51 protein-coding genes, 1 tRNA gene and 1 pseudogene (2 of these 53 only partly in view) are annotated in these 57,007 nt (G+C 72.5%); 32 read left to right on the top strand and 21 right to left on the bottom strand.

Going from position 1 to position 57,007, the window contains the following annotated elements; genetic code table 11:
* Nucleotides 1–627, top strand: partial view of a citrate synthase gene (locus AC3CCI_RS02885; RefSeq protein ID WP_082486828.1) — the 3' portion only. The gene continues 669 nt to the left of window position 1, outside the view; the window shows 627 of its 1,296 coding nt (coding positions 670–1,296); its start codon lies off the left edge, out of view; its stop codon occupies nt 625–627.
* 132 nt (nt 628–759) lie between these two features.
* On the opposite strand, the gene dapD is transcribed toward AC3CCI_RS02885, so the two are convergent.
* On the bottom strand, nt 760–1,734 hold the full coding sequence (gene dapD / locus AC3CCI_RS02880; RefSeq protein WP_354593539.1) for a 2,3,4,5-tetrahydropyridine-2,6-dicarboxylate N-succinyltransferase: 975 nt from the start codon (nt 1,732–1,734) through the stop codon (nt 760–762).
* A 75-nt stretch (nt 1,735–1,809) separates the two neighbouring features.
* Here dapD and dapE point away from each other — a divergent pair, with 75 nt between their 5' ends.
* From dapE to AC3CCI_RS02865, 3 genes are all read left to right on the top strand, one after another.
* Entirely contained in the window at nt 1,810–2,883 is a 1,074-nt protein-coding gene (gene dapE, locus AC3CCI_RS02875; RefSeq protein WP_354593538.1) for a succinyl-diaminopimelate desuccinylase, read from the top strand.
* Nucleotides 2,868–4,139: a hypothetical protein gene (locus AC3CCI_RS02870; RefSeq protein ID WP_354593537.1), complete on the top strand. Its 1,272-nt coding sequence runs from the start codon at nt 2,868–2,870 to the stop codon at nt 4,137–4,139. The genes dapE and AC3CCI_RS02870 overlap by 16 nt, the downstream gene beginning before the upstream one ends.
* 83 nt (nt 4,140–4,222) lie before the next feature.
* A complete protein-coding gene (locus AC3CCI_RS02865) occupies nt 4,223–4,393 on the top strand; it encodes a DUF3117 domain-containing protein (protein WP_082486829.1) in 171 nt (56 codons plus the stop codon).
* A gap of 112 nt (nt 4,394–4,505) precedes the next feature.
* Here AC3CCI_RS02865 and AC3CCI_RS02860 read toward each other — a convergent pair whose 3' ends face one another.
* On the bottom strand, nt 4,506–5,132 hold the full coding sequence (locus AC3CCI_RS02860; protein WP_488628043.1) for an O-methyltransferase: 627 nt from the start codon (nt 5,130–5,132) through the stop codon (nt 4,506–4,508).
* A 69-nt stretch (nt 5,133–5,201) separates the two neighbouring features.
* Here AC3CCI_RS02860 and AC3CCI_RS02855 point away from each other — a divergent pair, with 69 nt between their 5' ends.
* Nucleotides 5,202–5,609, top strand: coding sequence for a twin-arginine translocase TatA/TatE family subunit (locus AC3CCI_RS02855; protein WP_354593819.1), 408 nt, complete (start codon nt 5,202–5,204; stop codon nt 5,607–5,609).
* 102 nt (nt 5,610–5,711) lie between these two features.
* Here the strand turns inward: AC3CCI_RS02855 and AC3CCI_RS02850 are convergent, their stop codons facing one another.
* Nucleotides 5,712–6,626 carry a LysR family transcriptional regulator gene (locus tag AC3CCI_RS02850; RefSeq protein WP_354593535.1) on the bottom strand — a complete coding sequence of 305 codons (915 nt, stop codon included), beginning with the start codon at nt 6,624–6,626 and terminating at the stop codon, nt 5,712–5,714.
* 189 nt (nt 6,627–6,815) lie between these two features.
* Here AC3CCI_RS02850 and AC3CCI_RS02845 point away from each other — a divergent pair, with 189 nt between their 5' ends.
* Nucleotides 6,816–6,938, top strand: a complete 123-nt coding sequence (locus tag AC3CCI_RS02845) for a hypothetical protein (RefSeq protein WP_255349746.1) — start codon at nt 6,816–6,818, stop codon at nt 6,936–6,938.
* A 195-nt stretch (nt 6,939–7,133) separates the two neighbouring features.
* On the opposite strand, the gene AC3CCI_RS02840 is transcribed toward AC3CCI_RS02845, so the two are convergent.
* The 3 genes from AC3CCI_RS02840 to AC3CCI_RS02830 are packed head-to-tail and all read right to left on the bottom strand — an operon-like array spanning nt 7,134 to nt 10,189.
* Nucleotides 7,134–8,306, bottom strand: coding sequence for a P-loop NTPase (locus tag AC3CCI_RS02840; protein ID WP_488628042.1), 1,173 nt, complete (start codon nt 8,304–8,306; stop codon nt 7,134–7,136).
* Nucleotides 8,299–8,880, bottom strand: a complete 582-nt coding sequence (locus tag AC3CCI_RS02835) for a DUF1003 domain-containing protein (protein ID WP_488628041.1) — start codon at nt 8,878–8,880, stop codon at nt 8,299–8,301. Before AC3CCI_RS02835 ends, AC3CCI_RS02840 begins: the two co-directional genes overlap by 8 nt.
* Nucleotides 8,867–10,189, bottom strand: a complete 1,323-nt coding sequence (locus AC3CCI_RS02830) for a magnesium transporter MgtE N-terminal domain-containing protein (protein WP_488628040.1) — start codon at nt 10,187–10,189, stop codon at nt 8,867–8,869. Before AC3CCI_RS02830 ends, AC3CCI_RS02835 begins: the two co-directional genes overlap by 14 nt.
* 71 nt (nt 10,190–10,260) lie before the next feature.
* Here AC3CCI_RS02830 and AC3CCI_RS02825 point away from each other — a divergent pair, with 71 nt between their 5' ends.
* The 4 genes from AC3CCI_RS02825 (at nt 10,261) to AC3CCI_RS02810 (ending at nt 13,162) form a co-directional block, all read left to right on the top strand.
* Nucleotides 10,261–10,761, top strand: a complete 501-nt coding sequence (locus AC3CCI_RS02825) for a YflT domain-containing protein (protein ID WP_354593531.1) — start codon at nt 10,261–10,263, stop codon at nt 10,759–10,761.
* A 17-nt stretch (nt 10,762–10,778) separates the two neighbouring features.
* Nucleotides 10,779–11,417, top strand: a complete 639-nt coding sequence (locus tag AC3CCI_RS02820; RefSeq protein ID WP_354593530.1) for a hypothetical protein — start codon at nt 10,779–10,781, stop codon at nt 11,415–11,417.
* 114 nt (nt 11,418–11,531) lie between these two features.
* Nucleotides 11,532–12,353, top strand: coding sequence for a YcnI family copper-binding membrane protein (locus AC3CCI_RS02815; RefSeq protein ID WP_488628039.1), 822 nt, complete (start codon nt 11,532–11,534; stop codon nt 12,351–12,353).
* Complete coding sequence (locus AC3CCI_RS02810; RefSeq protein ID WP_488628038.1) at nt 12,350–13,162, top strand: copper resistance CopC family protein; 813 nt, start codon at nt 12,350–12,352, stop codon at nt 13,160–13,162. The genes AC3CCI_RS02815 and AC3CCI_RS02810 overlap by 4 nt, the downstream gene beginning before the upstream one ends.
* Nucleotides 13,163–13,239: 77 nt before the next feature.
* Here the strand turns inward: AC3CCI_RS02810 and AC3CCI_RS02805 are convergent, their stop codons facing one another.
* Both AC3CCI_RS02805 and AC3CCI_RS02800 read right to left on the bottom strand, forming a co-directional pair.
* Complete coding sequence (locus tag AC3CCI_RS02805; protein WP_354593528.1) at nt 13,240–14,760, bottom strand: aminopeptidase P family protein; 1,521 nt, start codon at nt 14,758–14,760, stop codon at nt 13,240–13,242.
* A gap of 44 nt (nt 14,761–14,804) precedes the next feature.
* Nucleotides 14,805–15,836, bottom strand: a complete 1,032-nt coding sequence (locus AC3CCI_RS02800; protein WP_488628037.1) for an endonuclease/exonuclease/phosphatase family protein — start codon at nt 15,834–15,836, stop codon at nt 14,805–14,807.
* 81 nt (nt 15,837–15,917) lie between these two features.
* On the opposite strand from AC3CCI_RS02800, the gene AC3CCI_RS02795 reads away from it, so the two are divergent.
* Complete coding sequence (locus tag AC3CCI_RS02795) at nt 15,918–16,772, top strand: PHP domain-containing protein (RefSeq protein ID WP_354593526.1); 855 nt, start codon at nt 15,918–15,920, stop codon at nt 16,770–16,772.
* Nucleotides 16,773–16,858: 86 nt separating this feature from the next.
* On the opposite strand, the gene AC3CCI_RS02790 is transcribed toward AC3CCI_RS02795, so the two are convergent.
* Nucleotides 16,859–18,310, bottom strand: coding sequence for a DEAD/DEAH box helicase (locus AC3CCI_RS02790; RefSeq protein WP_488628036.1), 1,452 nt, complete (start codon nt 18,308–18,310; stop codon nt 16,859–16,861).
* An 84-nt stretch (nt 18,311–18,394) separates the two neighbouring features.
* Between AC3CCI_RS02790 and AC3CCI_RS02785 the strand changes: the two genes are divergently transcribed.
* Nucleotides 18,395–19,114: a ferritin-like fold-containing protein gene (locus AC3CCI_RS02785; protein WP_354593524.1), complete on the top strand. Its 720-nt coding sequence runs from the start codon at nt 18,395–18,397 to the stop codon at nt 19,112–19,114.
* Nucleotides 19,115–19,167: 53 nt separating this feature from the next.
* Here the strand turns inward: AC3CCI_RS02785 and AC3CCI_RS02780 are convergent, their stop codons facing one another.
* Nucleotides 19,168–19,464, bottom strand: a complete 297-nt coding sequence (locus AC3CCI_RS02780; RefSeq protein WP_354593523.1) for a hypothetical protein — start codon at nt 19,462–19,464, stop codon at nt 19,168–19,170.
* 2 nt (nt 19,465–19,466) lie between these two features.
* Entirely contained in the window at nt 19,467–19,691 is a 225-nt protein-coding gene (locus AC3CCI_RS02775) for a DUF3107 domain-containing protein (protein WP_354593522.1), read from the bottom strand.
* 129 nt (nt 19,692–19,820) lie between these two features.
* Here AC3CCI_RS02775 and AC3CCI_RS02770 point away from each other — a divergent pair, with 129 nt between their 5' ends.
* Both AC3CCI_RS02770 and AC3CCI_RS02765 read left to right on the top strand, forming a co-directional pair.
* Nucleotides 19,821–23,042: a PD-(D/E)XK nuclease family protein gene (locus AC3CCI_RS02770; RefSeq protein WP_488628035.1), complete on the top strand. Its 3,222-nt coding sequence runs from the start codon at nt 19,821–19,823 to the stop codon at nt 23,040–23,042.
* Nucleotides 23,039–26,446, top strand: a complete 3,408-nt coding sequence (locus tag AC3CCI_RS02765; protein WP_488628034.1) for an ATP-dependent helicase — start codon at nt 23,039–23,041, stop codon at nt 26,444–26,446. Before AC3CCI_RS02770 ends, AC3CCI_RS02765 begins: the two co-directional genes overlap by 4 nt.
* A gap of 46 nt (nt 26,447–26,492) precedes the next feature.
* Here the strand turns inward: AC3CCI_RS02765 and AC3CCI_RS02760 are convergent, their stop codons facing one another.
* On the bottom strand, nt 26,493–27,494 hold the full coding sequence (locus AC3CCI_RS02760; RefSeq protein ID WP_488628033.1) for a phosphotransferase: 1,002 nt from the start codon (nt 27,492–27,494) through the stop codon (nt 26,493–26,495).
* 74 nt (nt 27,495–27,568) lie between these two features.
* On the opposite strand from AC3CCI_RS02760, the gene nudC reads away from it, so the two are divergent.
* Together nudC and AC3CCI_RS02750 are read left to right on the top strand one after the other, a co-directional pair.
* Nucleotides 27,569–28,501, top strand: a complete 933-nt coding sequence (gene nudC, locus AC3CCI_RS02755; protein WP_488628032.1) for an NAD(+) diphosphatase — start codon at nt 27,569–27,571, stop codon at nt 28,499–28,501.
* The gene (locus tag AC3CCI_RS02750) at nt 28,498–30,210 is read left to right on the top strand and encodes an ATP-dependent helicase (RefSeq protein WP_488628031.1); all 1,713 of its coding nucleotides are present in this window, start codon (nt 28,498–28,500) and stop codon (nt 30,208–30,210) included. The genes nudC and AC3CCI_RS02750 overlap by 4 nt, the downstream gene beginning before the upstream one ends.
* Here the strand turns inward: AC3CCI_RS02750 and AC3CCI_RS02745 are convergent.
* Nucleotides 30,179–30,946 (bottom strand): annotated as a pseudogene (locus AC3CCI_RS02745) (TOMM precursor leader peptide-binding protein); the annotation flags it as partial. The gene AC3CCI_RS02750 and the pseudogene AC3CCI_RS02745 overlap by 32 nt on opposite strands.
* 78 nt (nt 30,947–31,024) lie before the next feature.
* On the bottom strand, nt 31,025–32,419 hold the full coding sequence (locus AC3CCI_RS02740; protein WP_354593517.1) for a zinc-dependent metalloprotease: 1,395 nt from the start codon (nt 32,417–32,419) through the stop codon (nt 31,025–31,027).
* Here AC3CCI_RS02740 and AC3CCI_RS02735 point away from each other — a divergent pair.
* The 5 genes from AC3CCI_RS02735 to AC3CCI_RS02715 all read left to right on the top strand — a co-directional run bounded on the left by AC3CCI_RS02735 (nt 32,418) and on the right by AC3CCI_RS02715 (nt 38,994).
* Entirely contained in the window at nt 32,418–33,653 is a 1,236-nt protein-coding gene (locus AC3CCI_RS02735; protein ID WP_488628030.1) for a YlbL family protein, read from the top strand. The genes AC3CCI_RS02740 and AC3CCI_RS02735 overlap by 2 nt on opposite strands.
* Before the next feature lie 100 nt (nt 33,654–33,753).
* Nucleotides 33,754–36,708: a UPF0182 family membrane protein gene (locus tag AC3CCI_RS02730; protein ID WP_488628029.1), complete on the top strand. Its 2,955-nt coding sequence runs from the start codon at nt 33,754–33,756 to the stop codon at nt 36,706–36,708.
* A gap of 159 nt (nt 36,709–36,867) precedes the next feature.
* A tRNA-Met gene (locus AC3CCI_RS02725) sits at nt 36,868–36,941 on the top strand.
* An 80-nt stretch (nt 36,942–37,021) separates the two neighbouring features.
* Entirely contained in the window at nt 37,022–38,116 is a 1,095-nt protein-coding gene (locus AC3CCI_RS02720) for a glycerate kinase (RefSeq protein ID WP_488628028.1), read from the top strand.
* Nucleotides 38,113–38,994, top strand: a complete 882-nt coding sequence (locus AC3CCI_RS02715; protein WP_488628027.1) for a carbon-nitrogen hydrolase family protein — start codon at nt 38,113–38,115, stop codon at nt 38,992–38,994. Before AC3CCI_RS02720 ends, AC3CCI_RS02715 begins: the two co-directional genes overlap by 4 nt.
* Here the strand turns inward: AC3CCI_RS02715 and AC3CCI_RS02710 are convergent.
* Nucleotides 38,980–40,179 (bottom strand): aminotransferase class I/II-fold pyridoxal phosphate-dependent enzyme, encoded by a 1,200-nt coding sequence (locus tag AC3CCI_RS02710; protein ID WP_354593512.1) that lies wholly within the window; start codon nt 40,177–40,179, stop codon nt 38,980–38,982. The genes AC3CCI_RS02715 and AC3CCI_RS02710 overlap by 15 nt on opposite strands.
* Nucleotides 40,180–40,323: 144 nt before the next feature.
* Between AC3CCI_RS02710 and AC3CCI_RS02705 the strand changes: the two genes are divergently transcribed.
* From AC3CCI_RS02705 to AC3CCI_RS02680, 6 genes are all read left to right on the top strand, one after another.
* Nucleotides 40,324–42,108: a S1C family serine protease gene (locus tag AC3CCI_RS02705; RefSeq protein ID WP_488628026.1), complete on the top strand. Its 1,785-nt coding sequence runs from the start codon at nt 40,324–40,326 to the stop codon at nt 42,106–42,108.
* A 150-nt stretch (nt 42,109–42,258) separates the two neighbouring features.
* Nucleotides 42,259–43,302, top strand: a complete 1,044-nt coding sequence (locus AC3CCI_RS02700) for a glycosyltransferase family 2 protein (RefSeq protein ID WP_488628025.1) — start codon at nt 42,259–42,261, stop codon at nt 43,300–43,302.
* A gap of 6 nt (nt 43,303–43,308) precedes the next feature.
* Nucleotides 43,309–44,115 carry a CDP-alcohol phosphatidyltransferase family protein gene (locus tag AC3CCI_RS02695; RefSeq protein WP_354593509.1) on the top strand — a complete coding sequence of 269 codons (807 nt, stop codon included), beginning with the start codon at nt 43,309–43,311 and terminating at the stop codon, nt 44,113–44,115.
* Nucleotides 44,116–44,123: 8 nt separating this feature from the next.
* Nucleotides 44,124–44,999, top strand: a complete 876-nt coding sequence (locus tag AC3CCI_RS02690) for a glycosyltransferase family 2 protein (protein WP_488628024.1) — start codon at nt 44,124–44,126, stop codon at nt 44,997–44,999.
* Nucleotides 45,000–45,053: 54 nt separating this feature from the next.
* The gene (locus tag AC3CCI_RS02685; protein ID WP_354593508.1) at nt 45,054–46,358 is read left to right on the top strand and encodes a CDP-glycerol glycerophosphotransferase family protein; all 1,305 of its coding nucleotides are present in this window, start codon (nt 45,054–45,056) and stop codon (nt 46,356–46,358) included.
* A 115-nt stretch (nt 46,359–46,473) separates the two neighbouring features.
* The gene (locus AC3CCI_RS02680) at nt 46,474–46,779 is read left to right on the top strand and encodes a helix-turn-helix domain-containing protein (protein ID WP_354593507.1); all 306 of its coding nucleotides are present in this window, start codon (nt 46,474–46,476) and stop codon (nt 46,777–46,779) included.
* A 26-nt stretch (nt 46,780–46,805) separates the two neighbouring features.
* Here AC3CCI_RS02680 and AC3CCI_RS02675 read toward each other — a convergent pair whose 3' ends face one another.
* The 5 genes from AC3CCI_RS02675 to AC3CCI_RS02655 form a co-directional block, all read right to left on the bottom strand.
* Nucleotides 46,806–47,087: a PilZ domain-containing protein gene (locus tag AC3CCI_RS02675; RefSeq protein ID WP_354593506.1), complete on the bottom strand. Its 282-nt coding sequence runs from the start codon at nt 47,085–47,087 to the stop codon at nt 46,806–46,808.
* 141 nt (nt 47,088–47,228) lie between these two features.
* Complete coding sequence (locus AC3CCI_RS02670; protein ID WP_354593505.1) at nt 47,229–48,041, bottom strand: hypothetical protein; 813 nt, start codon at nt 48,039–48,041, stop codon at nt 47,229–47,231.
* Between the two features lie 9 nt (nt 48,042–48,050).
* Nucleotides 48,051–48,812 carry an ABC transporter ATP-binding protein gene (locus AC3CCI_RS02665; protein WP_354593504.1) on the bottom strand — a complete coding sequence of 254 codons (762 nt, stop codon included), beginning with the start codon at nt 48,810–48,812 and terminating at the stop codon, nt 48,051–48,053.
* Complete coding sequence (locus AC3CCI_RS02660; RefSeq protein WP_488628023.1) at nt 48,812–49,609, bottom strand: ABC transporter permease; 798 nt, start codon at nt 49,607–49,609, stop codon at nt 48,812–48,814. Before AC3CCI_RS02660 ends, AC3CCI_RS02665 begins: the two co-directional genes overlap by 1 nt.
* A 60-nt stretch (nt 49,610–49,669) precedes the next feature.
* The gene (locus tag AC3CCI_RS02655) at nt 49,670–50,383 is read right to left on the bottom strand and encodes a phosphocholine cytidylyltransferase family protein (RefSeq protein WP_488628022.1); all 714 of its coding nucleotides are present in this window, start codon (nt 50,381–50,383) and stop codon (nt 49,670–49,672) included.
* Nucleotides 50,384–50,647: 264 nt separating this feature from the next.
* Between AC3CCI_RS02655 and AC3CCI_RS02650 the strand changes: the two genes are divergently transcribed.
* From AC3CCI_RS02650 to AC3CCI_RS02640, 3 genes are read left to right on the top strand one after another with little or no spacing between them, the layout of a single operon-like run.
* A complete protein-coding gene (locus AC3CCI_RS02650; RefSeq protein WP_488628021.1) occupies nt 50,648–52,153 on the top strand; it encodes an ABC transporter ATP-binding protein in 1,506 nt (501 codons plus the stop codon).
* Nucleotides 52,129–53,694 carry an ABC transporter permease gene (locus AC3CCI_RS02645; RefSeq protein WP_354593500.1) on the top strand — a complete coding sequence of 522 codons (1,566 nt, stop codon included), beginning with the start codon at nt 52,129–52,131 and terminating at the stop codon, nt 53,692–53,694. Before AC3CCI_RS02650 ends, AC3CCI_RS02645 begins: the two co-directional genes overlap by 25 nt.
* A 25-nt stretch (nt 53,695–53,719) precedes the next feature.
* Nucleotides 53,720–53,980, top strand: coding sequence for a DUF3039 domain-containing protein (locus AC3CCI_RS02640; RefSeq protein WP_056262309.1), 261 nt, complete (start codon nt 53,720–53,722; stop codon nt 53,978–53,980).
* Nucleotides 53,981–53,993: 13 nt separating this feature from the next.
* Here the strand turns inward: AC3CCI_RS02640 and AC3CCI_RS02635 are convergent, their stop codons facing one another.
* Nucleotides 53,994–55,283, bottom strand: a complete 1,290-nt coding sequence (locus AC3CCI_RS02635) for a nicotinate phosphoribosyltransferase (protein ID WP_488628020.1) — start codon at nt 55,281–55,283, stop codon at nt 53,994–53,996.
* A 66-nt stretch (nt 55,284–55,349) separates the two neighbouring features.
* Between AC3CCI_RS02635 and murI the strand changes: the two genes are divergently transcribed.
* Nucleotides 55,350–56,204 (top strand): glutamate racemase, encoded by an 855-nt coding sequence (gene murI / locus AC3CCI_RS02630; RefSeq protein WP_354593498.1) that lies wholly within the window; start codon nt 55,350–55,352, stop codon nt 56,202–56,204.
* A 72-nt stretch (nt 56,205–56,276) separates the two neighbouring features.
* Nucleotides 56,277–57,007, top strand: the 5' portion of a protein-coding gene (gene rph, locus AC3CCI_RS02625) for a ribonuclease PH (RefSeq protein WP_488628019.1). It continues 16 nt past the right edge of the window; 731 of the gene's 747 nt are visible here — the first part of the coding sequence; it begins with the start codon at nt 56,277–56,279; its stop codon lies beyond the right edge, outside the window.

Here is a 57,007-nt window from a genome sequence, read left to right as displayed (position 1 = left end):
GCGCTCGAGCGCCTCCTGATCTTGCACGAGGACCACGAGCAGAACGCCTCGACCTCGACCGTGCGCCTGGTCGGCTCGACCCAGGCCAACATGTTCTCGTCGATCTCGGCCGGCATCAGCGCCCTGTACGGGCCGTTGCACGGCGGGGCCAACGAGGCGGTGCTGAAGATGCTCGCCGAGATCCGCGACAGCGGTCAGGGCGTCGAGCGCTTCGTCGAGCGCGTCAAGAACAAAGAAGCGGGCGTCAAGCTGATGGGCTTCGGTCACCGCGTCTACAAGAACTACGATCCGCGCGCCAAGCTGGTCAAGGAGAGCGCCACCGAGGTGCTCGAGTCGCTCGGCGTGAAGGACGACCTGCTCGACATCGCGATGGAGCTCGAGGGCATCGCCCTCGCCGACGACTACTTCGTCGAGCGCAAGCTCTACCCGAACGTCGACTTCTACACCGGGGTCATCTACAAGGCGATGGGGTTCCCGCCGCGCATGTTCACGGTGCTCTTCGCCATCGGGCGGCTGCCCGGGTGGATCGCCCACTGGCGCGAGATGAACACCGACCCCACGACCAAGATCGGCCGCCCGCAGCAGTTGTACCTGGGCGCCACCGAGCGCGACTGGCCGCAGCGCTAGGCCGTCGGCCCGCCGGGCCGTCCGGCTACGACGCCAGGAGACGGGCACGGCGCCAGGATCACTCCTGGAGTCGTGCCCGTCTTCTGTCGTTCGGGCACCGAGCGGCCTCGGCCTCGGCCGACGGGAGCCGGCCTAGGCGTGCAGCTGCGAGTTCAGGGTGATGCCGTGGCCCTTGCGGGGGAGCACCTCGACGGCACCGGTCAGCGAGTTGCGGCGGAAGAGCAGACCGGGCTGACCGGAGAGCTCGACCGCCTTGACGGTCTGGGGCGAGCCGTCGTTGGTCGGGGTGCCGCCGACGACGACGACCTTGGTGCCGGCCGTGACGTAGAGGCCGGCCTCGACGACGGTGTCGTCGCCGATCGAGATGCCGATGCCGGCGTTCGCGCCGAGCAGGGCGCGGGCACCGATGGTGACGCGCTGGGTGCCGCCGCCGGACAGGGTGCCCATGATCGACGCGCCGCCGCCGATGTCGGACCCGTCACCCACGACGACGCCCTGCGAGATGCGCCCTTCGACCATCGACGAGCCCACCGTGCCCGCGTTGAAGTTGACGAACCCCTCGTGCATGACCGTGGTGCCCGGTGCCAGGTGCGCGCCCAGGCGCACGCGCGACGCGTCGGCGATGCGGACGCGGTCGGGCGACACGTAGTCGAGCATGCGCGGGAACTTGTCGATGCCGGTCGCGACGATGCCCGCACGCTGAAGCGACGGACGCAGCCGCGCGAAGTCGTCGGGGTGCACGGGCCCGGCGTTCGTCCACGTGACGATCGGCAGGTGTCCGAAGAGGCCGTCGAGGTTGATCGAGTTGGGCTTCACGAGCAGGTGGCTGAGCAGGTGCAGGCGCAGGTACGCGTCGGGGGTGGACGCAGGAGGCGCGCTCAGGTCGACCTCGACGGTCACCGGGACGAGCTCGACGGCACGGCGCTCGTCGGGGCCGGCCGCGTCGGCCAGCTCGGCCGGGGCGATCTCGGGGTCGCGGTCGGCGGGCAGCGTGCCGAGCCGGGGGGAGGGGAACCAGGCGTCGAGGGTGGTGCCGTCGTGCGAGACGGTCGCGAGGCCGTACCCGTAGGCGTGGGTCGGGGCGGTGGCGGTGGCGTCGGAGGTCATGGACCGAGCGTATCGGCAGCCGCCGACGACCCGGCTCGGAGGCGACCCGGGCCGTCGGCCCGTAAACTCGCCCGCATGGCACCGATCGACCTCTCCGTCTCGCCCGTCGACGTCACGAGGCAGCTCTGCGACATCCGTTCCGAGTCGGGCGACGAGCGCACGATCGCCGACGAGATCTGGGCCACCCTCGAGGGGTGCGACCACCTCGACCTCTTCCGCGACGGGGACGCGATCGTCGCCCGGACGCAGCTGGGTCGGGCCTCGCGGGTCGTCGTCGCCGGCCACGTCGACACGGTGCCGATCAACGACAACGTGCCCACCCGCCACGAGACCGACGGCGGCGTCGAGTACCTCTGGGGTCGGGGGACCGTCGACATGAAGGCCGGCTGCGCCGTGCACCTGCGGCTCGCGGTCGAGCTGACCGAGCCGAACGTCGACGTGACGTGGGTCTGGTACGACCACGAAGAGGTCTCCGACGCGCTGAACGGCCTGGGGCGGCTCGCCCGCCTGCGGCCCGACCTGCTGGCGGGTGACTTCGCCGTGTTGGGCGAGCCGAGCAACAGCGGGGTCGAGGGCGGTTGCAACGGCAACCTCCGTGCCGAGATCCGCACCTTCGGCGCCCGGTCGCACAGCGCCCGGTCGTGGGTGGGCGACAACGCCATCCACCGGGCCGCACCGATCCTCGACGTCCTGGCCGCCTACGAGGCGCGCGAGGTCGAGGTCGACGGCCTCGTCTACCGCGAGGGCCTCAACGCCGTCGGGATCACCGGCGGCGTGGCCGGCAACGTCATCCCCGACGAGTGCATGGTCCACGTGAACTACCGGTTCGCGCCGAGCCGCAGCGCCGACGAGGCGGTCGCGCACGTGCGCGAGCTCTTCGAGGGCTTCGACGTCACGATCGTCGACCTCGCGCCGGGCGCCCGGCCCGGCCTCGACGCGCCCCTGGCGCAGCAGTTCCTGAAGGCGGTCGGCGGCGAGGCGAAGCCCAAGTACGGCTGGACGGACGTCGCCCGCTTCTCGGCGCTGGGTGTCCCGGCCGTCAACTACGGGCCCGGCGACCCGATGCTCGCCCACCACGACGACGAGCGGGTGCCCGTGCAGCAGATCCTCGAGAACGAGCGCGGACTGCGGGCGTGGCTGACGGCCTGACCGTCGACGAGGTGGGTCGCGCCTCCTCGTCCCCGCCGCCTCGTCGCGACCCACGACGCCCGACGTCGTGGTCGTGGCGGCTGATGCTGCGCTACCGGCTGACGCCCTGGTGGGCCAGGGTGCTGGTCGTCTTCGCGCTGTCGCGGGTGTTCAGCACGGTGGCGCTGCTGACCTTCGCGGGTGCGCAGCAGGCGAACGCCTGGACGCTCGCCGGCCCCGACTACGGCAGCTTCGCCACCATCTGGGACGGCCACTGGTACTACATCATCGCCGTGGTCGGGTACCCGAGCGACCTGCCGGTGACGGCCGACGGCCACGTGGGCGAGAACGCCTGGGCGTTCATGCCCGCCTACCCGTTCGTCGTCCGCGGTCTCATGGCCCTGACGGGGCTGCCGTTCGCCACCCTGGCGGTCGTCGTGTCGGTCGCCTGCGCGGCCGCCACCGCGCTGGTCTTCTACCGTCTGATGCGCCACTCGCTGTCGGAGTCGACCTCGCTCTTCGCCGTCGTGCTGTTCTGCGTCGCCCCGCTCTCGCCCCTGCTGCAGGTGGCCTACGCCGAGTCCATGTTCCTGCTGCTGCTGTGCGCGAGCCTGCTGATGCTCGTCCGACGGCAGTACCTGGCGATGCTGCCCGTCGTGCTCGTGATGTCGTTCACCCGACCCGGGGCGCTGCCCCTGGCCCTGGCGATCGGACTGCACGGACTGCTGCGCTGGTGGCACCGGTACGACGACCCCTTCCCGACGCGCGAGCGCGTGCGGGTGGCGGTCTCGGCCGGCGCCACGGCCGTCCTCGGCGTCGCCTGGCTCGTGGTCGCCGGGGCCGTGACGGGCGTGCCGGGGGCCTACACCGAGACCGAGCTCGCCTGGCGGGCGCCGTACATCGGCTACGGGCCGCTCGTGCCCTTCACCCCGTGGGTCGACGGGGCGAACTGGTGGTTTCCGGGTGGTTCCGGCATCGCCCTGCTCGCCGTGGCCGTGCTCGCCTTCGCCGCCCTGATCCTCTCGCCCTGGGCACGTCGGACCAGCGTCGACCTGCGGCTGTGGGGGGTCGCCTACGCGCTCTACCTGCTCGCCGTGTTCTTCCCGCAGTCCAGCACCTGGCGGCTCCTGATGCCGTTGTTCCCCCTGCTGGGCGTGCTCGCGGTGCCGCGGTCGAAGGTCTACCGGGCCCTGGTCGTGGCGGCCTTCCTGGCGGGCCAGTGGGTGTGGCTCTACTACTGCTGGTGGGTGAACGGGTACGACTGGACGCCACCGTGATCGGCGGTCGGGGGCGGTCGTTTAGGTCGAGGGCAAGAAATCACGGATAATAGGACCAGCAACTCGCGAAAGGGGACTATCTGATGGCAGCCATGAAGCCGAGGACCGGCGACGGGCCTATGGAGGCCGTTAAGGAGGGTCGTCTCATCATCGTGCGTGTCCCGCTCGAGGGTGGGGGGCGCCTCGTGGTGTCGGTCAACGACGACGAAGCCAAAGAGTTGCACGACGCCCTCGCCGGCGTCGTGAACGCCTAGTCGGCCACCTCCTTAACAACCCCGGACGCCCCGCCCGTCGCACCTGCGACGGGCGGGGCGTCCGTGCGTCCGGGCCCGCGAGGGGCGTCCGGCGCAGACGCCGGAACGGCGCTCAGCGCTTGACGAGCGAGAGCAGGCCGTCGCCGGCGGTCGAGAGCGAACTGATCACGGCGGGTGACGTCGAAACCTCGGTGAGCAACGTCCGGAACCCCGTCGTCGTGGGGTCGCGGACGGCCGGGTTGGCCACCTTGCCGTGCCAGAGCGCATGGGCGACGAGCACGATGCCCCCGGGGCGGGCCAGCCTCAGGCCGTGTTCGACGTACTCGATGACCGACCCGGGGTCGGCGTCCACGAAGACGATGTCGTACGAGTTCTCGTTCATCCGCGGCAGCACGTCGGTGGCGCGGCCGGCGATGAGGCGGAACCGACCGGCCGGCACGCCCGCCCGCAGGTAGGCGTCGCGAGCGGCCTGCTGGTGCTCGATCTCACGGTCGATGGTCGTCAGGACGGCCCCGGGTGCGCCGGACAGCAGCCAGAGGCCGCTGACGCCCAGGCCCGTGCCGACCTCGATGATCGACGTCGCGTTCGAGGCGGCCGCCACGACGGCCAGCTGGGCACCGACCGCCGACGAGACGGCCTCGACCCCGACCTCGAGCGAGTGCTGTCGAGCTTCGGCGATGGCGTCGCTCTCGGTGACGAGTTCTTCCGCGAACTTCCAACTTGACTCTATCTGCGACACACCCACTCCTCGAAAGGCCAACTCTAGGGGGTTCCCCGAGTCGTCACCGGTTAGTCTGCATGCGTGTCCATGTTCGGTCTGACGTTCGACAAGCTGCTCATCATCGGTGTGCTCGCGGTCTTCCTGCTCGGGCCCGAACGCCTGCCCGGTTACGCCTCGAAGCTCGCCCAGCTCGTCCGCACGGTGCGCGACATGGCCGACGGGGCGAAGACCCGCATGCGCGACGAGATGGGCCCCGAGTTCGACGACGTCGAGTGGCAGAAGCTCGACCCCCGCCAGTACGACCCGCGTCGCATCATCCGTGACGCGTTGCTCGACGGGCCCGACGGTGCTCCGAAGCCCTCGGCTCCGAGCATGGCGACCGCCGGTGCCGCGGCCGCGGCGGTGTCCGCGGGGTTGCCCGGCGGCCGGTCGTCGGGGTCGGTCGTGCCCCTCGCCGTGGGCGAGGTGCCGCCGTACGACTCCGAGGCGACCTGACCCGGTAGAGGGACGACACGACCCGGTGACGGGGCGACCCGACCCGGTCGCGTGGGCGCGCCTCCTGACGGTGGCGGGAACGCGCGGCGAGGTGGCGTCCGCTCAGACGCCGCCGTGGACGGCCGCGACGCGTGAGGCCTCGGCTCGCAGGGCGTCGACCACCCGGCGGACCGACGGGCGCTCGGCCCGGTCGCGTCGCAGCAGGGCCGACACCCACCGCACGGCCCGGATGCTCTCGAGGGGGATGAGCACCATGTCGTCGCGGGCGTCCCTGGCCGTGAAGCGGGGCAGCACGGCGATGCCGAGACCGGCCCCGACGAGCGACTCCGTCACCTTGGTGTCGCTGAAGCGCTGGGCGACCCGCACGGGGCTGCCGGTCACGCGCTCGATCTCGCGGTAGACCCACTCGAACGGGAAGTCGTGCGGCACGCCGATCCAGTTCTCGCCCTCGAGATCGCCGGGCGCCAGCGAGGCGCGTCCGGCGAGGCGGTGGTCGGCCGGCAGCGCGATGTCGAGGGGCTCGGTGAGCAGCGGCACCGTGACGAGGCCTCGACCCGGCCAGGGCTTGTCGTCGGACGAGTGCGCGATCACGACGTCGTGGTCGGCGGCCAGTTCGGGGAACTCGCGGATCGACGGGTCGTGGTCGCTCGCGACGACGACGAGGCCCGGCGTCTCGGCCACCGTCCGCAGCAGGCCGGGCAGCAGCATCTGCCCGCCGGTGGGGAAGGTCGCGAGGGTGACCTCGCCCTGGGGGGTCGCCACGAAGTCGTCCCAGACGGCCTGGGCGCGCTCGAGGGCCACCGCCACGTCGGTCGCCGTCTGCGCGAGCACGCGACCCGAACCCGTGAGCACGATGCCGCGGCCGACGCGTTCGGTGAGGGCGACCCCGGCCTCGCGCTCGAGCACCTTCAACTGCTGCGAGACGGCACTCGGGGTGCGGTGCGTGGCCCGCGCGACGGCGGCCACGCTGCCGCGTTCGGCGAGCTCCCTGAGCAGTTCGAGGCGCTTGACATCCATGTAGCAAAACTACTCTGTTTCGGTAGAAACGTGAGATTGATCTAACGCTTCGTCGGGCGCATCATTGAAGAGTCCCCGGAGCGCGCCGTAGCGCTCCCGAGCTCCGGTCGACCTGGTCCCGGGCTCGGTGGCGAATCCCATCACACCACGCAGAACCGCGCGTCCACCCGCGCCAGAAAAGAGTGCATCATGCTCACCGGAATCATCGTCCTCGTCATCGCCGCCGTCGTCGGCATCGCCGGCTCGCTCGTCTCGGTCGCCCGTGACGGCTTCCGGGCCATCCCGACCAAGACCTACAACCGCTGGTCGTAGTCGACTCCGCGTCGGCCGGCTCGTCTCCCTCCTGAGCGAGCCACCGTCGCGTGTGCCGCCCCTGTGCTGGGGTGCGGCACGAGCACGTCAGGGCCCTCCGGGCCGGACGCTGTGACGAAAGGGCACCTCGCCGCGCGAGGTGCCCTTTCTGCACGTCCGGACCCGGCGCCCACGGTCAGGCGGCAGCGAGCCGGGTCAACTGACGCTGAGCCCCAGCTTGCGGCCGGCCAGGCCCCGGGCCCGGACGGCCAGGCTGCCCGCCAGCGCGTCGATCGCGGCCGCCGCGGGGTCGCCGGGGGACGCGACGACGACGGGCACGCCGTCGTCTCCGCCCTGCCGCAGACCCAGGCTGAGCGGCAGGCTCGCGAGCAGCGGCACCTCGGCCTCCTGCCCCGCCGACAGGCGTCGAGCCGTCTCGGCACCGCCACCCGAGCCGAAGAGCTCGAGGACGCTGCCGTCCGCCTGCGGCAGTCCCGCCATGTTCTCGACGACGCCGAGCAGGCGCTGGCCGGTCTGCCGGGCCACGAGGCCGCTGCGTTCGGCGACGTCGGCGGCGGCGGGCTGGGGCGTCGTGACCACGAGCACCTCGGCGTGCGGCAGCAGCTGCCCCACCGAGATGGCGACGTCGCCCGTGCCGGGCGGCAGGTCGAGCAGCAGCACGTCGAGGTCGCCGAAGTACACGTCGGTCAAGAACTGCTGGATCGTCCGGTGCAGCATCGGCCCCCGCCAGGCGACCGCCGTCGAGGCGTCCTCGACGAACATGCCGATCGAGATGACCTTCACGCCGTGCGCGACCGGGGGCAGGATCATGTCGTCGACCCGCGTCGGCTTGACCGAGGCGCCGTCCGGGCCGACGAGACCGAGCAGCCCGGGGATGCTGAAGCCGTAGACGTCGGCGTCGACGATGCCGACGGCGAGGCCGCGGGCCGCCAGCGCGACGGCGAGGTTCGCGGTGACGGTGGACTTGCCGACACCCCCCTTGCCGCTGGTCACGGCGTAGACCCGGGTCAACGTCTCGGGGCCGAACTGCATGCCCCGGGCGGCCCGCCCGGCCCGCAGCTTCTCGGTGAGGGCGTGCCGCTCGTCCTTGGTCATCACCGTCACGTCGACGGTGACGTCCGTGACGCCCGGCACCGAGGCGGTCGCCTCGCGGACGTCGCGCTCGATGGTGTCGGCGGCGGGGCAGCCCACGATCGTGAGCTTGACGCCCACCGTGGCCGCGCCTCCCGGGCCGACGACGACGTCGCCGATCATGTCGAGCTCGGTGACGGGCTTGCGGATCTCGGGGTCGAGCACGCGACCGAGCGCGCGACGCACGTCGTCGGACGTCGGGGCGGACGGGCGGTCGGGCGTGACCGGCTCAGCCACGGTGGCCGTCGTGCCGGGCGTCACGCCGTGCGGACGACGAGGAGGCGCGGGCCGGCTCGGCGGCGGAGCCGTCGTCGTCGTCGCGTCGGTCGAGCTCGTCGAGCAGCGACCGCAGCTCGGCTCGGATGAAGTCCTTGCTGGCCATGTCGCGGATGGCGATGCGGAGGGCGACGACCTCGCGGGCGAGGTACTCGGTGTCGGCGAGGTTGCGCTCTGCCCGCTGGCGGTCCTGTTCGAACTGCACGCGGTCGCGGTCGTCCTGACGGTTCTGCGCGAGCAGGATGAGCGGGGCGGCGTAGGACGCCTGCAGGGACAGGATCAGCGTCAGCGCGGTGAAGCCGATGGCGGCGCTGTCGAACCGGATGCCCTCGGGGGCGACCGTGTTGTAGATCATCCAGACGACGCAGAAGAGGGTCAGCGCGATCAGGAAGTACGGGGTGCCCATGCCGCGGGCGATCGACTCGGTGGCGCGGCCGAACCGGTCGCTGCTCACGCGCTTGCGTCCGGGCAGCACCCGGGTGCGCAGGCCCTTCGGGGCGTCGAGGCGGACGTCGTTGCGGTTATCGCGTGCCATCGTCGCTCCTCGTGGCCTGGCCGATCGCGGGGCGGCGGGCGCGACCACGTGATCGGGTGGCGGTCAGCGGCTGGTCGGGGTCTTGACTGCGCCAGTCGTCCGGCAGCACGTGGTCGAGGACGTCGTCGATCGTGACCACCCCGACCAGTCGGTGGGCGGAGTCGACCACGGGCACCGAGACGAGGTTGTAGGTGGCCATGACCCGGGTCACCTCGAGGGCCGTCGCGTCGACGCGCACCGGTTCGGTCGTCTGGTCGAGGATCGTGCCGAGGCGTTCGTTGGGCGGGTAGCGGAGCATCCGCTGGAAGTGCACCATGCCCAGGAACCTGCCGGTGGGGGGTTCGTAGGGCGGCAGGACGACGCAGACGGCGGCACCAAGGGCCGGGGCCAGCTCGTGGCGGCGGATCAACGCGAGCCCTTCGGCCACGGTCGCGTCGGCCGACACGATGACCGGTTCGGTCGTCATCAGGCCGCCGGCCGTGTCGGAGTCGTAGCTGAGCAGCATGCGCACGTCGTCGGCCTCGTCGGGCTCCATCAGCGTCAGCAGCTGTTCGGTGCGCTCGTCGGGCAGCTGGGCGATGAGGTCCGCGGCGTCGTCGGGCTGCATCTGGTCGAGGACGCTCGCGGCCCGGTGGTCGTCGAGGCCGGTGAAGATCTCGACCTGCTCGGCCTCGGGCAGTTCTTCGAGCACGTCGGCGAGGCGGTCGTCCGACAGCTCGCCGGCCACCTCGAGCCGTCGCTCGGGCGTCAGGTCGAGCAGCGTGTTCGCGAGGTCGGCGGGCACCAGATCGGAGTACGCCGCGATGAGGTGCTCGGCGCTCTGCGACTCGCCCGGGCCCGACTCTTCGACGACGTCGTCCCACGCGGCGAACGCCGTCGGTGCCTTGACGAACGGTGACGGTGACGCCTTCGGCTTGCGCAGGAAGAGCTGGCCGACCTCCCAGTCGCCCTCGCTCACCTCGTCGATCGCGACGTCCTCGATGGTCGCGTGACCGCCGCCGTGCCGGAACGACACCCGGCGGCCGAGCAGGTCGGCGATGACCCTGGTCTCGCCGCCCCGTTGTTCGAAGCGACGCAACGTGATGACCCCGTTGGTGATGATCTGACCCGAGCCGATGCTCGTCACGCGGCCGATGCCGACGAAGACGCGTCGCTTGCCGGGGACCTCGACGACGAGGCCCACCACGCGGGGTGCGCCCGAGCGGCGGTAGACCACGAGCACGTCGCGGACCTTGCCGACCTTGTCGCCGGCGGGGTCGAAGACGGAGCAACCGGCCAGCCGGGCGACGAAGACTCTGGTTGCACTCACGCGTCCAATTTAGTCGCTCGCACCGCCGCCGCCGTCGGGGGCTCGGCGGGGGCACCGTGTTTAATGGCCTGATGACGAACCCGGGCCCCGTGGGGCGACGTCCGCCGCTGGTGCCCACCCTGCCGCGGGGCGACGTCCTCGGCACCTACGACACGTATCCCGACGCCCAGCGCGTGGTCGACCGTCTGTCGCAGGCCGAGTTCCCGATCAAGCGCCTGGCCATCATCGGCAACGACCTCAAGACCGTCGAGCGGGTCACCGGACGGTTGAGCTACGGCCGTGCCGCGCTGGCGGGCGCCGTCACGGGCCTGTGGCTCGGCGTCTTCTTCGGACTCGTCATGCTCGTCTTCGCGACCGAGACCGCCACCGCGGCGACGGTCGGCGCGGCCGCCCTGCTCGGTGCGGGCTTCGGCATGCTCTACGGCATCGTCAGCTTCGCGATCACCCGACGTCGTCGGGACTTCACCTCGACCCACCAGGTCCTCGCCTCGAACTACCAGATCGTGGTCGACCCCGAGGTCTCCGGTCAGGCGCGCGAGATCCTCGCCCGTCCCGAGACCTCGCGCCGCTGACGTACCCTGGTGTCGACATGGCACGCCACGACCCCACCACGACGGCCACCCGCGCCGAGCGCTTCGCGCGGGGCTGGCTGACGGCCGGGGCGTCCACGGTCGTCGCGGCCTTCTCGCACGTGGCCGGTGGCGGCATGCAGCCGGGCCTGCTGGGGGTCGTCCTCGCGCTCGCCGTGGCCGTGCCGGTCTCGATCGCCCTGGCGGGCGTGCACCTCTCGACCGTGCGGCTCGCGGTCGCGGTCGCCCTCAGCCAGGTCGCGTTCCACCTGCTCTTCTCCCTCGGGGCGTCGGACGTCGGCGGGGCCTCGGCCTCGGGCGGCCACCACACCGCACTCGTGGTCTCGGCTGCCGCCGACGGGGCGGCGTCGGGCGGCGTCGCGCCGGGCATGGTGATGGGCGGTCCGGCGATGTGGCTGGCCCACGCCCTGGCCGCGGTCGTCACGATCGTCGCGCTGCGGCGGGGCGAAGGCGCCGCGTGGGGCCTCGTCCGACTGGCCGTCCGCGGGCTGACCGTGGCGCGCCTCCTGATCACCGGGCAGCGCCCGGACTCCACGGTCGTCCGCCGCGCGCCCCGCCCCACGGGCGTCCTCGCGCGCCCACCGGGGCGACGACACCTCACGGCCCTGCCCCGTCGCGGCCCGCCCTGCCCTGCCTGACACCCACCCCGTCGACTCCCGTCGACGTCCCACCCGTCGAGCGCACGTCGCGCCGTCGGGCCCCTCGTCATGCACCGCAGACCGATCGCCTCGGCGATCCGAAGGACCAGAACCGTGAACCACCGCACCCTTTCCGCATCCACCACCACCCGACGACCGACCGCCGTCGTCGCCCGGTCGGCCGCCGCCCTCGGAGCCGCCGCGCTCCTCGCCCTGGCCGCGCCCCTCGCGGCGTCGGCCCATGTCCACGTCGAGCCCGGCCAGGCCGACGCCGGCTCGTACGCCACGCTCACCTTCAAGGTGCCGAACGAGTCGGCGACCGCCGGCACCGTCGGCGTCGTCGTCGACCTGCCCACCGACACCCCGTTCACGTCGGTGTCGTACCAGCCGACGCCGGGCTGGACGACCGAGGTGACCACGAGCACGCTGCCCGAGCCGGTCGAGCTCGACGGCACGACGATCACCGAGGCGCCCACGCAGGTGACCTGGACGGCCGAGGGCGACACGCAGATCGCTCCCGGGCAGTTCCAGCAGTTCGTCGTGTCGGCCGGAGCCGTGCCCGACACCGGGTCGATCGCGCTGCCCACCCACCAGCGGTACTCGGACGGCACCGTCGTCGACTGGGCCGACGCGACGCCGGCCTCCGGCGAGGAGCCGGAGCACCCGGCGCCCACGCTGTACGTGAACGACGCCCCGCCGACCGACGAGCACGCCGGCCACTCCTCGGACGACGACGCGACGACCGCCGGGGTCAGCACGTCGGACGACTCGGCGTCCGGTGCGGGCGACGGCACCGTCGGTCCGCTCTCGATCGGCCTCGGCATCGGCGGTCTCGCCCTCGGCGCCCTCGCCCTCGTGGTCTCGGTCGTGGCGCTGACCCGTCGGCCCCAGGCGACGGCGACCGGCGGCACGAGCCGTGGCGGGGTGGACGCGTGACGGCCGCGCGCCGGCGGGCACCGCGCCTCCTCGGGGTCCTCGCGGTGGTCGGGCTCGGCGCGGCGACCGCGGCACTCGCCCTGGCGCCCGCGGGGTCGGCCTCGGCCCACGACTACGTGGTGAGCAGCAGCCCCTCCGCCGGGTCGACCGTCGACGCGGCACCGGCGACGGTGTCCATCACCTTCAACGACGTCATCCTCGACCTCTCGGGCACCGGCAGCTCGAACGTGCTCGAGGTGACCGACGCCTCGGGTCTGCACTACGAGGACGGCTGCTCGACCACGTCGGGTCCGACCCTGACGACCGGCGTCGCGCTCGGTGCCGCCGGCGACTACACGATGACCTACCAGGCGGTCTCGGCCGACGGTCACACCGTGTCGGACGCCGTCCCGTTCACCTACGCCCCCGCGGCGGGCGCGACCGAGGCATCCGGTTCTCCGACCCGCCCCGCGTGCGACGGCACGGCAGGCTCGGGAGGCGCGGGTGGCGCCACCGAGGCACCCACCGCCGACGAGACCGACGCGGCCTCGCCGTCGGCGTCGCCCGAGCCCGAGATGACGACCCTGGCCGCCCCGGGTGACGACTCCGGGGCGACGTCCGCCGCCGCGCCCGAGTCGGGCTCGGTGAACGCCGGTCTCGTCATCGGCATCGCCGTCGCCATCGTCGTGCTGGCCGCGGCCGGCGTCGCGATCGCGATCGTCACGGGACGCCGACGGGACGCCTCGCCCGCCGAGGACGAGTCCGACGCCGACACCGACACCGACACCGACGAGGCGTCACGGTCGGGCGGCTCGACCGGCCGACCGTGACGCCGGTCGGCTGATCGCGTCGGACACGGACCGAGGGCCCCGGGTGCGTCGCACCCGGGGCCCTCGCTCGTCTCCGGTCAGTCGCGCGAGATCCACGCCTCGACGTCGGCGACCGAGCGCGGGATGCCGACCGAGAGGTTCTCGGCCCCGTCGGCGGTGACCAGGATGTCGTCCTCGATGCGGACGCCGATGCCCCGGAACTCCTCGGGCACGGTCAGGTCGTCGGGCTGGAAGTACAGGCCCGGTTCGATCGTGAACACCATGCCGGGCTCGAGCACCCCGTCGAGGTAGAGGTCGCGGCGGGCGGCGGCGCAGTCGTGCACGTCGATGCCGAGGTGGTGGCTCGTGCCGTGGACCATGTAGCGACGGTGGTACTGGTGGTCGGGCTGCAGCGACTCGTCGGCCGAGACCGGCAGGAAGCCCCACTCGGCCGTGCGCTCGGCGATGACCTTCATGGCCGTCGCGTGGATCTCGCGGAAGGCGATGCCCGGGCGGACGATCGCGAACGCGGCGTCGGCCGCCTCGAGCACGGCCTCGTAGACGAGGCGCTGCACGTCGGTGAACCGCCCCGACACCGGGAGCGTGCGGGTGATGTCGGCCGTGTACAGGCTGTCGAGCTCGATGCCCGCGTCGATCAGGATGAGGTCGCCGTCACGGACGACGCCGTCGTTGCGCGTCCAGTGCAGGACGCAGGCGTGCTCGCCCGAGGCCGCGATGGTGTCGTAGCCGACCGTGTTGCCGTCGGCCCGGGCACGGCGGTTGAACGTGCCCTCGACGAGGCGTTCGCCGCGCGGGTGGGCGACGATGTCGTCGAAGTCGGCGATCACGTCGGTGAAGCCCTTGCCGGTGACCGTGACGGCCTCGCGCATCTGGGCGACCTCGTAGGCGTCCTTGACGAGTCGGAGCTCGCTCAGGTCGCGGGCGAGGTCGGCCGACGTCGCGCGCGCGGGGGAGCCCTCGGCGTCGGCACCCTCGGCGTCGCCGGTGGACGCGGTGACGGGGGACCGTTCGGCGGCGGCCTCGACCACGGCGTCGAGGCGGCGGGTCAGGTCGGGGTCGGCGTCACGGACGACGAGGGTCTCGGCGTCGGTCGTGCTGACGACGGCCTCGAAGTCGGCGAGGTCGCGGGTCGCGAGGCCCAGGTCGGCGGCGACCTGGGTGAGCGAGGGGCGGGCACCGATCCAGAACTCGCCGATCTCGGGGTTGGCGTAGAACTCGTCGGAGTCACGCCCGGCGCTCGCGCGCAGGTAGAGGGTGGCCTCGTGACCGTCGGCGGTGGGCTCGAGCACGAGCACCGAGCCGGGCACCGTGTCGGAGCCCCAGCCGGTCAGGTGCGAGAAGGCCGAGTGGGCGCGGAAGGGGTAGTCGCAGTCGTTCGAGCGGACCTTCGCCGAACCGGCCGGCACGACGAGACGGGTGCCGGGGTGCAGCGCCGACAGGCGGGCGCGACGGTCGGCGGCGAAGGGCGCCTGTTCGCGCGGCTCGGGCAGCACGTCGGGGCGGTCGGCCCACTGCGACGAGATGTAGTCCTTGAACGTGTCCGACCCGGGGGTGGTGGAGCGGTTGGTGGTCGCGCGCGGCGCCTTCTGATCAGCCATGCCCCCATTGTCCCGCTGAACGGGCGTCACGCCCAGTCGGAGGGTCAGGCTCCGGTGCGGCTGAGCTGTGCGACGACGGGCCGGTGGTCGCTGCCGGCGTCGTCGAGGTCGGTCACCACGCGGAAACCCGTGGTCAGCCACTGGTCGGTGGCCATGACGTGGTCGATCGGTGCGCCGAGCAGCGGGGGCACGTCGGTCGGCCAGGTGCCGACCCCGGCGTTGGCCGTCGCCGCGGCCGCGTCGCGGCAGGCGCCGAGGTCGCCGCCGTCGGAGCCGAGGCCGGCGAGGTGGTCGAGCGTGGCGTTGAAGTCGCCGGCCATGACGACGTCACCCGAGCGGCAGACCTCCGCCAGGTAGCCGAGCCCGGCCCGCCACTGGTCCATGTGGTCGGGGGTGGGCGAGACGGGGTGGGCGGCGACGATCGTCGGCCCCTCGCCCGAGACGGGGGTCGCGACCACCGTCGGCAGCACCGGGGTCGTCCGGTCGTCGGTCACGCCGTCGCCGCCGATCTCGACCTGGTAGTCGCCGAGCGCCGCGCTGATGAGCAGGGTCGTCGACCGGCCGCTCGCGACCTCGTCGTACGCGACCGTGTGGACCCACATCGGCTTGCCGGCCGCACCCATCGCCTCGGCCACGGCGACGCCGACCTCCTGTCGGGTCTCGGGCAGGGCGATGACGTCGGCGCCGACCTCGGTGGCGAGGGCGACGACGGCGTCGGCCCCGGTGGCCGCGCCGAGCGTGTTCCACGACAGGACCGTGAGGTCGGTCGGGGTCTTCTCCACGAAGTCGGTGCGACCGAGCCCCCGCGCCGTCACGACGCCTGCCGAGAGGGCGCCGAAGACCAGCAGCAGCACGGCCGCGCTGGCCGTCAGCGACCGGATCGGGCGCGCGACGAGACCGAGCACGAGCAACAGCACCATCAGGACGACGGCCACGGCGGCGGCCACGAGTCGGAAGGACACCACCTGGCTGACCGGCAACGTGCGCTGCAGGTCGACGGCCTGGGGCCAGAGGGCGACCAGCAGTGCGGCGGCGACCGCGAGGACGATGACGAGGGCGACGAGACGACGGATCATGGCCCTTGGAGCCTAAGGGACGGCCGGCGCCGGTCGGCCACCGCACGGTCGGCTCGGATGCGCGCCGCCTACGATGGGAGGATGCCCACGCGCCTGGTCGACCTGCACACTCACTCGAGCGTGTCGGACGGCACCGAGACCCCGGCCGACCTCGTCGCCTCGGCGGTCCGGGCGGGACTCGACACGGTCGCCCTGACCGACCACGACAGCACGGCGGGCTGGGCCGAGGCTTCGGCCGCCGCGGTGGGCACGGGTCTGACGCTCGTGCCCGGCATGGAGCTCAGCACCCGCCTCGGGTTGAACAGCGTGCACATGCTCGGCTACCTCTTCGACCCGACGCACCCCGGACTCGTGGCCGAGACGGCCCGCCTGCGCGACAGCCGGCTGCACCGGGCCGAACGCATCGTCGAGCGCATCGCCGCCGACTACGACCTCACCTGGGGCGACGTGCTCGCGCAGGCCAGCTCGGGCGCGACCCTCGGCAGGCCGCACATCGCCGACGCCCTCGTCGCCAAGGGCTACGCCCCCGACCGCAGCGCCGCCTTCGCGGGCATCCTGCACTGGCGGTCCGGGTACTACGAGCCGCACGAGGCACCGAGCCCGTTGATCGGGGTCCGCTTGATCCGCGAGGCCGGGGGAGTCCCCGTGATCGCCCACCCGGCCACCCGGGGCCGCGAGCCCAACGTGTCGAGCGAGGGCTTCGAGGCGCTCGTCGACGCCGGCCTGCTCGGCGTCGAGGTCGACCACCGCGAGAACACGCCCGCCGGTCGGGCCCGCCTCCTCGAACTCGCCGAACGGCACGACCTCATCGTGACCGGGTCGAGCGACTACCACGGCGACGGCAAGCCGAACCGGCTGGGCGAGAACACCACCGACCCCGGGCAACTCGAGCGGATCGTCGACGCGGCGACCGGGTGGGTGCCCGTCCGCGGCTGACGCGACCGGCGCCTCCTCGGCCTCGGGGCGTGACGTACGAGACCCCCTCGACGTGGACGTCGGGGGGGTCTCGTGGTGGCTCCGACTCAGCCCTGGGGCTGCGACGACGCGTCGCCCGCGGGCCGGCGGCGGCGGTTGCGGCTGCGCTTGCGCGGTGCCTCGCCCGCCCCCTCGGCGGCCGGGGCCGTGGTGTCGGACGCCTGCGCGGCGCCGCGGCCCGTGGCCGACGGCTCGCCCGACGTGCGGACGGGGGCGTCGCCACGACCACGGCCACGACCGCGGCCCTGGTCGCCTTGGGGGCCGCCGGTGCGCTCGCGTGAGCCGGTCGAACCCGACTTGACCGCCGACAGCGAGGTCGCGCGCAGGCGCCCCTTGGTGCCGGCGGGGATGTCGAGGTCGGTGAAGAGGTGAGGGCTCGACGAGTAGGTCTCGACGGGCTCGGGCTGACCCATGTCGAGGGCCCGGTTGATCAGGGCCCACTTGTGCAGGTCGTCCCAGTCGACGAAGGTGACCGCGATGCCGGTCTTGCCCGCACGGCCCGTACGACCGGCGCGGTGCAGGTAGGTGTCGTGGTCGTCGGGCACGGTGTGGTTGATCACGTGCGTGACGTCGTTCACGTCGATGCCTCGTGCCGCGACGTCCGTCGCGATGAGGATGTCCTTCTTGCCGGCCTTGAAGGCGGCCATGGCGCGCTCGCGCTGCTCTTGGTTGAGGTCGCCGTGCACGGCGGCCGCGTTGAAGCCGCGGTCGTTGAGCTCTTCGACGAGCTTGGCGGCGGCACGCTTGGTGCGCGTGAAGACCACGGTCTTGCCGCGACCCTCGGCCTGCAGGATGCGGGCGATGACCTCGTCCTTGTCGAGCGAGTGCGCCCGGTAGACGACGTGCTTGATGTTCGCCTGGGTCAGGCCCTCGTCGGGGTCGGTCGCCCGGATGTGGATCGGCTTCGACATGAAGCGACGGGCCAGCGCCACGATCGGGCCGGGCATCGTCGCAGAGAACAGCATGGTGTGACGCGTGGCGGGCACCTGCTGGAAGATCTTCTCGATGTCGCTCAGGAACCCCAGGTCGAGCATCTTGTCGGCCTCGTCGAGGACGACCTCTTGCACCTCTTTGAGGTTCAGGAGGCGCTGGCCGGCCAGGTCGAGGAGGCGCCCGGGAGTGCCGACCACGATCTGCGCGCCGGCCTTGAGCTGTTCGACCTGGCCCTCGTAGGCCTTGCCGCCGTAGATGCTGACGATCTTCGTCGCGCGGTTCGAGGTGGCGAGCTCGAGGTCGTCGGCCACCTGGACGCAGAGCTCGCGGGTGGGGACCACGACGAGCACCTTGACGCCGGGTGCCGGGTCGAGGCCGATGCGCTGGATGATCGGGAGGCCGAAGCCGAAGGTCTTGCCGGTGCCCGTCTTGGCCTGGCCGATGATGTCTTGGCCGGCGAGGGCGAGGGGGATGGTCTGGGTCTGGATGGGGAAAGGTTCGAGGATCCCCTTCGACGCCAGAGCGTCGACCATGTCGGGGTCGATCGCGAGGTCAGTGAATGTCAAAGTGTTGCCCTGTCTCATATAGGGGGATGCGTCGAGTTTAGCCCGTCGCGACGGGCGGCCTCTCGGACCCCGTAAGATGTGGGCGTGGTGTCCTGGCCCGGTCGAGGTGCGAAGCGCGGCGTCCCGTCCCTGCAGTGGCCGCGGCCCGCCGCGAAGCCGACCCCCGTGGCCCGCGTCGAACTCGACCAGTTCACGCCCGACCTCCTGGTCTTCCTGGGCCACGCGGCCTACCTCGAACTCGCCCTGTTCGAGACCCTCGGGCGGTCGTCGGCGTTCGCCCCCGACGTGCGGGCCAAAGAGACGACCGGCCGCATCGCCGAGACCACCCTGGCCCGCCATCGCGGGTTGGTGGCCGAGATCGAACGCTCGGGGCACGACGCCACCGAGTCGATGGAGCCCCACATCGCCGCGATCGACGAGTTCCGGGCCCGCACCGAGGGCACCGACTGGTACGAGGCCATCGTCGCCGACTACGTCGCGGCGGGACTGCTCAACGACGTCTTCGTGCGGCTGGCGGCGGGGCTCTCGTCCGACCACCACAAACGCATCGTCTCGGTGCTCGAGGCACACGACGACGCCCCCCTCGTGGTGCGGGAGCTGTCGGCGGCCATCGAGGCCGATCCGCGCCTCGCCTCGCGACTGGCCCTCTGGGGTCGACGCCTGGTGGGCGACACGCTCCTCGTCGCCCGGGCCGCCGTCGCCGCGTCGCACGTCTCGGCCGACGACGAACGCCTCGAGCCGGTGTTCACCGAACTGATCGCCGCCCACACCCGCCGCATGGACGCGCTCGGCCTGACCGCCTGAGGCCCGGCCGGTGGCGCGGGCACCCGCCGGCCTGGCCGACCGGGAGGTCCGGGTCAGGCCGTGGTGCGCAGCAGTCGGGCGAACTGCTCGGTGTCGCGAGCACGACGGCGGGTCGCCGCGGCGCGGCACGCGACGATCGCCGCGACGCCGGGCACCACGAGAGCGACCACCCAGATCCAGCCACCGTCGGCGGGCCACCCGGCCCAGGTCAGAGCCTCCCACACGATCGCCGCCACGACGGCGCCGACGGCCGGAGCGAGCAGGACCCCGCGCGTGTCGGCTGCGGGGAGGGCGTAGTGCAGGACGAACCCGAGGATCGCACCCCCGAGGACGATGAAGAGGAGTTCCACGATCAGCTCACGAAGCCGACCTTGCGGCTCTCCTCGCTGCCGACCTCGACGTAGGCGAGCGACGCCGTGGGCACGAGGTACGTCTTGCCCTTCGAGTCCGCGAGCGTGACGAACGACTTGCCGCCGTCGAGGGCGTCGCCGACGACCTTCTCGACCTCGGCCGCGGTCTGCGACGTCTCGAAGCTGATCTCACGGGGGCTGTTGGTGATGCCGATGCGAATGTCCACGACGTAAAGATATCCGACGGGCCGGTCGCCACGGCCCCGCGTTCACTGACGGCGCACAACCCGCCCCCGGTCGGCCCTCCGCTCCCGGGTCCGCCGTCGATGTCGGTCGGAGCCGATAGCGTCGAGCACATGGCCCCGACCGTCCCACCGCCCGCCTCGGGCCCGGTGCGCGCCGTGGCGCCCCCGGCGCTCGACGACTCGCAGCGGGCGGTGCTCGACCTGCCCGACGGGCGGTCGGCCGCGGTCGTCGGCGCACCGGGGTCGGGCAAGACCCGCACCCTGGTCGAGTTCGTGGTCGACCGGGTCGAGGGTCGCGGCTGGGGTCCGACGGCCGTCCTGGCCCTCGCTCCCACCCGGTCGACGGCCACGACGCTCCGCGACGTCATCGCCTCGAGGCTCACGGTCCCCACCCCGGGGCCCCTCGCGCGGACGGTCTCGTCCGTGGCGTTCGACGTCGTGGGTCATGCGGCGCGGCTCGCGGGCCAGCCGGTGCCCACCCTGCTGACCGGCGGCGACCAAGACACCGTCGTCCGGTCGTTGCTCGAGGGGCACGAGGCCGACGGCACCGGTCCGACCTGGCCCGACGACCTGGGCCCCACGGTGCGCCGGCTCCGCGGGTTCCGCACCGAGCTGCGCGAGGTCCTCATGCGGTCGACGGAACACCGCATCGGCTCGGACGGCCTGCGCCTCGCCGCCGAGCGGGCCGGTCGGCCCGAGTGGGCCGCCGTCGCCGACTTCCGTGACGAGTACCTCGCCGTGCTCGACGCGTCCCGTGGCCGCCACCTCGACTCGGCCGAGCTGGTCGACTACGCCGTCGCCGCCCTCGACCGGGGCGAGACCGCCCCCGTCGTCGACGGCCTGCGGGTCGTCCTCGTCGACGACGCGCACGAGGCGACCGAGTCCACGCTCGCGCTGCTGCGTGCCCTGGTCCGACGGGGCGTCGCGGTCGTCGCCTTCGGCGACCCCGACCTCTCGACGAGCGCGTTCCGGGGCGGCACCCCCGACGCCCTCGGTCGTCTCGGCCCGCGCCTCCGGCTGTCGGACGTCGAGACCCTCTACCTGTCGACGGCCCACCGCCACGGGCCGCCGCTCCGAGACCTCGTGCGACGGGTGACCGCCCGCATCGGCACGGCCGGGGCCGGTCGCCAACACGCCGCGGCTCCCGCCGACGTCGGGCGCGAGCCCGGTGCCGACGTCGGCCACGACGCCGCGGCACCGGCCGTCGTCACGGTGCGGGCCGACAGCCCGACGCACGAGGTCGCCTCGGTGGCGCGCCTGCTGCGCGAGCACCACCTCGTCCGGCGGGTGCCCTGGTCGCGCATGATGGTCGTGGTGCGCAGCGGCGGCCAGGTCGCCGGCGTCGCCCGCGGCCTGCAACTCGCCGAGGTGCCCACCCGCACGTCGGTCGCCGGCCGGGCCGTTCGCGACGAGCACGCGGCACGCCACCTGTTGCTCGCCGCCTCGGTGGCGGTCGGACGTGACGACCTCACGGTCGAGCTGGCCACCGAGCTGCTGCTGGGGCCGCTCGCCGGTTTCGACCCGCTCTCGCTGCGGCGCCTCCGGCTCGCGCTGCGCGCGGACGAACTCGCCTCGGGCGGCGTGCGTCCGGCCGACGACCTCCTCGTCGAGGCGCTGGACGGGCCGGGGCGGTTCGTCACGATCGACTCGCGGTTCGCGGCCCGCGCCGGGCGTTTCTCGTCGAGCCTCGACGCGGCGCGCCGGGCCGCGGCCGCGGGCGGCAGCATCGAAGAGGTCCTCTGGGGGTTGTGGGAGCGCAGCGGCCTCGCGGCCGAGTGGTCGGCCCAGAGCGCGGGTCGGGGCATCGTCGCCGCCGAGGCCGACCGCCACCTCGACGGGGTCGTCGCGCTCTTCACCGCCGCGAAGCGCTTCGTCGAACGGACGCCCGAGGCCGCGCCCGGGGCGTTCCTCGACGCGCTCCTCGGCGCCGAGGTCCCCGAAGACACGCTCTCGCCCCAGGCGACGACCGACACCGTGCTGGTCTGCACCCCGTCCGCCGCCGTGGGCGTCGAGGTCGACGTCGTCGTGGCCGCCCGCCTCCAGGACGGCGTGTGGCCGAACCTCCGCGTCCGCGGGGGACTGCTCGGCCCCGACGACCTGGTCTCCCTGGCCGAGCGGGGTCTGCTCGAGCGCGGCCCGTTCGACGGCGTGCCGGGCGGTCCCGGCGCGGTCGACGAGCGCGACGACGAGCCGGCCGCCCCGTCCGACGCCCGAGCCGCGGTGTTGTCCGACGAGCTGCGGATGTTCGCCCTCACGGTGTCGCGGGCCACCCGACAGGTCGTGCTCTCGTGCACCTCGAACGACGACGAGGGGCCCTCGCCGTTCTTCCGCCTGCTGCCCGACGACTGCCCCGAGGCCCCCGCGGGCCACCCGCTGTCGCTGCGGGGCCTCGTCGGACACCTTCGGCACGTGCTCGTCTCGGCGCCGCAGGGCCCACGCGCCGACGAGGCGACCGAGGCCCTGGCCCGCCTCGCCACCGAGGGAGTCGCGGGTGCCTCGCCCGCCGACTGGTACGGGCTCCTCGCGCCGAGCACGACCGAGCCGCTGATCGACCTCGACGACCCCGAGGCCCACGTGCCCGTCTCCCCCTCCCAGCTCGGCTCGTTCGAAGAATGCCCCCTGCACTGGTTCGTCGACCGCTTCGGCGGGTCGGCACCCAACGCCGCGATGGGTCTCGGCACGGTCCTGCACGACGTCATGGAACACGCCGAGGGCACCGACGTCGACTCGCTGTGGCAGGCGGTCGAAGGACGCTGGCCCGAACTCGAGTTCGAGTCGGCGTGGATCGCCGAGTCCGAGAAGCGCCGTGCCCGAGCCATGACCGAGAGCCTGTCCGCCTACCTGCGCGACTTCGAGGCGTCGGGGGGCAGCCTGCTCGGAGCCGAGTCCACCTTCACGCTCGACGTCGGGCCGGCCCGGCTCCGTGGCTCGATCGACCGGGTCGAGCGCACCCGTGACGGTGCGGCGGTCATCGTCGACCTCAAGACGGGCCGGTCGGCCCCGACGTCGGCGCAGGCCGTGGCCGAGCACCCGCAGCTGGGCAGCTACCAGGTCGCCCTGGCCGACGGTGCGGTGGACGCCGTGCCCGAGGGCACGCCACCCGGCGGGGCGAAGCTCGTCATCGTGTCGTCCGGCGTCCGGGGCAAGCTCTACCGCGAGCCGGCCCAGGTGGCCTTCGACGACGAGCAACTGGCGGCGTTCCGGGCGCGGGTCGTCGACGCGGCCGAGCACATGGCCGGTCGGGTGTTCGTGGCCCGACTCGACGACCACTGCGAGGGGCGCCACGGCGGCTCGTGCCGCATCCACGTGGTCGGAGAGGTGAGCGGCTCGTGACCGACCCGATCCGGCACGACGGCCCGGCGGGGGGTCTCGGTCCGACCGACGTGCGAGGCGACGGGGACGCGACCCGCGCCTCCTCGTCCCTGCTCGGCGCCGCCGAGATCGCCGAGGCACTGGGTCTGCCGACCCCGACCCCCGAGCAGCAGGCGGTCATCGAGGCCCCGCTCGAACCCGCGCTCGTCGTGGCGGGCGCCGGCAGCGGCAAGACCGAGACGATGGCCAACCGCGTGGTGTGGTTGCTCGCGAACCGGCTCGTCGGCGTCTCGCAGGTGCTCGGGCTGACCTTCACGCGGAAGGCCGCCGGCGAGCTCGGTGAACGCATCGAGCGACGCGTCGCCCAGCTCGCCACCGTCGGTCTGCTCGGCGACGAGGTCGATCCCTTCGACGTCCCGACGGTCTCGACCTACAACGCCTTCGCCAACGCGATCTTCCGCGACAACGCCCTGCGGGTCGGTCGCGAGAGCGAGTCGCAGGTGCTCGGCGACGCCTCGGCCTGGCAACTGGCGCGCTCGCTGGTCGTCGCCAGCCACGACGAGCGTCTCGCCGGGCTCGGCCGGAGCGTCGACGGCATCACCGAGGCCGTCCTCCGCCTCAGCCACGCGTTGAGCGAGAACGTGACCGGCCCCGAGCCCGTGGCGCGCCTGGCCGACCGGTTCCTCGACCTGGCAGGTCTGCCGTCGACGAAGGGCAGCGCCTACAAGTCGGTCGTCGACGCCGTCGGCGCGGTCTCGGCCCTGCCTCCGCTGCTCGAGCTCGCGACGGCCTTCGCCGACGAGAAGGCCCGCCGCGGACTGGTCGAGTACTCCGACCAGGTGGCCCTGGCACTCGAGGTGTGCGACACCGCTCCCGGCGTCGTGGCCGAGCTGCGCGACCGGTACCGCATCGTCCTGCTCGACGAGTACCAGGACACCAGCGTCGTGCAGACCACCCTGCTCTCACGCCTCTTCGAGGGCACCGGCGTCATGGCGGTCGGCGACCCGCACCAGTCGATCTACGGCTTCCGGGGTGCCAGTGCCGCCAACCTCGGTCGCTTCCCCGTCGACTTCGGGGCCCGACCCGACGCGGTGTTCAGCCTCTCGACCAGTTGGCGCAACGCTTCGCGCGTGCTCGACGCCGCCAACACCGTCGTCGCCGAGCTCGCCCGGTCGTCGGAGGCGGTGGTGGGCGAACTCCGTGCTCGGCCCGGTGCCCCCGAGGGGCGGGTCGAGCTGCTCTTCGACCAGACGCTGCCGGGCGAGGCCGACCAGGTGGCCGCCTGGCTGCACGACGAGCTGGCCGTGCCGACGGTCGTCGACGGCGAGCCGGCCCGCCGCACGGCCGCGTTGCTCTTCCGGTCGAAGAAGACCATGCCGGTGTTCGTCGAGGCCCTCGCCGCGCGCGGGGTCCGATACCACGTGCTCGGCGTCGGCGGGCTGCTGCAACGACCCGAGGTGGTCGACCTCGTGGCGTGTCTGCGGGTGCTGCACGACCCGTCGGCGGGCTCTGAGGCGATCAGGCTGATGGCCGGGGCGCGGTGGCGCGTGGGGGTGCGCGACATCGCCCGGTTGCGCGAGGTCGCCTCGTGGCTGTTCTCCCACGACCACGCCCAGCAGCGTCTCGACGACGAGGTCGCCGCCGGGTTCCGGGCGTCGGTCGCGGTCGGCGAGCACGGCTCGATCGTCGACGCCCTCGACTTCGTCGCCACTGCGCCCCTCACCCACCGGCAGCTCTCGGGCTTCAGCGACGAGGGTCTGGGACGTCTGCGGCGGCTGGGTTCGCATCTCGCGTTCCTGCGGGGGCGCACCGGCCTCGACCTGGTCGACCTCGTCACCCTGGTCGAGCACGAGATGCTGCTCGACGTCGAGGTCGCGGCGGCCACCGGGGCGCCGTCGGGCGGGGCCTGGCTGCAGGCGTTCGAAGACGAGCTGGCCGGCTACGTGGCCACCGACGAGAACGCGGGCCTCGGCGGCTTCCTGTCGTGGCTCGAGGCCGCCGAACGCCGTGACGACATGGGGCCCCGGTCCGAGCAGGCCGAGCGGGGGACGGTCCAGCTCTTGACCATCCACGGGTCGAAGGGGCTCGAGTGGGACGTCGTCGCGGTGCCGCGACTGGTCGAGGGCGAGCTGCCCGGCACCTCCCGCGAGGGGGTGGGGTGGCTCGGTTTCGGCGAACTTCCGTACGAGTTCCGGGGCGACGCGGCCGAACTGCCGGTGCTCGGCTGGCGCGGGGTGGCCGACCAGAAGGAGTTCGACCAGGCGCTGAAGGCCTTCAAGGACGAGCTCGTCCTGCGTCACCAGGCCGAAGAACGACGACTGGCGTACGTCGCCCTCACCCGGGCTCGGGACGCCCTCCTCGTCAGCGGATCGTTCTGGACGGGCGCCGTCCGGCCGCGCCCGGCGAGTCGGTTCGTCGTCGAGCTCGCCGAGCGGGGGCTCGTGCCGCCAGGCGACCTCCCCGAGCGGCCCGACGACGACGAGAACCCGCTGGCCGCGGCGTCGCGAGAGCTGACGTGGCCCCTCGACCCGCTGGGCTCGCGACGGGCCACCGTCGAGTACGCCGCCGCCCGGGTCGACGAGGCCGTCGACCGCCGGACGCGGGCCCTGAGCGCGCGGCTCGACGTCGGGGAGGCCGCCCCGGGCCCGGACGCGGGCGAGCGTCCCGAGACGGGCGACCCGACGCGGTCGGCGAGGTCGAGGTGGTCGTCCGACATCGACCTGCTGTTGCTCGAACGCGACGCCGCTCGGGCGGGTGCCGGTGCGACGCCGCTGCCCCAGCGCATCCCGGCCTCACGCTTCAAGGACTACGTCGACGACCCTGCTGCGGTCGCCGCCGCGTTGCGACGGCCCCTGCCCGAACGCCCCTACCGGGCCACCCGCCTCGGCACGCTGTTCCACGAGTGGGTCGAGGAGCGGTTCCGGCCGACGGGGCGCTCCGAGACGCTGGACGCCTGGGGCGACGAGAGCGACCTCGACGACGAGCGCGTCGGCTCGCCGGGGTCCGGTCCGGTCGACCCCGACGACGCGCGACGGTTCGAGCAGCTGATCGCGACCTTCGAACGCTCCGCCTGGGCCACGCTCGAACCGACCGACGTCGAGCTCGAGATCCACCTCCCGCTCGGCAGCCGCACCGTCATCTGCAAGATCGACGCGGTCTTCGAGCGCGACGGTCGGTTCGAGGTCGTCGACTGGAAGACCGGCAAGGCACCGACCGACGACGCCGACCTCGAGCTCAAACAGCTGCAGCTCGCCCTGTACCGCGAGGCCTACGCGCAGTTCAGGGGCGTGCCGGCCGACGACATCGACGCGGTCTTCTACTTCGTGGCCGACGACGTCGTGCTGCGGCCCCGGCACGTCGCCGACCGCGGCGAGCTGGTCGAGCTGTGGCGTCGGGTCGAGCACGAGGCGTCGCCCGGGACGTGACGGCCCGGACGTGACGACCCGGGCGCCACGACCCGGACGTGGTGGTTCAGACGTGTCGGCGTTCGGTGGCCTCGAGCAGGTCCTCGACCCCGTCGACGTCGAGGGCGGCGGTCGAGCCCGAGCCGATGCCCGCGCGACGGTCGCCCGGCAGCGAGTCGACGAGCTTCGTCATCATGTCGACGGCGTCGTCGACGACCGAGGTGTTCTTCGTCGCCGTGCCGTGCAGCAGCCACTTGGCCAGGTCGAGTTCGCGGTACAGGGTCGCGCGGTGTCGCAGCTGGTGGTCGCTCGTTCCCCGGGCGGTGTTGTAGGCCACGAAGGCGTCGTCGACGGCCCTCGGCGTCGGGGCGCCCAGCAACCAGGCCAGGTCGCGGGCCGGGTCGCCGACCTGCAGGTCGTGCCACCCGAGGACGCCGCTGACGGTGTCGCCGACGACGAGCACGGAACCCGCGTCGAGCGAGCCGTTCACGACGGTCGGCTGGAACTGCCAGAGCACCGAGTCCTGGATGGCGGCCTCCCACCGTTCGAGGAGGGCGGCAGGCAGGAGGCGCGTGGACGCGGCACGGTCGACCAGGGCCGCCGACGAACGCATGTCCTCGAACGGGGTGTGGCTCGTCAGGCCGGCGTCGGTGACGAAGCTCGTGGGCAGGGAGTGGATGGCGGCGACGGCGCGGCCCAGTGCCGTCGGCAGGTCGCCGGTCTCGGTGACGCGGGAGATCGACAGGTGCTCGCCCGGGACGACGTCGTAGACGATGCCGCGCGTCCGGCCGAGGGGCGCCTGGCCGCGGTACAGCGGCACGTCGAACGAGAGCCGACCTCGAACGCCGGCGCTCAGGGCCCGCAGGGCGACCAGGTCGGCTGACTGCTCCGCCTCGGCCCGCTGCGACCGCGGCACGCGCACGATGCAGTGCTCGCCCGCCCGTCCGACGACGAGCGCCGAGTCGAAGTCGCCACCCGTCTCGCTGCCGTGTCGGGACGCGCGCGTGACGTCCAGGTCCGCGACGGCGGCCGTGGCCAGCGCGGCTAGAGTGAGATGAGATCTGGCCATGCCCTCAGGGTAGGCCGCCGCACGCGGTGCCCTGCCGTGCGCCACGCTGTCAACTCGCGATGATTGGTCGTCCGATGTCCTCGCCGCTCACGTCCCGCCTCCCGCTCGCCCGCCACCAGGTCGACCGGGACTACCTCACCCGAGAGCGTGACGGCGTCGTCGACGAGCTGCTCGCCTCGACGGCCACGCGGGTCCTGCCGGTCTGGCGGGGGCGCACGCTGATGGCCTCGACCGGTGCGCTGGCGTTGCTGCCGGCCGCGTCGGTCCCCGCCGCCGACGACTACGTCTACCTGGGGGTCTCGAAAGACCCGTCGGCCGTCGAACCGGTGGGCACGCCGGTGCTGGCTGCCCTGCTCGACGACGAGCGTGCCCGGTCGATCGCCCCCGACGACGCGGCCTGGGGCAGCCCCCGGGTGTCCGGCTCCGAGCTCAGCGCCCGTGACGCCGGCCTCGCGGTCGAGGCCGTCGCCGTGGCGAACTGGCACGACTCCCACCGGTTCTCGCCCCGCACCGGGCGTCCTCTGGTGACCGACAAGGCGGGCTGGGTCCGGCGCGACCCCGACGACGGCCACGAGGTCTTCCCGCGGACCGACCCCGCGATCATCGTCGGCGTCACGGATGCCGACGACCGCCTCCTGCTGGGCTCGAACGCCCTGTGGGAGAAGAACCGTTACTCGTTGCTGGCGGGCTTCGTCGAGCCCGGTGAATCGCTCGAACACGCCGTGCAGCGCGAGATCTTCGAAGAATCCGGCATCAACGTGGTCTCCCCGCGCTACGTCGGTTCGCAGCCCTGGCCGTTCCCGGCCAGCCTGATGGTGGGGTTCCGGGCCGAGGTCGACGCCTACGACCCCGGCACGCTGACCCCCGACGGCGCCGAGATCCTCGAGTTGCGGTGGTTCAGCCGCGACGACCTGGTCGCCGGCCTCGGCGAGATCGTCCTGCCGGGGCGCACGTCCATCGCGCGAGCCATCATCGAGGACTGGTTCGGCGGCGAGATCGACCAGTGACCGAGGCCGCCGATCTGATCGCGGGCCTCGACGAGCAGCAGCGCCGGGCGGCGTCGAAGCTGCTAGGGCCCGTGTGCCTGCTCGCAGGTGCGGGCACGGGCAAGACGCGAGCCATCACGCACCGCATCGCCTACGGGGTCGCGACGGGCGTGTACGCGCCGAACCGCGTCATGGCGCTCACCTTCACCTCGCGCGCGGCGGCCGAGCTGCGGGGGCGCCTCCGTCACCTGGGTGCCGGGGGAGTCTCGGCCCGGACCTTCCACGCCTCGGCCCTGTCGCAGCTCTCGTACTTCTGGCCCCAGACGATGGGCGGCCAGATGCCGCGTCTGCTCGACAGCAAGGCCAAGGCCCTCGCCCACGCCGCCGAGTCGCTGAGGCTCAAGATCGACACGGCGGCCCTTCGCGACCTCGCCGCCGAGATCGAGTGGCGGAAGGTCTCGCGACTGACGCTCGAGGAGTACGCGAAGGCCCTGCCCAGCCGGACGCTGCCGCCGTCCATCGGCGTCGAGAAGGCCGTCGACCTGCACCGTGCCTACGAGGCCGTCAAGGACGAGCGACGCCAGCTCGACTTCGAGGACGTCCTGCTCGCGACGGTCGGCATGCTCGAGCTCGAGCCCCGCGTCGCGCAGCAGGTGCACGAGCAGTACCGTTTCTTCGTCGTGGACGAGTACCAGGACGTCTCGCCGCTTCAGCAGGACCTCCTCGACCTGTGGCTCGGCGGTCGCAACGACCTGTGCGTCGTCGGTGACGCCAGCCAGACCATCTACTCGTTCGCGGGTGCGTCCTCGGACTACCTGCTCGGCTTCGGGTCGCGCTACGACGACGCCACGGTCGTCCGTCTCGAGCAGAACTACCGCTCGTCGAGGCAGATCGTCGACACGGCCAACCAGCTCATGAGGGGTCGGCCGGGTGCCCTGCACCTCCATCCCGCGGTCGAGACGACGGGCCCCGTGCCACCGGTCACCGAGTACCCGAGCGACTCGGCCGAGGCCAGGGGCATCGCCGAGACGATCGCCGACGAGATCCGCTCCGGCATCGCGCCCGAGGAGATCGCGGTGCTCTACCGGGTCAACGTCCAGGCCGCGGCGATCGAGCGCGCCCTCGCCGACGTCGGCGTCTCGACCCGCATCCACGGTGCCACGCGCTTCTTCGAGCTGCGGGAGGTCAAGGAGGCGCTGATGATGATGAAGGGCGCTGCGGTGAGCATCGTCGGTGAACCGCTCTTCAAGACCGTGAGCGACGTGTTGCGCTCGCTCGGCTGGACGCAGGAGGCCCCCGAGCAGCGCGGGGCCGTCCGGGACCGGTGGGAGTCCCTCAACACGATCATGGGCCTGGCCGAGTCCTCGGCACCCGGCACGACGCTCCGCCAGTTCGTCGACGAGCTCTTCGCGAGACAGGCCGGGCAGCACGAGCCGACCATGTCCGCGGTCACGCTGGCCACGATGCACTCGGCCAAGGGGCTCGAGTGGCGGAGCGTCTACCTCGTGGGCCTCAGCGAGGGGCTGGTGCCGATCAGCTACGCGAAGGACGACGCGGCGATCGACGAAGAGCGCAGGCTGCTGTACGTCGGCGTCACGAGGGCCCGCGAACGGCTGCGGCTGTCGTGGAGCCGGTCCGGTCAGGGGCGGAGCGGCGAGCGACGGGCGAGTCGCTTCGTGGAAGAGCTGCGCACCCGCACTCCGGGTGCGGCCGGACGCTCGCGCGGGTGACGAGCCCGTCGGCGATCGAGATCGACTCGACCTCGTCGTCCGGTGCGACGCCGGCACCGTCGAGGCGTGACCACAGGCGGCGGGCGGCCCGCGACGCGATCTCGTGGACCGAGAGCGACGGAGGCGCGGTGAGGGCCCGGCGGCTCAGCTGACCGGCGATGGCAGGCCAGGCGCGATCGGCCTCACCCGCGTGGAGGTCGAGGCATCGCGCACAGGCGGTGGCCCCCGGCACCGTCACGGGGCCGACCAGGGCCCGACGGTCCCCGACGCGCACGAGCAGGTGGGTGACGTCGCTCCGGACCCACTCGCGCCGCAGCCCGGGGTCGACGACGTGCCCGCCGACGAGGACTCCCGTGGCCCCTCGCGGCGGACGGGCGTCGGGTGCGGGGCGCCGCACGTCGACACCGCACGAGCCGAGGAGGTGCGCCACGGCGTCGGCCACCGGGCCCGGCCCCGCGACGAGGACGACGTCCGACGGGGCGATCGACGACGGCTCGGCCACCAGCGCCGGCCGCAACCGCCCGACCGAGGCCGCCACCGCGGCCGGGTCGGCGCCGAGGTGTGCCACGAGCGTGGGCAGGCCACCCGCGCCGTGGCCCGCGGCGACGGCGGCGACGACCCGCTCGTCGAGCCTGCTGACGGGACTCAGGACCAGGGACGGGCGGTCGACGCCGAACTGGAGGGTGTCCGTGTCGCGCCAGACGACGGGTGCACGCGGATCGAGGACGAGGCTCATCGTCCGATCATGCCGGGGCGGTCGAGCCGACGAGTGGTTGTCCACAGGGGGTCGGTCGACCGCCCGTCGACGGACGGATCAGGAGCGGGGTGCGTCCGTGTCGGGGCCCGGGTCGCCCGGCTCGGTCGCCGAACCGTCCTCGGCCTCGCGGGGTCGGTCGTCGGTCGTGTCGTCCAACAGGTCGCGGATGGCCTGGTCGACGTCGTCGAACGCGGGCTCGTTCGACGTGAGGCGGGTGACGAGCCCCTGGGGGTCGTCGATGTCGGCACTGGTGGGCACGATGTCGGGGTGGGACCAGAGGTCGTCGCGGCGCTCCGCACCGACGGCGTCGGACACCGTCTGCCAGAGGACGGCCGCCTCGCGCAGCCGTCGGGGACGCAGCTCGAGGCCCACGAGGGTCGAGAACGCCGACTCGGCGGGGCCGCCCGCGGCACGGCGGCGCCGGACGGTCTCGGCGATGGCGGCGGACTTCGGGAGGCGCGCGGTGGCCTGGGCGGTCACGACGTCGACCCAGCCCTCGATGAGCGCCAGGGTCGTCTCGAGGCGGGCCAGGGCGGCGAGTTGCTCGTCGGTCTTCGGCGGGATGAGTGCCCCGCTCTTCATGGCCTCTTGCAGTTCGCCGGGGTTCGAGGGGTCGAAGTCGCCGGCGAGCTCTTCGAGGCGGGACGTGTCGATGCGGATGCCCTGCGCGAACTCGCGGATGGACGAGATGAGGTGCAGTCGCAGCCAGCGGGCGTGACGGAAGAGGCGGGCGTGCGCCAGCTCGCGGACCGCGAGGTAGAGCTGCACCTGGTCGGCCTCGATGTCGAGGCCCTCGCCGAAGGCGGCGACGTTCTGGGGCACGAGTGCCGCCTGCTGGTCGTCGAGCAGCGGGATGCCCACGTCGCCGCCGGACACCACCTCGGTCGAGAGCTGGCCCACCACCTGCCCGAGCTGCATCGCGAAGAGCGTGCCGCCGACGCTGCGCATGACCTCGCTCGCACCGGCCAGCATCGACCGCATCTCTTCGGGGGCCTGCTCACCGAGCACCCCCGTGAGCGAATCGGCGATCGAGGTGGCGACGGGCTCGGCGAGCTGGCTCCAGACCGGCATGGTGAGGCGGGCCCACTCGGCCCGGGTGACCAGGCGGGGCGTGACGGTCAGCTCGGCCACGTAGGTGACGTCGTCGAGCCAGAGGGCGGCGACGTGGAAGGCCTGCTCGAGCGCGGCGGTCTCGGCAGCCGTCGCGGCGACGGCCGTCTGCGAACCGACCGCGACGGCCTGGTCGGTCGCCACCGTCCAGTCGATGCCCTGGCCGCTGCGGGCGACCGCGTTCTGCAGCTGGCTCATGAGGCGGGCGACGAACGCGGGGTCGTCGGGGAGCCCCGCGGCCCCGGCGAGCTGCGACGGATCGATCTCGGACCCGCCGGACAGGAACTGCCGCAGCATGTCGCGGAACTCGTCCTCAGGCCCGCGCGGGGAATCATCGGTCATGCTGACTACGCTAGCTGCTGGCCGCACGAAGATCCTGGGATTCGGCCACCGCCCCCGGGCCGCCGCTCCGCTCGTGGCGAACGCGACCCGCGCCTCCCCGGCCGATCCCGAAAGGACCGCAGTGGCCTTCTTCTCGCCCCCGCGCACCGCCCCCTCGTCCGAACGCCGTGCAGGCCGCTGGGGCTGGCCGCTGCTGGGAGCGGCCGCCGTCTCGGCGGTCGCCCTGAGCCTCCTGCCGTCGCCGTACCTCATCGAGCAGCCGGGGCCCGTGTTCGACACCCTCGGGAGCGCCGACTACGAGGGGAAGTCGCAGCCCCTCATCACGGTGTCGGGCCACGAGACGTATCCCACCTCGGGCACCCTCGACCTCCTGACCGTGAGCGTCCAGGGCAACCAGGACGTCCGCCCCGGGTGGGTCGACGTCGTCGGGGCCTGGGCGGACCGCAGTCGCTCGGTGATCCCCGTCGAGGCCGTCTACCCGTCGGGGGTGTCGAACGACCAGGTCGACGAGCAGAACGCCGTCGACATGCAGAACTCGCAGAAGTCGGCCGTCGCCGCGGCGCTCATCCACGAGGGGTACTCCGTCCCGAGCGCCGTGACCGTGAGCCAGGTGTCCGAGGGCAGCCCGGCCGAGGGCGTGCTGCGCGAGGGCGACGTGCTGGTCAGCGTGAACGGCACGAGCCTGGCGACCGACGCCGACGTGGACGTTCTGCGCGGTCTCGTCGCGGCGAACGGGGCGTCCTCGCCGGCCGAGGTCGTCGTCGACCGGGCGGGCACGACGGTGACCGAGCAGGTCACCCCGGAGGAGGTGTCCGGCACGCCCCTGCTCGGGGTGGGCGTGAGCGTCGACTACACCTACCCGTTCGACGTCACGTTGAAGCTCGACCAGGTCGGCGGCCCGAGCGCGGGCATGATGTTCGCCCTCGGCATCATCGACAAGACGACGCCCGGTGAGCTCAACGGCGGTGAGGCCGTGGCGGGCACCGGGACGATCACGGCCTCGGGCGAGGTCGGTGCCATCGGCGGCATCCGCCAGAAGCTCTACGGCGCCCGCAACGCCGGCGCGACGGTCTTCCTCGCGCCGGCCTCGAACTGCTCCGAGGTGGTGGGCAACGTGCCGGCCGGCCTCGACGTCTACTCGGTCGCCACGCTGGACGACGCCGTCACCGCGCTCGAGACGATCGCGGACGGCGGCGACACCGGCTCGCTGCCCACCTGCACTGCTGCTCGATAGCGTTCGTGCAGCCCGCGCAAAGCTGGGAAGGGGACGCTGGGTCGGCCAGGCTCGACCCGTAGGATGGCGGTCCACGTCCCCGTCAGCCAGGAGCCCACCCTTGACGTCACCCGCATCGTCGCGAACCGCACGACGCTCGCCCCGACTGCCCGTCCTCGTCACGGTGGCCGTCCTCGCCGCCCTGGTCATCGCCTTCTTCATCTTCTCGTCGCTGCTGACCGACTACCTCTGGTACCAGCAGCTCGGCTTCACCGGCGTCCTGACCACCCAGTGGATCTCGCGTCTGGTCATGTTCGCGGTCGGCTTCGTCGCGATGGCCGTGCCGGTCTACGTCAGCATCGAGGTCGCGTTCCGGTTCCGACCCGTCTACGCCAAGTTGAACTCGCAGCTCGACCGGTACCAGCAGGTCATCGAGCCCCTGCGCCGTGCCGTCGTCATCGGCGTCCCCGTCGTGCTCGGCCTCTTCGCGGGCCTCGCGACCTCGACGCAGTGGCAGACGGTCCTCGAGTGGATCAACCGCACGCCCTTCGGTCAGACCGACGCGCAGTTCGGGCTCGACATCGGCTTCTACGTCTTCGAGCTGCCGCTGTACCAGGCCGCCGTCGGCTTCGCCTCCGCCGTCGTGCTCATCGCGGGCATCGCCGCGGTCGCGACCAGCTACCTCTACGGCGCGTTGCGCTTCACCGGTCGTGAGGTGCGCATCTCGAAGGTGGCGCGCATCCAGCTGGCGGTCACCGCCGCCGTCTACCTCCTGCTGCAGGGCGTCAGCCTGTGGCTCGACCAGTACGCGACCCTGTCCGACGGGACGAACAAGCTGCTGACCGGTGCCACGTACACCGACGTCAACGCCGGCATCCCCGGCAAGCAGATCCTCGCGGGCATCGCGGTCGTCGTCGCGATCCTCTTCGTCGTGACCGCCGTCGTCGGTCGGTGGCGGCTGCCGGTGATCGGCACGGCCGCGCTCATCATCATCAGCATCATCGTCGGCGGCATCTACCCCTGGATCGTGCAGCGCTTCACGGTCGAGCCCAGCGAGCGGACGGTCGAGTCGCCGTACATCGAACGCAACATCCAGGCCACGCGCGAGGCCTACGGCGTGGCCGACGTCCAAGAGCAGACTTACGACGCGAAGTCGGACGCCGAAGCGGGTGCCCTGGCAGGCGACGCCGTGACCACCGCCAACATCCGCATCATCGACCCGGCGCTCGTCACCGACGCGTTCGCGCAGCTGCAGCAGTACCGCCAGTACTACAGCTTCCCCGAGCAGCTCGCGGTCGACCGCTACACGATCGACGGCAACGTGCAAGACACCGTGATCGCGGTCCGCGAGCTGAACACCTCGCAGCTCGGCAACTCGGCCACCCCCTACAACACGACGTTCGTCTACACGCACGGCTACGGGGTCGTCGCGGCCTACGGCAACCAGCGCTCGGCGGACGGTCAGCCCGTCTTCCTCGAGTCGGGCATCCCGGTGACGGGCGCGCTCGGCGACGCCGGCGACTACGAACCGCGCATCTACTTCGGCCAGGAGTCGCCGACCTACTCGATCGTCGGCGGCACCGGTCAGAACGACATCGAGCTCGACTACCCGTCGGGCAGCAACGACAACGGCACGAACGAGACGACGACCTTCGAGGGCGACGGCGGGCCGAAGCTCGACAACGTCTTCAAGAAGCTCATCTACGCGATCAAGTTCCAGTCCGAGCAGATCGTCCTGTCGGACGCGGTGAACGACCAGTCGCAGATCCTCTACGACCGCGACCCCACCGAGCGCGTCCAGAAGGTGGCTCCGTACCTCACCATCGACAGCGCGCCGTACCCCTCGGTGGTCGACGGCAGGGTCGTCTGGATCGTGGACGGCTACACGACGACGAACGAGTACCCGTACTCGAAGCCGCAGGCCCTGTCCGACGCCATCGCGGACACGTACAACGACCGGCCCGTCTACGCGTCGAACAACATCAACTACATCCGCAACTCGGTGAAGGCCACGGTCGACGCCTACGACGGTTCGGTCAAGCTCTACGCGTGGGACACCAGCGATCCGATCCTGAAGACCTACCAGAAGATCTTCCCGTCGACGCTGTCACCGCTGAGCGACATGTCGTCCGAGCTGCTGCAGCACGTGCGCTACCCGCAGGACATGTTCAAGGTCCAGAGGGCCATCCTGGGCACGTACCACGTGACCGACGCCGACTCGTTCTACTCGAGCGACGACGCCTGGGTCACGCCCAACGAGCCGACGAGCAACGCGCAGAACCCGCCGTTGCAGCCGCCGTACTACCTGACGCTGCAGCTGCCCGACCAGGACCCCGCCTTCTCGATCTACTCGACGTACATCCCGCAGCAGTCGGGCGAGAACGCCCGGAACGTCCTGACGGGCTACCTGGCGGCGAACGCGGACGCGGGGTCGACGCCGGGCGAGATCTCGTCGGACTACGGCAAGTTGACCTTGCTGGCGTTGCCACGGACCGACACGCTGCCCGGCCCCGGACAGGTGCAGAACAACTTCAACACCGACACGGCCGTGGCGAACCAGCTGGCGCTCCTCACCCGCGGTGACACGAGCGTCGTCCGCGGCAACCTGCTGACCCTTCCGGTCGGTGGCGGTCTGCTCTACGTCCAGCCGATCTACGTCAAGTCGAACTCCGAGACGTCGTACCCGGTCCTCCAGCGCATCCTGGTCTCGTTCGGCGACAAGATCGCCTTCGAGGACACCCTCGACGGCGCGCTCGACTCGCTGTTCGGCGGCAACTCGGGAGCGACGGCCGGCGACAACGGAGTGCCCACGACGGGCGACGGCAGCACCGACGGCGGGGCCGACTCCGGCGCGACCGACGGGGGTGCCACCGACGGCGGCACGTCGACCCCCGACACCGGCGGCACGGGGACGGGCACCGACAACGCGGCCCTCGACCAGGCGCTCGCCGACGCGCAGCAGGCGTTGAACGACCGTGCGGCGGCCTATGCCGACAACGACCTGGTCCAGGCGGCCGAAGCCGACGCGCGCCTCCAGACCGCCCTCGAGGACGCCGTGGCGGCCAGCGGACAGTAGACGCCGGCATCGTGCTCGCGAGACCCCCTCCCCGCTCGCGGGGAGGGGGTCTCGTGGTTCCCCCGTGACGGGATGCGACGGGCCCCGAGGTCGGGCGCGACCCGGTCGCGGGCCCGATTGGACGGTGCGCTGTCGACGTGCTACAGTCATCTCTTGTGCCGCGGGGTGGAGCAGTTCGGTAGCTCGCTGGGCTCATAACCCAGAGGTCGTAGGTTCAAATCCTGCCCCCGCAACAAAGAAGACGAAGGCCCCGGTCGAAAGACCGGGGCCTTCGTCGTGTCGGCGGAGGTGCCGGGCGTGCCAAGGTTGAGGCATGTCGAGACTCCGGGTGGTCGTCGCGCCCGATTCGTTCAAGGGCAGCGTGGCGGCGTCCCGTGTCGCCGAGGCGATCGCCGCGGGCTGGTCGCGCTCCCGGCCGGGCGACGAGATCGTCCTGCTCCCCCTCGCCGACGGTGGCGAGGGCACCCTCGACGCCTTCGAGCGGGCCGTCCCCGGGAGCATCCGGCACGAGGTCGCCGTCGAGGGCCCCGACGGCCGTTCCGTCGACGCCCCGTGGCTCGCCCTGCCCGACGGCACGGCCGTCGTCGAACTGGCCTCGTCGTGTGGACTCGGCCTCCTCGCCGTCCCCGCCCCGCACGATGCACACACGCGCGGGCTCGGCGGGGTCATCCGGGCGGCCGTCGAGTCCGGTGCCGAACGTCTGCTCGTCGGCCTCGGCGGCAGTGCGTCGACCGACGGGGGAGCGGGGGCGCTCACGGGCCTCGGCGCCCGCGTCGTCGACTCGCTCGGCGAGCCCGTGATCGACGGCAACCACGGTCTGACCACGGCGGTCCGGGTCGACCTCACGACCGCCGTGCCGCCGCCACGCGGCGGCGTGACCCTGCTGGTCGACGTCGACAGTCCGTTGCTCGGATCACGCGGTGCGGCCGCGGTCTTCGGGCCGCAGAAGGGGGCGACGGCCGACGACGTCCTGGCGCTGGACCGGGGCCTCGCGTGCTTCGCCGACCTCGTCGACGTGGACCCCGCGACCCCCGGTGCCGGCGCGGCCGGCGGGACGGCGTTCGGCCTCCTCGCCTGGGGTGCCCGACTGGTGCCCGGCGCGGACGCCGTCGCGCGGGCCGTCGGCCTGCCCAAGGCCCTGGCCTCGGCCGACCTCGTCGTCACGGGCGAGGGGCGCTTCGACGACCAGACCGCCGCGGGCAAGACGGTGTCCCTGGTGACGCGACTGGCCGGCGAGCACGGCGTCCCGGTGATCCTGGTCGCGGGTGACGTGGTCGCTCCCGTCGACGGGTTCGCCGACGTGGTGTCGACCCTGCAGCTGGCCGGTGGCGTCGACGAGTCGACGACCCGCGCCTCCTTCTGGCTCGACGAGGCGGCCGCCCTGGTGGCCGCGAGGTGGGCACGATGACGGACGGCGCCGGCGTCGGCACGGGCGCGGGCGACGTCGTCGTCGCGGTGGCGCAGACGGCGCCCGGTGACGACCCGGCGCGCAACCGGCGGACCGTCGAACGCCTGGCCGTGGAGGCCGCCCGTCGCGGGGCGCAGGTGGTGGTCTTCCCCGAGTACTCGTCGTACTTCACCGCGGAGCTCGGCCCCGTCTACCTCGAGGCCGCCGAGCCCGTCGACGGGCCCTTCGTGGAACACCTGCGGCGCGTGGCCGACCGCCTGGACGTCGTGCTCGTGGCCGGACTGGTCGCCGTCTCGCCGGACCCGTCGCGCTTCGAGAACCTGCTGGTGGCGGTCGCGCCCGGTCGCGGGGTCGTGGCGACCTACTCGAAACAGCACCTCTACGACGCGTTCGGCGGACAGGAGTCCCGGTGGATCGTCCCGGGCCCCCTCGCCGTCGCCGCGACCTTCGAGGCCCACGGGCTCGTCTTCGGGTTGCAGACCTGTTACGACCTGAGGTTCCCCGAGGTCACCCGCACGCTCGTCGACGCCGGTGCGGACGTCGTCCTCATGCCCGCCGAGTGGGTTCGCGGGCCCCTGAAGCAGCACCACTGGACGACGCTCGTGACGGCCAGGGCGCTCGAGAACACGATCTACGTCGCCGCGGCGGACCACGCCCCACCGGTCGGCGTGGGCTGCAGCACCGTCGTCGACCCGACGGGGGTGGCCCTGGCGTCCGTCGGCGACGAGGTCGACGTCCTCGCGCTCGCGCGGGTGTCGGCCGTGCGGATCGCCGACGTGCGCCGGACGAACCCCTCGCTGGCCCTGCGGCGGTACGACGTCGTCCCGCGCCGCGGCGGTGGAGCGGCGTCGGGCGGGCCGGGGTCAGACCGAGAGTGACGCGAGCTGGTCCGAGGCCCGTTCGAGCACCTCGAGGCGCTTGCAGAAGGCGAAGCGCACGAGCGAGGACTGTTCGGCGGCGAAGGCGGGGTGGCAGAAGGCGCTGATCGGGACCCCGACGACTCCGGCGAGCCCGGGCAGGCGACGGCACAGGTCGGCGGCGTCGTCGAAGCCGAGGGGCGCCGCGTCGGCGACGACGAAGTACGTGCCGACGCTCGGCCGGACGGCGAACCCCGCTCGTCGCAGGCCGGCCGAGAGCACGTCCCTCTTGTGGCCGAGCGCGCGGGCGATGCCGTCGAAGTAGGCGTCCGGCAGCCCGAGGCCGACGGCGACGGCGGGTTGGAAGACCGAGCCGTTCACGAACGTCAGGTACTGCTTGACCGCGACTACGCGGTCGACGAGCTCGGCCGGCCCGGTCAGCCACCCGATCTTCCACCCGGTGGTGTTGAAGGTCTTGCCGCCCGATGAGATCGACAGGGTGCGGTCGGCCGCGCCGGGCAGCGTGGCGAACGGCACGTGGGTTCTTCCGTCGAAGAGCAGGTGCTCGTAGACCTCGTCGGTGACGACGAGGGCGTCGTGCTCCACGGCCAGGTCGAGCAGGAGGCGCCTGGTGGCGTCGTCGAGGACGCTGCCGGTCGGGTTGTGGGGGTCGTTGAGCACCACGAGACGGGTGCGGGGCCCGAAGGCCCGGCGGAGTTCGTCGGGGTCGACGACCGAGTCGGGACCCCGGAGCGGCACGGTGACGTGCACGCCGCCCGCGAGCCCGACGAGGGCACCGTACGCGTCGTAGAACGGCTCGAGGGTCACCACCTCGTCTCCCCGGTCGACGAAGGCCAGGATGGTCGCGGCCAGGGCCTCGGTCGCTCCCGCCGTCACCAGGACCTCGCGCCGTGGGTCGAGGTCGATCCCGTAGAAGCGTCGCTGGTGGGCGGCGACGGCGTCGAGCAGCACGGGCATGCCGCGGCCCGGCGGGTACTGGTTGAGTCCGGACCGCATCGCCTCGTGGGCGGCGGCCAGGACCTCGTCCGGACCGTCCTCGTCGGGGAACCCCTGGCCGAGGTTGATGCTGTCGGTCGCGGTCGCGAGGGCCGACATCTCGGCGAAGATCGTGGGGGCGAGTCGACCGTCGTGGTCGAGGAGCATGGCGCCGCTCGCGGCGCGTTGCCAGGGTGCCTGGTGGGTCATGATCCCGTCACCGTACCGCCGCGGGACGGATGCCGGGGTCGGTTCGTCCAGGGGCCGCATAAGGTGGGCGCAGTCCGCTCACAGGCTCGCCTTATGATCCGCCCAGCTTGGGCGACCAGGCTGTCAGGGCTTGGAAGGAGCACCATGACCGACACCCCCCGCCGTGACGACGACACCGACGACGGCGCGCCCCGCGCGTCCGACGGCAGCGCCGACGGTTCGCAGGGCACCCCTGGCGATCACCGGGTCGGACCCGACGACGCCCGGCCCACGACATCGGACCCGGCGGACCAGGGGGTCACGTACGGTGCCCCGCCCCTCCCCGGCAGCACGCCGCAGGCCGGGGCGTTCGGGGCGCGCCCCGACGACTCGGTGCAGCACCCCTCGCCGGACGGCCAGCACGACCAGGCCCGACCGCACGACGGGTCGTACCAACAGCCGGGCTCGTACCAGCAGCCGGGTTCGTACCAGCAGCCCGGGTCGTACCAGCAGCCCGGGTCGTACCAGCAGCCGGGTTCGTACCAGCAGACCGGGTCGTACCAGCAGTCGGGTCCGTACCAGCAGCCGGGTTCGTACCAGCAGCCCGGTTCGTACCAGCAACCGGGCTCGTACCAGCAGCCCGGGTCGTACCAGCAGCCCTCCGCCGATGCCCACCAGCAGCCCACGTCGGGATCGTCGGCGTTCGCCTACGACACCACGAACTCGTACGCCGCGGCGGGGTGGCAGGCTCCCACGCCGCAGCCCAAGAAGAACAGACGGGGCGTGGGCACCCTCGCCGCGGCCCTGCTCGTCGGGGTCCTCGTGGGTGGTGCGGCCGGTGGTGGCGTGGCGGCGGTGCTCTCTCGTGACTCCGGGGCCGGCGTCTCGGCGACGGGTCAGTCGCGCGACCTCACGGTGAACGACTACGACGACGCCACGGTCGTGACCGCGGTGGCCGCCAAGGCGACCGAGTCGGTCGTCACGATCAACGTGACGGCGGGGGAGTCCGGTGGCACGGGCTCCGGCGTCATCCTGAGTGCCGACGGCTACATCGTCACCAACACGCACGTCGTCACGCTCGACGGCGCGAGCGCGTCGGGCACCATCACCGTGACCCTCAGCGACGGCAGCATCCTGCCGGCCGAGGTGGTCGGCCTCGACCCCACGGTCGACCTCGCCGTGCTGAAGATCGACGCGAGCGGCCTCACGCCCATCGACTTCGCCGACTCGTCGAAGCTCAACGTCGGCGACACGGCCGTGGCGATCGGCGCCCCGCTCGGGCTCTCGAACACGGTCACCGACGGCATCGTGTCGACGCTCAACCGCAGCATCACCGTGCAGTCCTCGGCCGCGCCGAGCGACGGCAGCGACCAGGGTCAGCAGAACGACAACAACGGTCAGGGCCCCTTCTCGTTCAACAACGGTGACGGCAACACGCAGAACCAGGCCAGCTCGGTCATCTCGCTCCCGGTCATCCAGACCGACGCGTCGATCAACCCGGGCAACTCGGGCGGTGCGTTGCTCAACTCGCAGGGCGAGCTCATCGGGCTCAACGTCGCCATCGCCAGCTCGGGTGACTCGTCGGGCAGCATCGGCGTCGGCTTCTCGGTGCCGTCGAACCTCGTCCAACGCGTCGCGAAAGAGATCATGGCGAACGGTTCGGCCAGCCACGGCCTCCTCGGGGCCAGCGTCAACGACGCCACGAGCGACGCGAACGCGAGCCGGGTCGGTGCCCTGATCGTCCAGCTCAGCCCCGGAGGCGCGGCGCAGAACGCCGGGCTGCGGCAGGGCGACGTCGTGACCGAGTTCAACGGCGTGCCGATCAGCGACCGCACCGACCTCACCGCGCAGGTCCGGTTCCTCGCCGGCGGCGCGACCGCGAAGCTGACCTACGTCCGAGACGGGCAGACGGCGACGACGGACGTGACGCTCGACACGCTGACCAGCTGATCACACGCCCCGGTCGACGCGACGGGGGTCGGGACGCGACGGCGTCCCGGCCCCCGTCGTCGTGTTGCTAAGCTCGCCACGATCCCTGCGGTCGTCCCGCAGCACCGACCCGCGCCTCCCCGGCGCTCACGAGCCCGAGGAACGCGATCCATGCCAGCAGGCGACAGCACCCGACCCGGTGTCTCGTACGTCATGCCCGTCCTGAACGAAGAGCGCGAGATCCGGGCGGCGGTCGAGAGCCTGCTCGGCCAGGACTACGAGGGCCCCTTCGAGGTGATCCTGGCCCTCGGCCCGAGCGTCGACCGCACGAACGAGGTCGTCGCCGAGATGTCGGCCGCCGACCCGCGCGTCCGCAGCATCCCCAACCCCGTGGGGTCGACCCCCGCCGGGCTCAACGTGGCCATCCGGGCCTCGGTGCACCCGATCACCGTCCGCGTCGACGCGCACTCGGTGCTGCCGAGCGACTACACCCGCGTCGCGGTCGAGACCCTCGAGCGCAGCGGGGCCGACAACGTCGGCGGCATCATGGCCGCCGTCGGCCGCACCCCCTTCGAGAAGGCCGTCGCCCGCGCCTACGGCAGCCGGGTCGGTCTCGGGGGGACGCCGCACCACGTGGGCGGTGCCGAAGGCCCCACCGACACGGCCTACCTCGGGGTCTTCCTGCGGCACCGCCTGATCGAGGTCGGCCTCTTCGACGAGGGCGTCAAGCGGGGCCAGGACTGGGAGCTCAACCGCAGGCTCCGGGCCACGGGCGGAACGGTCTGGTTCACCCCCCGACTCGTCGTCACGTACCGTCCTCGACCGAGCCTGCGGAAGCTCGCCCGGCAGTTCGTCGCCACGGGACTGTGGCGCGGCGAACTCGCGAGGCGGTTCCCCAAGGCCAACACGCTGCGGTACCTCGTGCCGCCGGCCATGGTGCTGGCCGTCGCCCTCGGCCTCGTCGTGGGGCTCGCGGGGGTGGTCGGCCTCGTGCTCGGCGGACCGCTCGGCTGGGCGACCCTCGCCCTCGTCGTGCCCGGCGTCTACGTCGTCTTCGTGCTCGCCGCCGCGGTCGTCGCCGCCCGGGGCGACGACCTCCGCACCCGTGCCTGGTTTCTCGTAGTCTTGCCTTCCATCCACTTCGGGTGGGGCGTCGGCTTCGTGCTCGGCTTCCTCGACCTCACGAAGAACATCACCGCCCAGACCGGAAGGTAGCCGCCGATGACCGCGCTGCCCACGAGACCGAGCTCGATCGCCGAGTTGCGACGCGTCGCCCAGCCCCCCGAGGTCCGCAGCCGGGCGAACGCCGAGCACTGGACGGCGTCGTTGTACCTGCGCGACGTCTCGCCCTACCTGACCTGGTGGCTGCTCAAGACGAGCGTCTCGGCGAACGGCGTCACCGGGCTGATGATCCTGGTCGGTTGGTGCACGGCCCTGTCGCTCCTCGTGCCGGGCATCACGGGCGCCCTGCTCGCACTCGTCCTCGGCCAGCTGCAGATGCTCGTCGACTGCTGCGACGGCGAGGTCGCCCGGTGGCGGGGCACGAGTTCGCCCGCCGGGGTGTTCCTCGACAAGGTCGGCCACTACTCGACCGAGGCCCTCATCCCGATCGTCCTGGGCATCCGGGCCGCCGGCTTCCCGTTCGAGACCCCGGCCGACTTCGCCTGGACGACCGCCGGCTTCGCCCTCGCCCTCGTCATCGTGCTGAACAAGGCCCTCAACGACATGGTCCACGTCGCGCGTGCCAACGCCGGTCTCGACCGGCTCGAAGACAAACGAGGAGGCGCGACGCAACCGAGCGGGCGCCTCCTGTCCCGACTGCGCAGCGCCGCGAGGTTCGTGCCGTTCCATCGGCTGTACCACTCGGTCGAACTGACCATGCTGGTCTTCGCCGCCGCGATCGTCGGCCTCGTGGTCGGCGGGGCCACCGCCGACCGGGTGCTGCTCGTCGCCCTGCTGCCCTTGTCGGTGCTGGCGCTCGTCGGTCACTTCGTCGCGATCATGGCCTCGAAGCGGGTGCGCTCCTGAGCGAGGGCGTGGCTCGCGTCGGCGTCGTCAGCCTGACGCAGGGGCGCCGGCCCGACGACCTGCGTCGCGGACTCGCGTCGCTGCTGGCCCAACGCGACGTCGAGCTCGACGTCGTCTGCGTCGTCAACGGGCGTGACGAGGCGACCCCGCCCGTCGAGGTGCCCGCCGGCGTCCGCCTGCTCGAGCTCGACGAGAACGTGGGCATCCCCGCCGGTCGGAACCGCGGCGCCGAGACGGTCTCGGGCGACTGGATCTTCTTCCTCGACGACGACGCCGGCCTGCCCTCCGAGCGGTTCCTCGCCGATGCCGTCGCGGTCATGCGGGCCCGACCCGAGATCGGCCTGCTGCAACCTCGCGTGGTGGACCCCGACGGCGCCGCCAACCCCCGTCGCTGGACGCCACGGTTGCGCAAGGGAGACCCTCGTCGGTCGAGCGACGTCTTCTCGGTGTGGGAAGGAGCGACGCTGCTGCCGCGGGACGTCTTCGACGCCTGCGCCGGGTGGGGCGAACCGTACTTCTACGCGCACGAGGGCATCGAGCTGGCCTGGCGGGTGTGGGCCCAGGGCCGCCGTGTCCGGTACGAGGGTTCCCTCGTGGCGAACCACCCGGCCGTCGACCCGACCCGGCACGCCGAGTACTACCGTCTCAACGCCCGCAACCGCGTCTGGCTGGCCAAGCGCAACCTGCCCTGGCCGCTGGTGCCCGTGTACGTCGGGTCGTGGACGGCGGTCCAGGTGCTGCGATGGGCGCGGACGCCCGCCCGCCTGCGTCCGTGGTTCTCCGGGTGGGTCGAGGGCTGGCGCGAGGCACCGGGGGGTCGACGGTCCATCGGTTGGGTAACGGTCCTGAGGATGTCCAGGGCCGGCCGACCTCCGGTCCTCTAGGCTTTCCGGGGTCCGGCGCCGATCGGGGTGACGGACCAGATCCGAGGAGTCCGTGTGCCGCTGACCCGTGACCTGGGGCTCGCCTGGAGCCTCGCCCGCCGAGCCGTCCGCTCGCGGAGCAGCCGCCGCCGACTCGAGCGCGACCCCAGGGCCGCTCGGACCCCGGAACCGGGCACCGTCCGGGTGGCGGTCTACTTCGCCGACACGACCGTCAACATGTACCAGATCAGGCAGTGGTACGCGCCGTTGGCCCACCTGGCCGAGACGTACCCCGTCGCCGTGGTCGTCCGCTCGCCCGGCACGATGGTGACGATGCTCGACGAGTGCCCGGTGCCGCTCGTCTACGCCCGCAAGGTGGCCGACCTCGAGGACTTCGTCGCGGCCCAGCCCCTCGCGCTCACGTTGTACGTCAACCAGAACGCCAAGAACTTCCAGATGATGCGGTACGGCCGCATGTGGCACGTCTTCGTCAACCACGGCGAGAGCGACAAGATGTACATGACGACCAACCAGTTCAAGGCGTACGACTACGCCTTCGTCGCCGGTGACGCCGCCCGGGGCCGTCTGGCGGCCAAGCTCTGGGACTACGACCTCGACAAGCGTGCCCTGCCCGTCGGCCGGCCCCAGGCCGACCACTTCGCCGGGGACGTGCCGTACCCGGACGACGACCGCCTCGTCGTGCTCTACGCCCCGACCTGGGAGGGCGATCGGCCCGCGGCCGCCTACGGGTCGATCGCCACGCACGGGCTCGCCCTCGTCGAGGCGCTCCTCGCCACCGGGCGTCACCGGGTCGTCTACCGGGCCCATCCGCGCAGCGGCGTGCTCGACGCCGACTACAAGCGAGCACACGAGGCCGTCATCCGCGCCATCGCCGAGGCGAACACCCGTGATCCGGCCGCGCACCACGTCCACGACACGGGGCCCGAGCTGGGCTGGCAACTGGCGTCGGCCGACGTCGCCGTGACCGACATCTCGGCGATGGTCTACGACCGGCTCGCGACGGGGCGACCGCTCGTCGTGACGAGACCGGTGGCGGCCGAGGCCGACGTCGACGAGTCGGGCTACCTCGGCGACGCCGAGTGGCTGACGGCCGAAGGGGCCGGTGACATCGTCGGGCTCGTCGACCGGGTCGTGGGCGACCCGGAGGCGCGGGGCCGTCTCGACCACTGGGTCCGGCACCACTTCGGTGACACGTCGCCCGGTGCCGCCACGCGGCGCTTCGAGACTGCGGTGGGCGACCTCGTCCGACTGCGTGACGAGTACGCCGCCCGTCACCCCGCGGCGGACGAGCGTCGCGCGGCCGGAGCGACGGGAGGCGCGGACCCCGAGGCCGGCGACCCGGAGGTGGCCGACCTCTGAGCCGGTGGCACCAGCCGTCCAGGCGAGCACGCGTCGAGGCATTCGTGCACAGGGCATGGATGTCCCGGTGCCGTGGACTCTGGATCTCAGACGCTGAGCCGCGTATCCATGAGGCATGCCTGAACCGACGTCAGCCGCCGCACGACTCTTCGGTGAGCGCATCCGTGACCAGCGCCTCCGACTCGGGCTGAGCCAGGACGAGGTCGCACACCTGGCCGGGATGAACGTCTCGAACTACGGCAAGATCGAGCGGGGCATCGGCAACCCCGTGCTGCACACGATCGTGCGGCTGGCCGTGGTGCTCGGGGTCGACCCGGCGACGCTCGTCGGCGGTCTCGGCGTCGAACACCTGCCGCCCCTGGTCGAGGCTTTCACGGCCGCCGACTACGTGGCCGAGCGGCGGGCCCGCCGCTCGAGCTGACGGGGTCGCGGCGATCGGCCGGCTGCTCAGAAGCTGAACCGCCAGAGGTACTCGGTGCCGTCGGGGCGGAACCACCGGACGACGGCGATCGCGCTGCGGGCGAGTTCGACGCCGAGCACGCAGAGGTCGACCGACGCGCCCGGATCGAGGCGGGTGGTCGCCACCGGGACCAGGAGCCCCGTGCCCACGAGGGTGACGCGGACGCCGGAGACGGTCTCGGGGGAGTCGTTGACGAGTCGGTACACCCGGGGGGCACGACGGCGGTCGAGGGTGAACGGGACGGTGTAGGCGGGGGTCGTCGTGGTCATGGGCCCGACGATAGGTGCGGCCACCGCTGCCCGTCCCGCGGCCCTGTGGACGGCGGGTGATCGGGGACGAGGCGTCCATGCACCCTGCCCCGGCCGGCCGGCGCCTCGCGCAGCCGCCCGGTCGTTCGGCCGTTCAGCCGTTCAGGACGTCAGCGTCTCGGGGAACTCGGCGGGGGGCGCGCCGAAGGCCGTCCGGGCGGTCGTGACCACCTTGCGTCCGAGCAGGTGGTTGCCCGTGCCGCCCACGACCGCTCCGATGCCGAACGGGATGGCCCGGCCGAGGACGGAGGCGCCCTGGGAAGCGGCGAACCGCCTCACGAACTGCTTGCGGATGGTGTCGGTCAGGCCGCTCATGGCCGCCTTGGGGAGCTTGTCCGTCACCAATTCGCCCCAGAACGCGGTGCGGGCCGGGGCGGTGCCCATGGCCTCGCCGGCGAACTGGCGGACCAGGCTGGCCCCCGGGCCTCCGAGCAGCATGGCCATGACCAGCGCACGCGCCCGGTCGGGGTCCGAGACGGCGATGCCGTGGACCTCGGTCACCGACTGGGCGAAGAGGGCGCTCGCCTCGAGGAAGCCGGCGGTCTCGACGCCGGACAGGGCGAGCGAGACGCCCCAGCCGACACCGGGGATGACCGCGCTGGCCCCGACGGCCGCGCCGCCCGTGGTCACGGCAGCGAGGTACTCGCGCTCGAGGACGGCGATCAGCTTCTGCGGCGTGGCCTTCTTGTGGCGACGGCGCAGCATGGCGACGTGCTTGACGACGACCGGTCGCTGGACGGCGAGGAGCTTGTCGAGGCGTCGGACCCACGCGGCGTCGTCCGACCGCTCGGGCGTCGAGGTGGTCTCGTAGTGGTACTCGGGCGACGCGTCCTCGTCGCGCGGGGTCAGCGCGCTGCCCGACGGGGAGGGTTCGCGGTCGTGGTCGGGGCTCTGGGGGTGACGACGGAAGGGCACCCGTCGACCCTACGCCGAGGGCCGGGGAGGGTGGTCGGAGGCGTATCGGGCGAGCGCCTCGTCGAGCGGCCCGTCGAAGGCCAGCCGCCCTCCGTCGAGGTACAGGCCCCGGCGGCAGAAACGCCTCAGGTCGCGTTCGTTGTGCGAGACCAGGAAGAGCGTGCGACCGTCGGCCAGCATCTCGCCGATCCGGGCGTAGCACTTCTCGCGGAACGCCTTGTCGCCGACCGCCAGCACCTCGTCGACGAGGACGACGGGTTCTTCGAGTCGGGAGATGACGGCGAAGGCGATGCGGACCTTCATGCCGCTGGAGAGGTGTTTGTAGGGCGTGTCGACGAAGTCGGCGATCTCGGCGAACTCGATGATCTCGTCGAAGCGTTCGTCGATCTCGGTGCGGTGCATGCCGTGCAGGCCGGCCGTCAGGTAGACGTTCTCGCGGACCGTCAGGTCGGCGACGAAGCCACCCGTGATCTCGATCAGGGGTGCGACGCCACCCGAGACCACCACGCTGCCCGTGTCGGGCAGGATCACCTCGGCCACCAGCTTGAGGAGCGTGGACTTGCCCTGGCCGTTGCGCCCCACCACGCCGATGGCCTCGCCCGGGTGGACCTCGAAGCTCACGTCGCGCAGGGCCCAGAACTCGCCGGGACGCGAACGGCGACCGCTGTCGGCGAAGAGGTCCTTGAACGACCGGCGTCCGCGGCGGTTGCGGCGGAACCGGATGCCGACGCCGTCGACCCGGATGACGGGGCCCTGCACGGTGGGGGTCATCAGATCTCCTTCAGCACGGCGCGCTCGCTCGCGCGGAAGACCAGCAGCCCGACAACCAGGACCACGAGGCACACGCCTCCGCCGACGAGGACCTCGGTGAGGTCGAACTGCTCGGGGAAGAACGCCGACCGGTACAGGCCGAAGATGCCGCTGAGGGGGTTGAACGCCGCCAGCAGGTGCAGGTCGTCGGGGAGGTCCTGGGTGCCGTAGATGACGGGGGAGGCGTAGAACGTGAAGCGGAGCGCGAGCTTGGTCGCGCGCTCGAGGTCGCGGAAGAACACGACGAGCGGGGCGACGACGAGCCCGACGCCGGCGACGAGCAGCGTCTGCATGACCATGGCCAGGGGGAAGAACACGACCTGCCAGTGCAGGTGGGCTCCGCCGGCGATCGCGAAGACGGCCAGGACGGGCAGGCTGAGGGCGAACTCGATGCCCTTGGACCCGACCAACCGGAAGACCCAGATCGTGCGCGGGATCTTGGTCGACCGCACGAGCTTGGCCTCGCGGATGAAGGCCCGCGTGCTGTCCGACACGGCACCGTTGAACCACATCCAGGGCAGGAGGCCCGACAGCAGGAAGACGATGTAGGGCTCGTCACCGACCGAGCGCTTGAAGACGACCGAGAAGACGAAGAAGTAGATGCCCGACATGACGAGCGGATCGAGGATCGACCAGACGTAGCCGAGCTTCGACGTCGAGTAGCGGACCTTGAGGTCGCGACTCGTCAGCAGCCAGAGCGTCTGACGGTATCGGGCGGCACCGCTGCGACGGGGCCGTTCGGCCAGGTCAGTGCTCACGGACGTCCTTCACGGTCAGGACATCAGGCCCGACCGCGCGACCGTCGATGACGGCCCGGTTCAGACGAACAGGTTCGCGCGCTCGAGGTCTTCGGCGAAGTCGACCTCGACGGCGTAGAGGTCGGAGATGTCCACGGGCTCAAAGCGTAGCCCGTCCTGACCGATGGCCAGTTCGATGCCGCGTTCGAAGTAGTCCTGGTTGTCGACCTTGGACAGGTGGTGGACGAGGGTGGCCTTGTCGGCCTTCGACACGTAGTTGATGCCGACGGCCTCGCCGAGGCCGCCCTTGACCTGTTTGGAGAGTTCGGCGATGTAGCCCTCGGCGTCGGTCGTGTACTTGACCTCTTCGTCGGACACCTTGGACGTGTTGACCGTGACGAACGACTGGTCGTCGCGCACCAGGCGAGCCGCGCGGGTGAGGGCGGTCGGGTCGAAGACGACGTCGCCGTTCATCCAGAGGACCCCCCCGGAGGCGCTGGCCCGGAGGGCGCGGAGCAGGCTCTTCGAGGTGTTGGTCTGGTCGTACATCTCGTTGTAGACGAACGACGCCGACGGGAAGGCCTCGACGATGTGCTCGAACTTGTAGCCGACCACGACGGTGACCCGGGCGTCGGGGCCGAAGGCCTCGCGGATGTTGTCGAACTGCTGCTGCATGATGGAGCGGCCGTCGTTCAGTTCGGTCAGCGCCTTCGGCAGCGAGCGGCCGAGACGGCTGCCGAGCCCGGCGGCCAGGATGACGATCTGCTGGCGGTGGTTCGTGTCGTTCTTGCTCACGGGGGTCTCCTCACAAGGGGCGAGCTCGTGCGGGACGGGCTCTGCGGCGGCCCCGGCGGTGCGGACCGGACCCGTCTCTGGGTGCGATTCGCCTCGTGTTCGAGCGGCGTTCACCGCGGAGCATCGATCTGGACACGTCGTCGTGCTCTCGCAGACTACCCGACGAGGCCTCCGGCGGCCAGGGAAGGCGCCCGAAGCGTGTCCGTTTCGTGATATGCGACTCCCGTCGTCCGAGGCGTGTCGAGGCCTTGGTACGGTGGGGCGATGGCTGGACGGCGCGAGGACGACGTGGGTGACGACGCCCCCGACTCGACGGCGGGTGACGACACGGTCCGAGCGGTGGGCACCGCCGACCAGGGGGAGAACACAGTGGACGACGACGCGACGACCGCGGGGGACGTGGCAGGCGAGGCGACCGTGACGACCGGGGAGGGCACGCCTCCGACGGCGGCGGCCGCTCCGGCGAAGGCCCCGGCGGCCCGCAAGCCCACGTCCCCCCGCAAGCCCGCGACGCCCCGCAAGCCCTCCCAGCGCACCGCGGCCGACCGGTCCGCCGCAGCCAAGAAGGCCGCGGCCACCCGGGCGGCGAACGCCCGGGCCCGGGCCGAGGCGGCCGCCAGGGCCGCCGAGGAGGAACTGGTCGTCGAGCTCGCCGACGCGGGCGTCACGACCGACGGCACCGTCGTCGTTCCGGTCTCCGCCGACGACTACTTCGGCGACGCCCTGAACGCCGAGGAGGCGTCCGCGGCGGCCCTCGAGGACGCCCTGACCGACGACGACCGGGCCGCCGAGGCCCCCGAGGTCGGTGGGGCCGGCGACGGCGCGACCGACGACGGCGGGCCCGACGACGACGCCGCGACCGGCGACGCCGCGACCGGCGACGCCGCGACCGGCGACGCCGCGACCGGCGACGTCGCGACCGGCGACGCCGAGGTGTCGTCCGACGACGCCGGGACCGCCGCCCCCACGTCGGTCGCCGGGCGGAGCGCGCGCGAGGTCGACGCCGAGGCGCCGGTCGTGCTGGCGATCTCCGGCCTCATGAAGCGCTACGGCGGCACCGTCGCCGTCGAGAACGTCGACCTCGAGGTGCGGGCCGGCTCGTTCTACGGCATCGTCGGACCGAACGGCGCCGGCAAGACGACGACCCTCTCGATCGTCACGGGTCTGCTCCGACCCGACGCCGGCACGGTCACCGTCCTGGGTGCCGACGTGTGGCGTGACCCGGCGGCGGCGAAGCGGTCGCTCGGCGTCCTGCCCGACCGTCTTCGACTGTTCGACCGCCTGACCGGGGCCCAGCTGCTCTACTACTCCGCGACCCTCCGCGGCCTGGACGGCGTGACGGCGCGCAAGCGGTCGTCCGACCTGGCCACGGCCTTCGGCCTGCACGACGCCTTGGGGCGCCTCGTGAGCGACTACTCGGTCGGCATGACCAAGAAGATCGCGCTGGCGGCCGCCATCATCCACTCGCCGAGGGTCCTCGTGCTCGACGAACCGTTCGAGTCGGTCGACCCCGTCTCGGCCGCCACGGTCACCGACGTCCTGCAGCGCTACGTGGCCGGAGGCGGCACCGTGCTGCTGTCGAGCCACAGCATGGACCTCGTCGAGCGCATCTGCGACAGCGTCGCGGTGATCGTCGACGGGCACGTCCTCGCCAGCGGCACGGTCGACGAGGTCCGCGCCGGGCGCTCCCTCGAACAGCGGTTCGTCGAGCTCGCCGGCGGGCGCGCGGTCACGGAGGGCATGGAATGGTTGCAGAACTTCTCCGACTGAGGCTGCAGACGATCGGCAACACGGTCCGCTTCGGGCCCCGCCGCCTCACGATCGCGGTCGGCTCGGTCCTCGCCGTCCTGGTCGTCACCATCGCCGTCGCGAGCCTCGTCAGCGGGCTGCGCGACGCCCCGCTCGACGACGTCCGTGCCGTGGTGGTGGGAGGCGGCGCCCTGTTGCTGGTGGGCTTCGCCGTCGTCCCCTTCGCGACCGTGCGTCCCGCCTGGAGCGATCCCCGCCGGCTCGCCGTCCTGGGCGTCCCCGAGGGGCGCGCGTCCGTCGGACTGGCCCTCGGTTCGCTCGTCGGCCTGCCCACGCTCGCCCTGCTCGTGCTCTCGACGGGGTACGTCCGGGCCTGGGCCGAGGGATCGGGCGTCGCGGCCGTCGCTGTGTTCGCCGCCCTGGTCGCCGGGCTCACGGCCCTGCTGCTGGCCCTCGTGGCGTCGACGCTCAACAGCGTCGTCCTCACCTCTCGGCGCGGGCGTGAGCTCGCCCTAGTCGGGGCCGTCCTCGTGGTCCTGCTGGCCGTCCCCGTGATCGTCGACCTCGTCCGGCTGTCGCTGCCCGGCCGCTCGGGCACGGGCGTCGTCGCGGACGCGCTCGCCTGGACGCCGTTCGGCGCCGCCCTCGCCCTGCCCGGTCACGTCGCCGCCGGCGAGACGGGCCGTGTCGCGTCCGACGTCGTCATCGCCGCGATCACGGTGGCGGCCCTCTGGTACGCGTGGCGGGCGCTCGTGGCGCGCGCGTTCGTCGACCGACCCGAGCCGGAAGAGGTCGACGAGGGCGACGGGCTCGGCTGGTTCGAGTACGTCCGCGCGTCGCCGACCGGGGCCGTCGCGGGCCGCAGCCTCACCTACTGGATGCGCGACGCGCGGTACCGCATGTCGCTCGTCATCATCCCGTTCCTGCCGCTGCTCGTCGTCCCGCTGGGCATCGCCGGCGTGAGCTGGAACTGGCTGGCACTCGTCCCGGTGCCGATCATGTGCCTGATCCTCGGCTTCCTGCCGCACAACGACGTGGCCTACGACAGCACCGCGCTGTGGATGCACGTGGCCTCCGACACGCGTGGTCTGGCCGACCGCGTGGGGCGACTGGCGCCTCCTCTGCTGATCGGGGTGCCGCTGGTCGCCCTCGGGTCGGTGGTCGCCACCTGGTTGTTCGGCGACTGGCAGGCGCTGCCGTCCGAACTCGGCGTGAGCGCCGGGTTCCTGCTCAGCGGCCTCGGGCTGTCGAGCGTCGTCTCGGCCCTCCTGCCCTACGCCACGGTCCGACCGCACGACGACCCCTTCCAGCAGCCCCAGTCGAACGGCGCGACCGCGGCCTGGGCCCAGAGCGTGATGATCGGCGGGGCCGTGCTGGCGACCGCCCCGGCCCTGTGGTTCGCGGGGCGTGGGCTCATCACGGGGTACCCCTCCGGCGGCACCTGGGCCCTCGTGTCGGGCGTCGGCGTGGGGGTCGTGGTCCTGGTCGCGGGGGTCGCCCTGGGTGCGCGCGTGTTCTCGCGCCGGGCCCCCGAGCTGCTGGCGTTCGCCCTGCGCAGCTGACCCGAGGTCGACGTACGATGTCGGCATGACTGACACGCAGACGGGCGGCGGCCTCGACGTCCTGGACCGCGAGCTCGAGAAGCTCCTGAACGACGAGGCGATCGACCCCGGCGACCACGAGCGCTTCTCGCACTACGTCAAGAAGGACAAGATCATGGAGTCCGCGCTGAGCGGCAAGCCGGTCAAGGCGCTCTGCGGCAAGAAGTGGACCCCGGGCCGCGACCCCGAGAAGTTCCCGGTGTGCCCGACCTGCAAAGAGATCTACGAGAAGATGACCTCGGAGTGACCCGGGCCGGGCGTCACGCGTAGACGGTCGGCACGACCGGCTCACCGCGACCGAGCCGCAGCGCCTGGTCGGGCAGTTCGGCCACGGCCGCGGCCCGGTGGAGGCGCGCCCTGGCCACGCCCTGGGCGCCCGTGTGCCGGACGTCGATCTCGCCCGCCGTCACGAGCGGGACGTGCAGCGGACGCTCCCCGGCCGCGTGCTCGTCCGAGCCGACGCGGATGAGCTCTCTCGTGGCGACCCCGTCGACGACCACCCGGACCGGTGACTTGCGGCCGCCGACCGTGGCCTTGTCGGCCGATTTCTTGGCCACCGAGACCCAGGCGCCGTCGTCTCCCCGTCGGGCCACGAGCTTGAACACCATGCCCGCGGCCGGATGCCCCGAGCCCGAGACGACCGAGGTCCCGACGCCGAAGGAGTCGACCGGGGCGGCCCGCAGGGCGGCGATCGTGTACTCGTCGAGGTCGTTCGTGACCGTGATCTTCGCCCCGGTCGCACCGAGGTCGTCGAGCTGCGCACGGACCTGGGCCACGAGCGACGGCAGGTCGCCGCTGTCGATGCGCACGGCCCCGAGCCCGGCGCCGGCGACCCGGACGGCGGTGGCCACGGCCTCGGGGACGTCGTAGGTGTCGACGAGCAACGTCGTGCCGGGGCCGAGGGTGTCGACCTGGGCGCGGAAGGCGGCCTCCTCGCTGTCGTGCAACAGCGTGAAGGCGTGCGCGGCGGTGCCCATGGTGGGCACGCCCCACGAACGGCCGGCCTCGAGGTTGCTCGTCGCGCCGAATCCGGCGATGTAGGCGGCGCGGGCGGCCGCGACGGCGCTGCGCTCGCCCGTCCGGCGCGAACCCATCTCGGCGAGGGGGCGGCCGTCGGCGGCGGACACCATGCGGGCGGCGGCGCTGGCCACGGCCGAGTCGTAGTTGAAGACGCTGAGCGCCAGGGTCTCGAGCAGGACCGCCTCGGCGAAGGTCGACTCGATGACGAGCAGCGGCGAGCCGGGCAGGTAGACCTCGCCCTCGGCGTAACCCCAGATGTCGCCCGAGAACCGGTAGTCGGCCAGCCAGTCCGCCGTCGTCCGGTCGACGACGCCGGCCTCGCGGAGCCACCGCAGCTCGTCGTCGCCGAACCGGAAGTCGGCGAGCAGCTCGAGGAACCGCCCGGTGCCCGCGACGATGCCGTAGCGTCGCCCCTCGGGCAGGCGTCGGGCGAACACCTCGAACACGCTGTCGCGGTGGGCCGTCCCCGCCTTGAGGGCGGCCTCCACCATGGTGAGCTCGTACCGGTCGGTCAACAGTGCGCTGGTCACCCCTGCAGCCTAGGCTCGCCGGATCGTCCCGGGGGTCGCGGCTCGCGACGGGTAGGCTTCGTGGTCGTGACGGACGCACCCATCGGAGTCTTCGACAGCGGCGTCGGCGGTCTCACCGTGTCGCGGGCGATCATCGACCAGCTGCCCCACGAGTCGATCCGCTACGTGGGCGACACCGCCCACTCGCCCTACGGGCCGAAGCCCATCGCCCTCGTCCGCGAGTACGCGCTCGCCGTCATGGACGACCTCGTCGCGCAGGGCGTCAAGCTGCTGGTCATCGCCTGCAACACGGCCTCGTCCGCGGTGTTGCGCGACGCCCGCGAGCGGTACACGATCGGCGCGGGCATCCCCGTCGTCGAGGTGATCCAGCCGGCCGTGCGCGCGGCGGTCCAGCAGACGCGCAACGGCCGCATCGGCGTCATCGGCACCGAGGGCACGATCAACTCGCGCGCCTACGAGGACGCCTTCGCGGCGGCGGCGGGTCTCGAGCTGTTCACCCGGGCCTGTCCGCGCTTCGTCGAGTTCGTCGAGGCGGGCGACACGTCGAGCCCCGAGCTGCGGGCCGTCGCCGAGGGGTACCTCGCGCCGCTCCGCGAGGCCGGCATCGACACGCTGGTCCTCGGCTGCACCCACTACCCGCTCATGTCGGCCGCGGTGCAGTACGTCGTGGGGCCCGACGTCCGGCTCGTGTCCAGCGCCGAGGAGACCGCGGCCGACGTCTACCGGACGCTCGTCCAGCACGGGCTGGAGCGGACCGACCGCGGCGCCCCGCACCACGAGTTCGAGGCCACGGGCCCCGACGAGAAGTCGTTCCTGCGCCTGGCCCGTCGCTTCCTGGGGCCCGAGGTCTCGCGCGTCGGCCACCTCGAGACGGGCGCCATCGAGCTGCCCACGGGCCTCCGCCCCGCCGAACGGACCTGATCCGCGCCTCCTCGGCCCCTCGGGGTCGTCGACCCGTCCGCCCATCGCCCCCCACCGCCGAGAGAAGGCACCATGACCGACACCACGAGCACGACCGTCCGCGCCGACGGGCGCAGCACCACCGACCTGCGACCCGTCACCATCGAGACGGGCTGGAGCGCCCACGCCGAGGGCAGCGCCCTCATCACGTTCGGCGGCACGAAGGTGCTCTGCACCGCCTCGTTCACGAACGGCGTGCCCCGCTGGCTGACCGGCAAGGGCAAGGGCTGGGTCACGGCCGAGTACGCGATGCTGCCCCGGGCCACCAACTCGCGCAACGACCGGGAGAGCGTCAAGGGCAAGATCGGCGGTCGCACGCACGAGATCTCGCGCCTGATCGGGCGCAGCCTGCGGGCCGTGGTCGACACGAAGGCCCTCGGCGAGAACACGATCGTGCTCGACTGCGACGTCCTGCAGGCCGACGGCGGGACCCGCACCGCCGCCATCACGGGCGCCTACGTCGCCCTGGCCCAGGCGATCGAGTGGGGTCGCGAGAAGAAGTTCCTGGGACAGAAGGCCACGCCGCTGACCGACAGCGTCTCGGCCGTGTCGGTCGGCATCATCGACGGCGAGCCGATGCTCGACCTGGCCTACGTCGAGGACGTCCGTGCCGAGACCGACATGAACGTGGTCGTCACCGGCAGCGGCTCGTTCGTCGAGGTGCAGGGCACCGCCGAGGGGGCGCCGTTCGACCGCCGTGAGCTCGACTCGCTGCTCGACCTCGCCGTGTCCGGTGCCGTCGACCTGAGCCGCTTCCAGCGCGA

This window comes from Frigoribacterium sp. CF331 (genome assembly GCF_057787905.1).
The sequence above is the reverse complement of the archived record's forward strand: the minus strand, read 5'-3'. Positions and strand labels throughout refer to the sequence as shown.

Coding starts and splice junctions, on each gene's coding strand:
- AC3CCI_RS02695 (WP_354593509.1), top strand. CDS start 43,309: ATGACCGCGCTGCCCACGAGACCGAGCTCGATCGCCGAGTTGCGACGC.
- AC3CCI_RS02805 (WP_354593528.1), bottom strand. CDS start 14,760: ATGGCTGATCAGAAGGCGCCGCGCGCGACCACCAACCGCTCCACCACC.
- AC3CCI_RS02640 (WP_056262309.1), top strand. CDS start 53,720: ATGACTGACACGCAGACGGGCGGCGGCCTCGACGTCCTGGACCGCGAG.
- AC3CCI_RS02735 (WP_488628030.1), top strand. CDS start 32,418: ATGCTGACTACGCTAGCTGCTGGCCGCACGAAGATCCTGGGATTCGGC.
- AC3CCI_RS02710 (WP_354593512.1), bottom strand. CDS start 40,179: ATGACCCACCAGGCACCCTGGCAACGCGCCGCGAGCGGCGCCATGCTC.
- dapE (WP_354593538.1), top strand. CDS start 1,810: ATGGCACCGATCGACCTCTCCGTCTCGCCCGTCGACGTCACGAGGCAG.
- AC3CCI_RS02795 (WP_354593526.1), top strand. CDS start 15,918: ATGCCCACGCGCCTGGTCGACCTGCACACTCACTCGAGCGTGTCGGAC.
- AC3CCI_RS02825 (WP_354593531.1), top strand. CDS start 10,261: ATGACGAACCCGGGCCCCGTGGGGCGACGTCCGCCGCTGGTGCCCACC.
- AC3CCI_RS02700 (WP_488628025.1), top strand. CDS start 42,259: ATGCCAGCAGGCGACAGCACCCGACCCGGTGTCTCGTACGTCATGCCC.
- AC3CCI_RS02715 (WP_488628027.1), top strand. CDS start 38,113: ATGACGGACGGCGCCGGCGTCGGCACGGGCGCGGGCGACGTCGTCGTC.
- AC3CCI_RS02855 (WP_354593819.1), top strand. CDS start 5,202: ATGTTCGGTCTGACGTTCGACAAGCTGCTCATCATCGGTGTGCTCGCG.
- AC3CCI_RS02680 (WP_354593507.1), top strand. CDS start 46,474: ATGCCTGAACCGACGTCAGCCGCCGCACGACTCTTCGGTGAGCGCATC.
- nudC (WP_488628032.1), top strand. CDS start 27,569: ATGTCCTCGCCGCTCACGTCCCGCCTCCCGCTCGCCCGCCACCAGGTC.
- AC3CCI_RS02835 (WP_488628041.1), bottom strand. CDS start 8,880: ATGGCACGCGATAACCGCAACGACGTCCGCCTCGACGCCCCGAAGGGC.
- AC3CCI_RS02850 (WP_354593535.1), bottom strand. CDS start 6,626: ATGGATGTCAAGCGCCTCGAACTGCTCAGGGAGCTCGCCGAACGCGGC.
- AC3CCI_RS02645 (WP_354593500.1), top strand. CDS start 52,129: ATGGTTGCAGAACTTCTCCGACTGAGGCTGCAGACGATCGGCAACACG.
- AC3CCI_RS02820 (WP_354593530.1), top strand. CDS start 10,779: ATGGCACGCCACGACCCCACCACGACGGCCACCCGCGCCGAGCGCTTC.
- AC3CCI_RS02665 (WP_354593504.1), bottom strand. CDS start 48,812: ATGACCCCCACCGTGCAGGGCCCCGTCATCCGGGTCGACGGCGTCGGC.
- AC3CCI_RS02770 (WP_488628035.1), top strand. CDS start 19,821: ATGGCCCCGACCGTCCCACCGCCCGCCTCGGGCCCGGTGCGCGCCGTG.
- dapD (WP_354593539.1), bottom strand. CDS start 1,734: ATGACCTCCGACGCCACCGCCACCGCCCCGACCCACGCCTACGGGTAC.
- AC3CCI_RS02675 (WP_354593506.1), bottom strand. CDS start 47,087: ATGACCACGACGACCCCCGCCTACACCGTCCCGTTCACCCTCGACCGC.
- AC3CCI_RS02760 (WP_488628033.1), bottom strand. CDS start 27,494: ATGGCCAGATCTCATCTCACTCTAGCCGCGCTGGCCACGGCCGCCGTC.
- AC3CCI_RS02800 (WP_488628037.1), bottom strand. CDS start 15,836: ATGATCCGTCGTCTCGTCGCCCTCGTCATCGTCCTCGCGGTCGCCGCC.
- AC3CCI_RS02865 (WP_082486829.1), top strand. CDS start 4,223: ATGGCAGCCATGAAGCCGAGGACCGGCGACGGGCCTATGGAGGCCGTT.
- AC3CCI_RS02720 (WP_488628028.1), top strand. CDS start 37,022: ATGTCGAGACTCCGGGTGGTCGTCGCGCCCGATTCGTTCAAGGGCAGC.
- AC3CCI_RS02845 (WP_255349746.1), top strand. CDS start 6,816: ATGCTCACCGGAATCATCGTCCTCGTCATCGCCGCCGTCGTCGGCATC.
- AC3CCI_RS02650 (WP_488628021.1), top strand. CDS start 50,648: ATGGCTGGACGGCGCGAGGACGACGTGGGTGACGACGCCCCCGACTCG.
- AC3CCI_RS02705 (WP_488628026.1), top strand. CDS start 40,324: ATGACCGACACCCCCCGCCGTGACGACGACACCGACGACGGCGCGCCC.
- AC3CCI_RS02740 (WP_354593517.1), bottom strand. CDS start 32,419: ATGACCGATGATTCCCCGCGCGGGCCTGAGGACGAGTTCCGCGACATG.